At 71.0% G+C, this 57,671-nt stretch carries 47 protein-coding genes (2 of these 47 only partly in view); 22 read left to right on the top strand and 25 right to left on the bottom strand.

Going from position 1 to position 57,671, the window contains the following annotated elements:
* Positions 1-270: the 3' portion of a hypothetical protein gene (locus tag TBR22_RS23230; protein WP_239490223.1), read on the top strand. The gene continues 1,632 nt to the left of window position 1, outside the view; 270 of the gene's 1,902 nt are visible here — the last part of the coding sequence; its start codon lies off the left edge, out of view; it ends in the stop codon at positions 268-270.
* A gap of 163 nt (positions 271-433) precedes the next feature.
* Here the strand turns inward: TBR22_RS23230 and TBR22_RS23225 are convergent, their stop codons facing one another.
* The 8 genes from TBR22_RS23225 to TBR22_RS23190 all read right to left on the bottom strand — a co-directional run bounded on the left by TBR22_RS23225 (position 434) and on the right by TBR22_RS23190 (position 12,708).
* Complete coding sequence (locus tag TBR22_RS23225; protein WP_239490222.1) at positions 434-2,080, bottom strand: aminotransferase class V-fold PLP-dependent enzyme; 1,647 nt, start codon at positions 2,078-2,080, stop codon at positions 434-436.
* Complete coding sequence (locus TBR22_RS23220) at positions 2,077-3,333, bottom strand: RidA family protein (RefSeq protein ID WP_239490221.1); 1,257 nt, start codon at positions 3,331-3,333, stop codon at positions 2,077-2,079. The genes TBR22_RS23225 and TBR22_RS23220 overlap by 4 nt, the downstream gene beginning before the upstream one ends.
* Positions 3,334-3,373: 40 nt before the next feature.
* Positions 3,374-4,438 carry an RluA family pseudouridine synthase gene (locus TBR22_RS23215; RefSeq protein WP_239490220.1) on the bottom strand — a complete coding sequence of 355 codons (1,065 nt, stop codon included), beginning with the start codon at positions 4,436-4,438 and terminating at the stop codon, positions 3,374-3,376.
* Between the two features lie 156 nt (positions 4,439-4,594).
* Complete coding sequence (locus TBR22_RS23210) at positions 4,595-7,675, bottom strand: hypothetical protein (RefSeq protein ID WP_239490219.1); 3,081 nt, start codon at positions 7,673-7,675, stop codon at positions 4,595-4,597.
* 229 nt (positions 7,676-7,904) lie between these two features.
* A complete protein-coding gene (locus TBR22_RS23205) occupies positions 7,905-9,425 on the bottom strand; it encodes a Gfo/Idh/MocA family oxidoreductase (protein ID WP_239490218.1) in 1,521 nt (506 codons plus the stop codon).
* Between the two features lie 122 nt (positions 9,426-9,547).
* Positions 9,548-10,162 (bottom strand): phosphatase PAP2 family protein, encoded by a 615-nt coding sequence (locus tag TBR22_RS23200; protein ID WP_239490217.1) that lies wholly within the window; start codon positions 10,160-10,162, stop codon positions 9,548-9,550.
* A 112-nt stretch (positions 10,163-10,274) separates the two neighbouring features.
* Positions 10,275-11,438, bottom strand: coding sequence for an AAA family ATPase (locus TBR22_RS23195; protein WP_239490216.1), 1,164 nt, complete (start codon positions 11,436-11,438; stop codon positions 10,275-10,277).
* Positions 11,439-11,451: 13 nt separating this feature from the next.
* Positions 11,452-12,708, bottom strand: coding sequence for a hypothetical protein (locus TBR22_RS23190; protein WP_239490215.1), 1,257 nt, complete (start codon positions 12,706-12,708; stop codon positions 11,452-11,454).
* A 77-nt stretch (positions 12,709-12,785) separates the two neighbouring features.
* Between TBR22_RS23190 and TBR22_RS23185 the strand changes: the two genes are divergently transcribed.
* Both TBR22_RS23185 and TBR22_RS23180 read left to right on the top strand, forming a co-directional pair.
* On the top strand, positions 12,786-13,322 hold the full coding sequence (locus TBR22_RS23185; protein WP_239490214.1) for a DUF3592 domain-containing protein: 537 nt from the start codon (positions 12,786-12,788) through the stop codon (positions 13,320-13,322).
* Positions 13,323-13,373: 51 nt separating this feature from the next.
* Complete coding sequence (locus TBR22_RS23180) at positions 13,374-14,114, top strand: RDD family protein (protein WP_239490213.1); 741 nt, start codon at positions 13,374-13,376, stop codon at positions 14,112-14,114.
* Between the two features lie 99 nt (positions 14,115-14,213).
* On the opposite strand, the gene TBR22_RS23175 is transcribed toward TBR22_RS23180, so the two are convergent.
* From TBR22_RS23175 to TBR22_RS23160, 4 genes are all read right to left on the bottom strand, one after another.
* Positions 14,214-15,008, bottom strand: coding sequence for an alpha/beta hydrolase family protein (locus tag TBR22_RS23175; RefSeq protein ID WP_239490212.1), 795 nt, complete (start codon positions 15,006-15,008; stop codon positions 14,214-14,216).
* 212 nt (positions 15,009-15,220) lie between these two features.
* Complete coding sequence (locus tag TBR22_RS23170; RefSeq protein ID WP_239490211.1) at positions 15,221-16,324, bottom strand: alcohol dehydrogenase catalytic domain-containing protein; 1,104 nt, start codon at positions 16,322-16,324, stop codon at positions 15,221-15,223.
* Between the two features lie 111 nt (positions 16,325-16,435).
* Positions 16,436-19,144 carry a PVC-type heme-binding CxxCH protein gene (locus TBR22_RS23165; protein WP_239490210.1) on the bottom strand — a complete coding sequence of 903 codons (2,709 nt, stop codon included), beginning with the start codon at positions 19,142-19,144 and terminating at the stop codon, positions 16,436-16,438.
* Complete coding sequence (locus TBR22_RS23160) at positions 19,141-20,016, bottom strand: sugar phosphate isomerase/epimerase (RefSeq protein WP_239490209.1); 876 nt, start codon at positions 20,014-20,016, stop codon at positions 19,141-19,143. The genes TBR22_RS23165 and TBR22_RS23160 overlap by 4 nt, the downstream gene beginning before the upstream one ends.
* 188 nt (positions 20,017-20,204) lie before the next feature.
* On the opposite strand from TBR22_RS23160, the gene TBR22_RS23155 reads away from it, so the two are divergent.
* Positions 20,205-21,317 carry an IS110 family transposase gene (locus tag TBR22_RS23155; RefSeq protein ID WP_239490208.1) on the top strand — a complete coding sequence of 371 codons (1,113 nt, stop codon included), beginning with the start codon at positions 20,205-20,207 and terminating at the stop codon, positions 21,315-21,317.
* A gap of 393 nt (positions 21,318-21,710) precedes the next feature.
* Positions 21,711-22,787 (top strand): DUF2891 domain-containing protein, encoded by a 1,077-nt coding sequence (locus TBR22_RS23150; RefSeq protein WP_239490207.1) that lies wholly within the window; start codon positions 21,711-21,713, stop codon positions 22,785-22,787.
* Between the two features lie 42 nt (positions 22,788-22,829).
* On the opposite strand, the gene TBR22_RS23145 is transcribed toward TBR22_RS23150, so the two are convergent.
* Positions 22,830-23,657 (bottom strand): hypothetical protein, encoded by an 828-nt coding sequence (locus TBR22_RS23145; protein ID WP_239490206.1) that lies wholly within the window; start codon positions 23,655-23,657, stop codon positions 22,830-22,832.
* Between the two features lie 155 nt (positions 23,658-23,812).
* Between TBR22_RS23145 and TBR22_RS23140 the strand changes: the two genes are divergently transcribed.
* Positions 23,813-25,969, top strand: coding sequence for a M20/M25/M40 family metallo-hydrolase (locus TBR22_RS23140; RefSeq protein ID WP_239490205.1), 2,157 nt, complete (start codon positions 23,813-23,815; stop codon positions 25,967-25,969).
* Positions 25,970-26,110: 141 nt separating this feature from the next.
* Here the strand turns inward: TBR22_RS23140 and TBR22_RS23135 are convergent, their stop codons facing one another.
* Positions 26,111-27,811 (bottom strand): alpha/beta hydrolase-fold protein, encoded by a 1,701-nt coding sequence (locus tag TBR22_RS23135; RefSeq protein WP_370651553.1) that lies wholly within the window; start codon positions 27,809-27,811, stop codon positions 26,111-26,113.
* Between the two features lie 146 nt (positions 27,812-27,957).
* On the opposite strand from TBR22_RS23135, the gene TBR22_RS23130 reads away from it, so the two are divergent.
* A complete protein-coding gene (locus TBR22_RS23130; protein ID WP_239490203.1) occupies positions 27,958-29,028 on the top strand; it encodes an SDR family NAD(P)-dependent oxidoreductase in 1,071 nt (356 codons plus the stop codon).
* Complete coding sequence (locus TBR22_RS23125) at positions 29,025-29,405, top strand: VOC family protein (protein WP_239490202.1); 381 nt, start codon at positions 29,025-29,027, stop codon at positions 29,403-29,405. Before TBR22_RS23130 ends, TBR22_RS23125 begins: the two co-directional genes overlap by 4 nt.
* A gap of 101 nt (positions 29,406-29,506) precedes the next feature.
* Here TBR22_RS23125 and TBR22_RS23120 read toward each other — a convergent pair whose 3' ends face one another.
* Positions 29,507-30,088, bottom strand: coding sequence for an MOSC domain-containing protein (locus TBR22_RS23120; RefSeq protein WP_239490201.1), 582 nt, complete (start codon positions 30,086-30,088; stop codon positions 29,507-29,509).
* Between the two features lie 73 nt (positions 30,089-30,161).
* Between TBR22_RS23120 and TBR22_RS23115 the strand changes: the two genes are divergently transcribed.
* The 5 genes from TBR22_RS23115 (at position 30,162) to TBR22_RS23095 (ending at position 36,145) form a co-directional block, all read left to right on the top strand.
* Complete coding sequence (locus tag TBR22_RS23115; protein ID WP_239490200.1) at positions 30,162-30,746, top strand: hypothetical protein; 585 nt, start codon at positions 30,162-30,164, stop codon at positions 30,744-30,746.
* Positions 30,743-31,327, top strand: a complete 585-nt coding sequence (locus tag TBR22_RS23110) for a TIGR00730 family Rossman fold protein (protein WP_239490199.1) — start codon at positions 30,743-30,745, stop codon at positions 31,325-31,327. Before TBR22_RS23115 ends, TBR22_RS23110 begins: the two co-directional genes overlap by 4 nt.
* A gap of 188 nt (positions 31,328-31,515) precedes the next feature.
* Positions 31,516-32,457, top strand: coding sequence for a homocysteine S-methyltransferase family protein (locus TBR22_RS23105; protein ID WP_239490198.1), 942 nt, complete (start codon positions 31,516-31,518; stop codon positions 32,455-32,457).
* A 122-nt stretch (positions 32,458-32,579) separates the two neighbouring features.
* Entirely contained in the window at positions 32,580-35,639 is a 3,060-nt protein-coding gene (locus TBR22_RS23100) for a hypothetical protein (protein WP_239490197.1), read from the top strand.
* Positions 35,640-35,650: 11 nt separating this feature from the next.
* Positions 35,651-36,145 (top strand): peroxiredoxin, encoded by a 495-nt coding sequence (locus tag TBR22_RS23095; protein WP_239490196.1) that lies wholly within the window; start codon positions 35,651-35,653, stop codon positions 36,143-36,145.
* A gap of 111 nt (positions 36,146-36,256) precedes the next feature.
* On the opposite strand, the gene TBR22_RS23090 is transcribed toward TBR22_RS23095, so the two are convergent.
* The 4 genes from TBR22_RS23090 to TBR22_RS23075 form a co-directional block, all read right to left on the bottom strand.
* Positions 36,257-37,396, bottom strand: coding sequence for a lytic transglycosylase domain-containing protein (locus tag TBR22_RS23090; protein ID WP_239490195.1), 1,140 nt, complete (start codon positions 37,394-37,396; stop codon positions 36,257-36,259).
* Between the two features lie 64 nt (positions 37,397-37,460).
* Complete coding sequence (locus TBR22_RS23085) at positions 37,461-39,074, bottom strand: ATP-binding protein (protein ID WP_239490194.1); 1,614 nt, start codon at positions 39,072-39,074, stop codon at positions 37,461-37,463.
* Between the two features lie 8 nt (positions 39,075-39,082).
* Positions 39,083-39,619: a methanogen output domain 1-containing protein gene (locus tag TBR22_RS23080; protein ID WP_370651374.1), complete on the bottom strand. Its 537-nt coding sequence runs from the start codon at positions 39,617-39,619 to the stop codon at positions 39,083-39,085.
* 123 nt (positions 39,620-39,742) lie between these two features.
* Complete coding sequence (locus tag TBR22_RS23075) at positions 39,743-40,609, bottom strand: NAD(P)-dependent oxidoreductase (protein WP_239490192.1); 867 nt, start codon at positions 40,607-40,609, stop codon at positions 39,743-39,745.
* A gap of 80 nt (positions 40,610-40,689) precedes the next feature.
* Between TBR22_RS23075 and TBR22_RS23070 the strand changes: the two genes are divergently transcribed.
* The 9 genes from TBR22_RS23070 (at position 40,690) to TBR22_RS23030 (ending at position 50,802) form a co-directional block, all read left to right on the top strand.
* A complete protein-coding gene (locus TBR22_RS23070) occupies positions 40,690-42,384 on the top strand; it encodes a DUF4127 family protein (protein ID WP_239490191.1) in 1,695 nt (564 codons plus the stop codon).
* Positions 42,381-43,646, top strand: a complete 1,266-nt coding sequence (locus TBR22_RS23065; RefSeq protein WP_239490190.1) for a hypothetical protein — start codon at positions 42,381-42,383, stop codon at positions 43,644-43,646. Before TBR22_RS23070 ends, TBR22_RS23065 begins: the two co-directional genes overlap by 4 nt.
* Positions 43,634-45,796 carry a hydantoinase/oxoprolinase family protein gene (locus tag TBR22_RS23060; RefSeq protein ID WP_370651552.1) on the top strand — a complete coding sequence of 721 codons (2,163 nt, stop codon included), beginning with the start codon at positions 43,634-43,636 and terminating at the stop codon, positions 45,794-45,796. Before TBR22_RS23065 ends, TBR22_RS23060 begins: the two co-directional genes overlap by 13 nt.
* 346 nt (positions 45,797-46,142) lie before the next feature.
* Positions 46,143-47,510: an FAD-dependent oxidoreductase gene (locus tag TBR22_RS23055; protein ID WP_239490188.1), complete on the top strand. Its 1,368-nt coding sequence runs from the start codon at positions 46,143-46,145 to the stop codon at positions 47,508-47,510.
* On the top strand, positions 47,507-47,812 hold the full coding sequence (locus tag TBR22_RS23050; protein ID WP_239490187.1) for a hypothetical protein: 306 nt from the start codon (positions 47,507-47,509) through the stop codon (positions 47,810-47,812). Before TBR22_RS23055 ends, TBR22_RS23050 begins: the two co-directional genes overlap by 4 nt.
* 71 nt (positions 47,813-47,883) lie before the next feature.
* The gene (locus tag TBR22_RS23045) at positions 47,884-48,957 is read left to right on the top strand and encodes a BadF/BadG/BcrA/BcrD ATPase family protein (protein ID WP_239490186.1); all 1,074 of its coding nucleotides are present in this window, start codon (positions 47,884-47,886) and stop codon (positions 48,955-48,957) included.
* Between the two features lie 78 nt (positions 48,958-49,035).
* Positions 49,036-49,752 carry an N-acetylmannosamine-6-phosphate 2-epimerase gene (locus tag TBR22_RS23040; protein ID WP_239490185.1) on the top strand — a complete coding sequence of 239 codons (717 nt, stop codon included), beginning with the start codon at positions 49,036-49,038 and terminating at the stop codon, positions 49,750-49,752.
* 196 nt (positions 49,753-49,948) lie between these two features.
* On the top strand, positions 49,949-50,497 hold the full coding sequence (locus TBR22_RS23035) for an RNase A-like domain-containing protein (RefSeq protein WP_239493520.1): 549 nt from the start codon (positions 49,949-49,951) through the stop codon (positions 50,495-50,497).
* Positions 50,494-50,802 carry a contact-dependent growth inhibition system immunity protein gene (locus TBR22_RS23030; protein ID WP_239490184.1) on the top strand — a complete coding sequence of 103 codons (309 nt, stop codon included), beginning with the start codon at positions 50,494-50,496 and terminating at the stop codon, positions 50,800-50,802. The genes TBR22_RS23035 and TBR22_RS23030 overlap by 4 nt, the downstream gene beginning before the upstream one ends.
* Positions 50,803-50,976: 174 nt before the next feature.
* On the opposite strand, the gene TBR22_RS23025 is transcribed toward TBR22_RS23030, so the two are convergent.
* The 6 genes from TBR22_RS23025 to TBR22_RS23000 form a co-directional block, all read right to left on the bottom strand.
* Positions 50,977-52,488, bottom strand: coding sequence for a sulfatase (locus TBR22_RS23025; RefSeq protein ID WP_239490183.1), 1,512 nt, complete (start codon positions 52,486-52,488; stop codon positions 50,977-50,979).
* A gap of 145 nt (positions 52,489-52,633) precedes the next feature.
* Positions 52,634-53,728 carry a sugar phosphate isomerase/epimerase gene (locus tag TBR22_RS23020; protein ID WP_239490182.1) on the bottom strand — a complete coding sequence of 365 codons (1,095 nt, stop codon included), beginning with the start codon at positions 53,726-53,728 and terminating at the stop codon, positions 52,634-52,636.
* Positions 53,729-53,786: 58 nt separating this feature from the next.
* Positions 53,787-55,031 (bottom strand): hypothetical protein, encoded by a 1,245-nt coding sequence (locus TBR22_RS23015; RefSeq protein ID WP_239490181.1) that lies wholly within the window; start codon positions 55,029-55,031, stop codon positions 53,787-53,789.
* A complete protein-coding gene (locus TBR22_RS23010; RefSeq protein WP_239490180.1) occupies positions 55,028-55,975 on the bottom strand; it encodes a VWA domain-containing protein in 948 nt (315 codons plus the stop codon). The genes TBR22_RS23015 and TBR22_RS23010 overlap by 4 nt, the downstream gene beginning before the upstream one ends.
* A gap of 256 nt (positions 55,976-56,231) precedes the next feature.
* Positions 56,232-57,182 carry a VWA domain-containing protein gene (locus TBR22_RS23005; RefSeq protein ID WP_239490179.1) on the bottom strand — a complete coding sequence of 317 codons (951 nt, stop codon included), beginning with the start codon at positions 57,180-57,182 and terminating at the stop codon, positions 56,232-56,234.
* Positions 57,179-57,671, bottom strand: the end of a protein-coding gene (locus tag TBR22_RS23000) for a tetratricopeptide repeat protein (RefSeq protein WP_239490178.1). Its footprint extends 593 nt past the window's final position; 493 of the gene's 1,086 nt are visible here — the last part of the coding sequence; the start codon falls outside the window, past its right edge — the gene reads right to left on this strand; its stop codon occupies positions 57,179-57,181. Before TBR22_RS23000 ends, TBR22_RS23005 begins: the two co-directional genes overlap by 4 nt.

Below are 57,671 nucleotides of genomic sequence, written 5' to 3'. Positions count from 1 at the left end.
GAGGTGACCGGCGTGCAGATCGGGCCGTATCGCGTGCTGCGCTGCAAGAGCCCGGCGGTGCCCAACGCGATCGCGGCGCTGCTGCTGCACGTGCGCGACGCGACCGGTCGCGTGCCCCACGCCTACTTCGGCTGGACCGAGGGCAACCCGATCGCCTACCTGCTGAAGTTCATGGCGTTCGGCGAGGGCGACACCGCCCCGGTCACGCGCGAGGTGCTGCGGCAGATCGAGCCCGACCCGCAGTGGCGCCCGAGGATCCACCTGGGCTGACGCCTCGCCGGACGTAGCTGGCGCGCTTGCGCGACGGTCAGGGGCACGTCAGGGGAGGATCGGGTCGTCCGGAGCGTCGCCCAAGGGCGACGCCTACACCCGGCCTTCCCGGCGCCCGCCTTTCCGGTGCCCGGAACCCGGTGCCCGGTGCCCGGAACCCGGCCTACGTCGCCAGCGGCGGGCCCTTCGGGACCACGACGCGCGTGCGCGGCTGCGTGTAGGCGTGCTTCTTCGCGGTGAACGTCGCCGTGAGGTACTCGCCCATGTGGATCGAGCCGGCAAGGGCGTCGCCCGACACCGTACCCGAGAACGTGAAGGTGACCGCACTGCCGAGGGTCCGCTCGACGCTCCGCAGCGTCACGTTCGCGCCCTCGATGGTGCCCACGACGTCGCGGGTCGAGAACTCGCCCTGGTGCGTGCCCCGCAGCCAGTTGCCATCCTGCTCGAGCGACAGCGTATGCCGGCCGGTGCTGCTCGAGAACGCGATGTCGACGTCCCACCGTCCGGCAACGCTCGTCGACGGCGCCGGCATGGCCGTCGATCGCGGCTCGCGCTTGGCCGTGAGCACGGCATGGATGCGGTCGGCGACGATCCGCGCGTCGCCCGGCTGCATCATCCACGCGGTCACCGAAATCGAGGTGGCGTCGGCATCGGCCTGGCGGCCCCGGCCGCCGGCGCCCACCGCGATGCGCGGCTTCGTGCTCGCCAGCAACTCGGCGACATCCTCGCCGGTGATGTGCAGGGCGGACGGATCCCACGAGATCGTGAGCGCCGGGCTGCGGTTGGAGAGCCCTGTCGGCAACTGCACCGACGTCTTCACCCCAGTCACGGTCGAAACGCGCGCGCTGATCGTGTCGAGCCACGAGAGCCAGGTCTTCCAGTCCGCGTCGTGGTCGCGCGTCACCCACGCCTCGACCGCGGCCAGCATGCCGAGCGTCTCCTCGCGCCCGACCTTGTTGTCGCGGCCCGGACCGTGGTGCGGCGCGCTGGCCTGCCACGCCGAGAGCAGCAGGTCCTTGCGACCGAGCAGCAGCCCTGCGCACTGCGGCCCGCACAGCGCCTTGCCGCCGCTGTAGGCGACGACGGTGGCGCCCTGCTGGAGGTGCACGTTGGGGACGGTGAGGATCTCGGCGGCGGCGTCGATCAGGATGGGGATGTTGCGCGGCCGCGCCATGCGCGCCACGTTCTCCAGCGACAGCGGCCCGGAGGTCGAGCCCTCGCCGGCGTTGAGGTAGATCATCGCGGTGCGCGGACCGAGCGCCCGCTCGAACTCCTCCGCCGTGTCCACCGTGATCATCGTCACGCCGATGTTGCGGATGGCCGCGTCGTAGACGTTGCGTGAGTAGCGCGGGCTCACCACCTCGGTCTTGTCGAAGCCGGCAAGATTCGGGATGCGGACGAGACGCTCCGGGTTGCCGCCCGTCACGCATGCCGCGGTGACGTGCTTGAGCCCGGCGGCGCAGCCCGCCGACACCATGCCCCATTCGGCGCCGGTCAGCTCGGCGAACCGCTGGCCGACGGCCATGGCGAGCTCGTCGATCTGCACGAAGTGCCGGCTGGCCGCGTCCATCGCCGCCCGCACTTCGGGACGCTCGATCGACCCGCCGATGATCGTGAACGTCCCGCGGCAGTTGATCACCGGCTCGACGCCGATCGACTGGTAGATGTCGGGACCCGGCTTCAGGGGACCGGCCGCCGTCGCGCCCGCGGCGTGCGTGGCCGCGCCTGCGACGAGCGCCGGCACGGCGAGGGCATGGCTCATCTGCAGCAGTTCCCGGCGAGTCACGCCGTCGTCTCGGAAGTCGGTCATGGTTTCTGCCTCACGGCGATCAGGGAGATCTGCTCCAGGCCCGGGAAGGTGTCCTCGTTGCGGGGGGTGCGGTCGATCGGCGCGACCTGCGCCACGGTGGTGCGGGCCGGCGGGTCGGTCGGGAAGTACTGCGCGTAGACCCGGTTCATGCGCGCGAAGTCCTGCATGTCGTCGAGGTACACGTTGGTGGCCACCACGTCGGTGAGCGCGAAGTCCGCCTCCTCGAGGCCGTCGAGCAGGTTCCGCATCGTCTGCCGCACCTGCGCCTCCACGCTGCCGACCCAGATGCCCTGCAGGGTACCCGGTCCTGCTGCCGGACCCGGCGTGAACGGTCCCTTGGCGGAGCAATAGTACGTGTCGTCGGCCAGCACGCAGGGGCTGGCCGTGGCGCTCGGCTTCATGTTCTTCGGTCGGTAGGCGCGACGCAATGACAGATCCGCAATCGCCACGCCGGTGAACGCGATCGTCGTGCCGCCCGGCAGGCTGGTGACGCTGATGGTGGCGCGGGCCGGCGTGTTGCCGAACGCGAAGTGCCGCGCGTAGATGTCGTTCATCCGCCGCGAGGCGGTGCTCGTGAGGTAGGGGTTCACGAACACGACATGGCGGAAATCGAGGCCGGCCGCAGACAGGACGCGCCGCATGTTGTCGAGCGCGAGCTGCACCTGCGCGTCTGGGTCGGTGGGGACGACGCCGGTGACCTCGTCGGCGCCCAGGGCACTCGACAGGAACAGCCGGTTGCCGGCCCTCACCGCTGGCGACCACGACCGCGGTCGAAGGCCGGGCGGCGCGATAGGCGTCCGCCGCGCGAGGTCGCGGAAGGCGACGGCGTTGATTTCGACCCCGATGTCGGTCGGCAGTCGATGCACACCGAGCACGGCGCGCGCCGGAGGCGCCGTCGGAAAGAACTCCTGCCACACGCGGTCCATCGTGTCGTACTGCGCCATGTCGGTCAGGTAGACCTGGCAGTACGCGACGTGCGCGAGCGTCAGTCCCGCGGCGTCCACCACGGCCTTCACGTTCTGCAGCGTCTGGCGGACCTGGCCCTCGAAACTGTCAGGCAAGCGCCCGGCGGCATCGCGTCCGCCCTGGCCGGACACGTAGAGGAAGTCGCCAGCGAGGATGCCGGGGCTGTACGGCCCGATCACCGTGACGCCCGGCGGGGTGATCACGCGCGGTCCGGCGGCCGACGGCAGGCCCTCCGCCATCAGCAGCAGACTTGCGGCAAGTCCGATGAGTGGCGCGGCACGTTTCATGGCACCTCGAGGGGCGGTCGGCGGCGCGGGCCGCCATGGTTCAGGCGTGCGGCGTGGTGGCCGGACGAGGTCGAGCGACGCTGGCATCCCAGGTGCCGCCGGGGTTGACGCCCAACGCCTGCAGGCGCGCCGGGATCGGTGCCGTCACGTCGAGCAACTCGCCCGTCATCGGGTGGGGCATCACCAGCCGCCACGCGTGCAGCGCCTGTCCGTCGAGCGCATCGACCTGCGCCTTCGTCATCGGCGGAAGCTTCGCCTCGGCCTTGGCGCTGCGGTAGATCGGGTCGCCGGCGATCGGCCAGCCGGCGGCCAGCAGGTGCGCGCGGATCTGGTGCAGGCGTCCGGTGCCCAACGTGCACTCGAGCAACGCAAGGCCGTCGGGCATCGGCCACGTCGAACGCAGGCGTTGCACGTACGTGATCGACGGCCAGCCCTCGTCCACCACGCCGACCTGCGGTGGCCGCTCGCCGATCTTCCCCAGCGGGTAGGTGATCGTCGCGTCCTCGGGTGGCTTGCCGATCACCACGGCCAGGTAGGTCTTGGAGGCGTGATCGGTGGCGAGCAGGCGCGCGGCGCGCGCGTGGACGCTGCGCGACTTGGCCACCAGCAGCACGCCGGATGTGTCGCGATCGAGCCGGTGGACGAGGCCGGGCCGCGCCGTCGCGTCTTCCCAGTCGCGCGCCTTGTGGAGCAGCGCGTTGAACAACGTGCCCGACTGCAGCCGTCCAGTGGGATGCGCCACCATGCCGGCAGGCTTGTTGACGACGACGAGCCACTCGTCCTCGTAGAGCACGGGGACGTCGAGCGCCTCTGGCGCGTGCACCCTGCGGACGCGCGGCGTGGGGAGCGTGACGACCACCTCGTCGCCCTGCCGGAGGGACGACGAGGCGCGACGGCCCTCGCGGCCGTTCACCGAGATGAGGCCGGCGTCGAGCCAGCGCTGCACGCGGGTGCGCGACACGCCCGGCTCGTCGGCCAGGTGGCGCATCACCGCCTGATCGAGGCGCAGGCGCTCGTCGCCGCGGTCGGCCACGAACTGGCGCTCGACCACCGGCGCGGTACTGCGCCCAGCGTCGCCCGACTCGGGACCCGTCGCCCTCGACATCCCTTCATTGTCGCTCCAAATGCTGCATCGAGGTAGGGCGCGGTGTCCCACCGCGCCGCCGTCGGATAGCGGCGGCGTGGGACACGCCGCCCTACCGCTGTCACCCGATCAGCTCCCCCAACCCCGGCCGATCCGCCGCCGGACGGGCGGCTCACGCTACTGGAGCCTGGTCGCCAGGGCATTCGTGCCTGCGGCCCATGGCTGGCCCGGTGCATCCCAGTACATCGCCCGTTCGACCACGATCCGGGCCGGCGTCGCGCCAAGGCTCTCGACGATCGCGCCGAACCGTCGCCCGGCAGCCTCGGGAAAGAATCCACCGACGGGCACGTTGAAGCGGCTCCTGGCCGGGAGGTCGGCGTAGGTCTGCTCGGCATTGGTGCCGTCCTCGAAGAGCAGCGTCACCCTGACGGTGGCCGGCACATCCGACGTGTTGGCGATCAGGATGTAGGTCTCCACGCCGAGCGAGCCGCCCGCCTCGCCCTCCGCCAGTGCCCACCGCGTGCCGGTCGTGGTCGCGCCAGGCGAGTTGTGCGCCTCGTACCATGCAGCCTGCGGCCACCACATCGCCCGTTCCACGATGATCGGCACCCCGTTGGTCGACCGGATGGTTGTCGACACCGCCGTGTCGGCCAGGACCGCATCCTCGTAATCCACCCAGATGTTGAAGCGGCTGGTCGCCGCGACGTTGTAGTGCTTCACCAGCGTGCGGCCGTCCGGCAGGAGGTACGTCGCCTCGATGGCCGCCGCCGTGCCCCCGGGGTTGGCCACCAGGACGAACAGGTCGAAGTAGGGTCCGGTTGCCCCTTCGGCGAGGAACCACTCCAGCGCTGGCGCGGTGACACCCGCGCTCTCGTGGCCTGCCCCGAACGTCTGTCCTGGCACGTCGGCGTACATCGCCCGCTCGACGATGATCGGGCGGCCGTTGAGCACGTCGAACACGGCCGAGACGTCCGTGTTGGCGAGCGCCTGGCCGAGGCCCGGGAAGGTCTCCAGGTCCACCCAGATGTTGGTCCGGGAGTTCGCGGGCAGCGTGTATGTCTTCTCGAGCGGTGCCCCTGTCGGTCGCAGGAACCGGACGCGCACCTGCGACTCGGCCGAATTGGGGTTCTGCAGCAGGTAGAAGAGATTGAACGCGTTGTGCGTGGCGCCCTCGGCCAGGTACCACGTGAGCGCCGGTGCGGCCAGGGCGGTCTCCGTGTGCGCGCCGTAGGACTGGCTGCCACCCCAGCGCATCGTGCGATCGACGATGAGCGGGAGGTCCGACTCCACCGAGGTCGAGAACTCCGCCGTGTCCATGCCCGCGACGGTCTCCACGTCCACGGTGGCGCGTCCCATCGCTGGCACCGACAGGGGTTGGGCCTGCACCGTCCCGTCCGGCTTCAGGTAACGCAGCAAGGCCATGGCGGGCAGCACGTTCGGGTTGGCGAGCGCGATCCTCGTCTGGAACAGGCTGCCCGTCGCGCCTTCGGCCAGGTGACGGTACGCCGTGGCCGTGGGATGGTGCTGTTGCGCGAGTGACTGAAGGGGCGTCAGGCCATTGCCGTTGACCGTGCTCGCATCGGTGGCGTCGTTGGGATCGAGCCCGTAGGTCAGTTCCCACCAGTCGGGCAGCGTGTCGTGGTCGGTGTCGGTCGACGAGCCGGGGACCAGGGCCATGGCCTTCAGGCGCACCGGCACCTTCATGACCTCGCCGTCGGCGAACCTGACGATGACGAGGTTGCTGCTGCCGTCGGCCAGCAGTGGGGCCGAAAATCGCACGGTGTGCGCGTTCGGCGTCGAGACGCCCTTGGCGGCCACGCCTCCGACGGTCACGGTGGGCGGCGCGGGCGGCGCCGAGAGCGGCTCGGGCAAGACGCCGATCGAGTACAGGAAGCACATCGTGACCATCGCTTCCGAGTACTGATCGGCATGATCGTCCAACCCGAGTTCGACGTTGCTGTAGATCGGGCGTCCAGGCGTCGGCGGACTCGGCGATGCCGGCGTAGCGATCGCCGTGGTCGGCGTCATGTCCTGAACGGATCTCGAGATCATGCGGCCGAAGACGTTCAACCTGCCGTTGGTGGGGTCGTCGAGGTTGGACGCATTGGACGAGAAGACGACGACGTCCAACTCCGGCGTCGCAGGCGCCAGCGCCGCCTGCATCGCGAGCCCGTTGGTCACTTCGGCCGTGACCGTCCCCGAGGCCTGCAGGTTCAGGTGGTTGTCGGTGGACCCTTCGTCCCAGAGGTAGATCTGGTCCGCGATCTCATAGGCCACCTTCGAGCCGGTGTGGTTGATGGCGGCCCTGTAGCCTCCGAACTCGGCGGTGCTGACCAGCACCACCGCATCAGGGTCCTGCAGGGACAGCGTCAGGTCGTAGCGGTAGATCTCCCAGAACGTCTTCGGGGTGGGCTCCGACGACATGTTGTACGCCTGCGATTCGAAGACGACGAACCGGCCATTGCCGCTGATCGACGGGCGCAGGCTCGAGCCTTTCGGCTGGATGTCGTGGAAGGCGTTCAGGCGGCGCAGGTCACCCGTGGCCCGGTTCTTCACGAAGACGTCCGGGCAGTTGTTGTCGTCGCCGGCGGCCGCTCCTGTCGCGAGCGTGTTCGAGTACGACTCGAAGGCCACCAGGTTCCCGTCGGCGCTGATCGACGGGTACTGACTGTAGCCGTTCTTCCCCTCGACGTTGCCCGGCCTCGTGCTCACCCGCTCGATGCCGGTGCCATCGAGCCCGACGACGAACACATCGGTGGATCCGTTGGTGTCGTTGGCCACCATGTTCCCGGCCAGGCACTCGAACGCGACGAGGCCGACGTTGGACATCGACGGCCGGCCGCAATGCGAGTTGGGCACGCGCAGCGTCGCCCCGGGCCAGGTGCGGCTGACCCACGTGGTGCTCCACGTGGCCTGGGCACCTGCGATGCGCCTGACGTAGACGTTGGACCACCCGCTGGTCTCCGGTGCACCGAGGTTGGTGGCCGTCGAGTTGAAGGCCACGACGTTGCCGTCCGGCGAGATCGACGGGTTCTCCGACGGCCCGTTGGCTTGCGCGCCACCGGTGGACACGCTGAGCCTGACGATGACGGCCGGATTCGCACGCCCGTCCCACAGGAAGATGTCTTCCTTGCCGTTGGTGTCGTTGGCGACGAGGTTGGAGGCCTTCGACGTGAACACGATTCGCAGGCCATCGGCGCTCACGCGCGGCTGGTAGGAATCGTGGTTGGCCGGCGACCGGTCCGGGGCCCTCGACATGAGGTATGCCTGCCCGGACACGAGAGTGGAGCAGCCAAGCACAGCCAGCAGCCCCAGGACGACGCATCGTCGACACATGGGAACCCCCGCTGCGGCGACCGGGAGAGGCGGAAGTCAGGCGGCGCGTCGCGACATGCGCCAGAGGACCTGACGCAGCTCTACTGTCGCGCCGACGTCCAGCAGCGTCAAGCGATTTTCGTCGCGGCCACTCGGTCGGCCGGGACCCCAGCTAACCGATGATCGCCTCCCACCCCGGCCGGTACGCGGCGCGGCGGATGAGCGCGTTGGCCTCGTCCGAGTTGGTGAATCGGGTCTGCGCTGCATCCCACAGCAGGCGCTTGTAGGGCACGCGCAGCGCGATGCCCGCCAGCGCGACGGCTTCGGCCAGTGGCGCCACGGCCGCGAAGCTGCCTTTCGAGGACTTCCCCTGCCTGATGGCGTTCACCCATTCATCGTCAGGACTCGTCGCGTCGAACTCCGGCACCACGACCGACCCGGCGAAGGCCTGCTGGCGCTTCTTCGGGAGGAGCCGAGGGGCATTGGCCCGGAAGTCGCACAGGATCTTGCCCGCGTCGCCGACGATCAGCATCCCCTCGTCGGCGAAGTCCTCGCCGTCCTCGAGCAGTTCGTCGGGTGTCGCCGGCTTCATGCCGCCGTCGTACCAGTAGGTGTCCACCGCCGGGCGCGTCGTCGTCGCCGGATGCCGCCAGCGGATGGTGCTCGACTTGGGGAAGGCCACCTTCGACACGTGGCCGCCCTTGCTGACCCGTGTGCCATCGACCCAGGCGTCGTTGTTCGGTCGCGCCTCGACCCACTCCGGCACGCCGAGGCCGAGGATGCGGTACGGCTGCCACAGGCTGTAATGGCCCATGTCGCCGAGGCAGCCGGTGCCGTAGGCGTACCAGCCGCGATATACGGAGAACGTGTAGGCCGGATGATATGGGCGATCCGGCTCCGGGCCCTGCCACAGCGTCCAGTTGAAGCCGTCTGGCACGGGCGGACCCGACGCGTGGTACTCCTGCATGCCCTGCGGCCAGAACGGCCGGTTCGTCCAGTTGTGTACCTCGCGCACGGTGCCGATCGCGCCTGCCGCGATCCACGCCGCGAGCGTGTGTCGGTCGGGCCGGTTGCTGTAGGCGAGCAGGTGCGAGGGCGCGGTGCTCTCGCGCGCCGCCAGGAGCGTGCGCCGGACTTCGTGCAGCGTCGCGGCGACGGGCTTGTGCGAGATGGCCGCCTTGTTCCTGCGCAACGCCGCGATGTTGATCGGCCCATGCTGGTGGTCGGGCGTGATGTTGACGATGCCCTGGATGTCGGTCTCGCGCTCGAGCATCTCGCGGAAGTCCTCGTACGCGCGGATGCCGGCGGCGGGCCGGCCCTGCTTGCGGTACCAGGTCTCCATCACCGACTTCGCGACCTCGCGTCCGCAGCGGGTCGCACGGTCGCCCTCGCCCCACGTCGGGTCGTCGAGGAACTTGCGGATGGCCGCACGGACGCCGAAGGGGCTCCAGTCCACGTAGTCGTCGCTGTTGCGATTGGGATCGACGACGGCGACGAACTGAAGGTCGGGGCGACGCACCAGGTTCGTGTTGACCTGCCGCATGGCCTGGGTGCCGCACCCGACCTGCGCGAGCACCACCATGTCGCTCGGTGCGATGTGGCCCCGGCCGCCGAGCACGCGGCGGGGGACGATGGTGAAGGCTGATGCGGCCGCGACGCGGCCAAGGAAGTCTCGACGCCCGAACGTGGTCATGGTCGACTCCGAGAGTTCGGAAAAGGTAGGGCGCGGTGTCCCACCGCGCCGCTGTCGGATACCTCGCCGCGCGCCCAGCGGCCGGGTCGGAGACCCGGCCCTACCCTGGGCACGGTGCCCCGCTAGCCGTCGAGGCGGTCGACCACGAGTTCGATGAGGGCGAACGTCGACCAGACCAGCGCGATGGTCATGAGCAGGTCGCTGGGCCAGTGCGCGCCCATGCGGATCCGGGCCCAGGCGCCGAGGAGCACGAGCAGCCACGCGACGATCGAGATGGCGAGTCCCGCGTCGCGCTGGCGCGTGCGGAAGGCGTAGATGGCCAGCGGCATCCAGGCGCTGAACCAGGTGGTGGCGAACGTCGAGGGGAACGAGAACCCCGAGGCCGGGCGGACCACCTCGACGAACTCCGCCGTCGGCCGCGCGCGGTGCACGACTTCCTTGAGCGGCTCGCCGCCGTACCACCAGATCAGCATCAGCACGGCCGTGGTCACCAGGCCCTTCAGGCGTCCGCGCCACGTGGCCAGGAGCAGCCCGGTGCCGAGCACGCCATACACGACGGGCTTGGCGGCCAGCGACGTGAGCCACGCCGCGAAGCCGACCGGCAGCGGCAGCCGCTGGATGAACCGGGCGACCTCGGGGTCGTACGGCCATCGCGGCACGAACATCGCCAACGGGAGCACGAGCGCGATGAGGACGAGCGGCAGGATCCAGCGGGGACGGGAGGAAGCCTTCGGCACCGGTGGATTCTAGCGGAGGTCGTGACTCATGGCTCAGGGCTCATGGCTCATGGCAAGCTCCAAGGCCCAAGGCCCAAGGCCCAAGGCCCAAGCCCCAAGGCCCAAGGCCACGTCAGCGCCCCGGCCACTTCCACACCGGCTGGTCCTGCCAGGGGATGTTGGCGACGACGGTCTCGCCGTGGCGTTTCTCGAGGGCGACGACATGGCAGTCGGGCTCCGAGGCGAGCGCGTCGATGAGGCGCGGGGCGTGCGAGACGACGATGACCTGCGTGGCGCGTGAGGCGGTGGTGATGAGGCGTGCGAGCGCCGGCAGCAGGTCGGGGTGCAGGCTCGTCTCCGGCTCGTTCAGCACGAGCAGTTCCGGCGGACGCGGCGTGAGCAGCGCGGCGGCGAGCAGCAGGTAGCGCAAGGTGCCGTCGGAGAGCTCCGCGGCGCGCAGCGGGCGGAGCAGGCCATGCTGGCGGAGCGTGAGCTCGAACGTGCCCTCCGCCTCGACGACTTCGACGCGGGCGCCCGGGAAGGCATCCTCGACGGTGCCGTGCAGCGCCTCGGCGTCGCCGATCTCGTCGATGGTCTGCCAAGCCGCCGCCAGCGACGCGCCTTCGTCATCGAGCACGGGCGTGTGCGTGCCGACCTGCGGGCGGCGGGCCGGCGCGTCGCGATCGGTGCGCAGGTGGTCGTAGAAGCGCCAGCCGCGCATCTGTTCGCGGATCAGCAACGCCTCCGGCGCGCGCAGCGGATCGGCGCAGTGGGTCAGCATCGTGTCGAAGGTCGCCAGGTCCTGCAGCAGCGCGTCGAGTTCGCCCTCGGGTGTGCGACCCAGCACCAGGTTGGCGCGCCTGTCGAGGAGCACCGAGGAGAGGCGGAAGGTCGAACCCGTCCAGATCACCTCGCGTTTGATCTCGGGATCGCGGAAGAACGCCGTCTTGCGAGGCGACGGCAGGCCGAGGTCCACCGCGTACGAGAACGTCTCGCCCGCGAAGCCGAGGCGCAGGCTCACCACCTGCTTGCGGGTGGTGCCCTGCACCGGGTGGTCGCCGGCGCGCACCGCCCGCGACGGCTGCTCGGGGCCGGCCCACAGCGTCGACGACAGTCCGCCCTCGCGCGCCAGCGCCGGCACGAGCTGCCCCTGCGCCGCGTCGGCGAGCAGGCGCAGCGCGCGGTAGATGTTCGACTTGCCGCTGCCGTTCGGCCCGGTGACCAGCGTCAGCGGCTGCAGCCCCAGCACCAGTTCGCGCAGCGAGCGGTAGTCGGCGACGGCAAGCGTGCGGATCACGGCGCGACGCCTCTCATGGCTTCGCGGGCGACTGCCCGGGCGAGATGCGAGCGACGAAGATCTGCCGCGTGCCGTCACTCGCGTCGAGTCCAGGGAACAGGAACGCATCACTCGACCGGTTCCAGGCCGGCGATCCGTCGATGCGGAGGTCGCCCGAGGTGAATCGGCCCCTCGTCATCTCCGGCGTCCGCGCCCATGTCTGGTCGGCCAACCGCAAGACGGTGTAGCCGTTGCTGCCGCCCGTGCTGTGGCCATTGACGAACCATCGGCCATCCGGCGAGAGCGCGATGTCGCCACCTGGCTGGGGGAACACACCGGGCCCGCCGATGGTCGCCACCACCTGGCGCGTCGTGACGTCGTAGACGACCTGGCGCCCGTCCTTGACGCCGATCATCCGCGTCCCATCGCGCCATTCGGGATGGCCGCCCAGGTACTCGTGCATCGTCAGCCCCGTCCCGTCGGGCCTGATGGTGCACGGGATGTCGATCCGCTGCCGCGGGTCGTCGAAGTCGGCGCGCACGTAGAAGTAGATGTGACTGTCGTCGCGGCTCCAGAGCGTGTGGTTGATGAACAGGGCCTTGCCGGCGACGTCGGGCCGCACCGGCCGCACCAGATCCGCCAACTGCGCATACGACACCAGCAGCCGTCGCGTGCCGTTGGCCGTGTCGACCACGTGGATGCCATCGTCGCGCGGGTGGAGCACGCCGTCGGTGTAGTCGTGGGCGCCCGGATAGCCGGTCACGCGCCTCAAACGAGCCAGCCTCGCGTAGTTGATCGCCAGGTAGCGTCCACCGCGCTGGGCGACGCCGCTGTTGGCCACTGGCGTGTCGTCGAACCGGAACTCGCGCACGCGGCGGCGCGCCGCGAGGTCGTAGAGGACGGTGAACACCTTGCCCGACGTCAGGTCGCGGTCGTTGAAGAAGAACCGCGTGGCGGGTGCGAGGGGATCCCAGTAGAACATCGTGCCCTGTTGGGGATTCCACCCGCGCGACTCCGTCAGCGGGACGACGCGGTCGGCCCGGGCGGTGTCGATGACGGTGACGTCCGCCGCATCGGCCGGCCCTGGCATGCGGTCCTGGAAGCCGGTCCGAAGCGCGAGGACGTAGCGCCCGTCCCCGCTCCACGGGATCGTGCGCGCCTGCCCGATATAGCCGAAGAAGTGGTGCCGAGGCCCGCGGGTCAGTTGTGACACGGTCACGTGCCAGTCCGCCGAGGTCGGTTGCAGGGCCAGTCCCAGGCCCGCGAGGAGTGCCATCGCCGCCGAGCGCATGTCGGTATCCTATGGCCTCCCGGTCGAGGCGCGCCTCGTCCGTGCGCTATCGGGCCTGCCGACGTTGTAGTCCCCTGATGGCCCATCGTGCGAGGCTCGCAGGCCGGTCGCCCGGCAACCCCACGCGCACGCTGCGCGTCATGCGCACCGTGTTCACGTCGGTCTTCCTCGCCGTGCTGGCGGCGGCCGCCCTCTCCACCTGGCAGGCCTGGCGGACGCGAGACTTCAGGCCGGTGCCCGGCGAGATCATCTCCCGTGGTGTCAGCTCGACGAACCAGCGATCGACGTCGACGCGCCGGACGAGCCGGCCGTCGCAGTTCCTGCACCTCGTGTATCGCTACGAGGTGGACGGTCAGGCCTACCAGGGCGACCGCATCCAGGCGGGCACCTTCGGCATGACCAGTGGCGACAGCCTGCGACGGTTCGGGGACCGCTTTCCCGAAGGCCAGCAGGTGCAGGTGTACGTCGACCCGGCCGACCCCGCCAACGCCGTCCTCGTCCCCGGGTTGTCGAGCGTCGCGAAGCTGCTGTATGCGCTCAGCGGCTTCCTCGGCTTTGCCGTGTTCCTGATGCGCGCCCTGACCATGCCCCGGAAGACACGGGTGCCGCAGTGAGCGCAGGCTGGGCCAGGACGGCATCCCGTCACTCGTATCGCAGGAGCAGGCATGGCCGGACGCACGTTCGACCTGGTGACGCACCAGGTGGTCGACGACTCGTTGCTGGGGCGCGAACTCGCGCCGCCGCTGCGGCGGTTGCTGGCGTTCGGCATCGACGTGGCGCTGATCGCCGTGCCGACCGTGATCGCGGCAATCCTGTGGTCGGCGCTCGCGCTGCGCGTGAGCGACAGGCCCGCTTACGATGCCCTGCGCGCCATCCTCGATGGTCGGGTGCGCACCGAGGCGCAGTCGCTCGACGCGATGACGGCCCTGCTCCCGACGCTGGTGGACATCGGCGCGCAGGGACTACCGCTCGAGGCGATCACCGCCGTGCACGCCGGCCGCCCGCGCGACGGCGCCGCGTACATGAAGGACGTCGACATGGAGCTGTCGCTCACGTTCAGTGACGATGCGCGGGCCGTCAAGCCGGGGCACGTGCGCGTGCCGGTGGCGAAGTTCGTGCCCGACCTCGCGCGCTGGGCGGCCCTGTTCGGCGTCCCGGCGCTGTATTTCACGCTGCTCGGCCTCACGCCGTGGGGGAGCATCGGCAAGCGCCTGCTCGGCCTCGAGATTCGCCGCATCGACGGCCAGCCGATGACGCTCGGCACGGCGTTCGACCGCTTCGGCGGCTACGCGTCGGTGCCCGGCACGCTCTTCACGGGCCTCACCGATCTGTGGCGCGATCCGAACCGCCGACTCGCGCACGATCGCGGTGCCGGGACGGTGGTGCTCAGGCGCCAGTCGGCATGACGGGAATCGGGAGTCGGGAGTCGGGAGTCGGGAGTCGGGAATCGGGAGTCGGAACCTGGCGCTCGTTTCGTTGAGTCGCAAGCCGTAAGCCGTACTGCCTTACACGCGGGCGGCGAAGAAGCGCAGGGAGTCCTCGAGGTGCCTCTCCCAGTACTCCCACGCGTGCGCGCCGGGGAACTCCTCGTACACGTGCGGGATGCCGCGCTCGGCGAGCGCCCGGTGGAGCGCGCGGTTCTCCTCGATCAACTGGTCGTCCACGCCGCAGTCGAACCGCACGGCCGGCAGCCGGTCGCCGGCGCCGACCATTGCATCCAGCACCGACACATCGCCCGATGCCGCGCCGAGCGACGCCACGTCCTCCTCGATGAACTGCGCCATCTGCGAGAGGTGCGTGATCGACGAGTGTCCCGACACGGCTCGCCATGCGCCGGGATGCGTCGCGCCGAGCCTGAGCGCGCCGAAGCCGCCCATCGACAGGCCGGCGATGAAGCGAGGTGCCTCGGGCGACAGGCCGGGGATCGCCTCCCGCGCGGCGCGCGGCACCTCGTCGACGACCCACCGCGCAGCGTCGAATCCGTCGCCGTGTCGCACGTAGCCCGAGCCGTCGCCGCGCAGGCCGTCGGAGGGCATCGCCAGCGCGAACGGCGGGATGTCACCGGCTGCCACCAGTCGCGCCGCCGTGCGGTGCGCGCCGCCCTGGAGCGCCCAGCTCCAGTGGCTGCCGTACACGCCGTGCAACAGGATCACGAGCCCGGCGGGTGGCTCGTCGACTTGCGGCGCCCACACCGTCACGTCGCCGCGGCCGCGCAGGGAGGCACTCTTCACGGTGACGTGACGCAGGCCGTCGTGCTCGAAGCGGGGGTCGGAGATGCAGATCGTGCGGAATTCAGCCATGGATCCAATGCGGTCGAACGTGGTCATTCGCGAGGCATCACTGACCGTCGGCCCCAGGGCGACGGCTACACACGGAGGACGGGTTCGACTGACCGTCGACCTGAAGGTCGACGGCTACAGAAAGGGACGGAGCTGACGGCTACGGCCAGGTGGATGCTCCGAAGGCCGACGGCCGCATGCCGAAGGCCGACGGCCGAATGACGAAGGCCGTCTCAGAACAGAATTACTCCCTTCGCGTTCCGCCCCGTGAGCATGTCGTCGATGGCCTGGCCGAGCTGGTCGAGCGTGTACGTGCGCGTGACGAGCGCATCGAGCTGCAGCGCGCCCTTGGCGTAGAGCTCGAAGATGCGCGGGAAGTCGCGCGACGGCACGCAGCCGCCGTACAGCGGCGTGACGTAGCGCTTGTTCCACATGAACCACGGCATCGGCACCGACACCGCGTCGTTGATGCCGCTGACCTGCAGCGCCTGCCCGCCGTCGCGCACCAGGCGGAGCGGCGCGAACGCGAGCGCCGGCACGCTGGTCGCCTCGAACGCGTGATCGGCCCCGCGTCCGTCGGTGTGCTGCCGCACGCTCGCCGCCATCGCCTCTAACTCCGGGTCGTCGCGGCCGGCGAGCAGGGCGTGGGTGGCGCCGAACGCGCGGGCCCGTTCCAGGGCCTCCGCGTTGGTGTCGATCGCGATGATCGTCGTCGCCCCGGCCACCCGCGCGCCCTGGATGACGTTGAGGCCGACACCGCCGCAGCCGAGCACGGCCACCGAATCGCCGGGCTGCACGCGCGCGACGTTCACCGCCGACCCGAAACCCGTCATCACACCGCAGCCCGTGATCGCTGCCACGGGAAACGGCACCGACGCCGGGATCGGCGTCACGGCCTCCTTGCGCACCAGGGAAAGACCCGACAGCGTGCCGATGTTGAAGGAGCGGTCGATGGGAGAACCGCGCCATCGCGTCCCCGCCGCGTGCGCGTGCCCGCGCGAGGGCGCCATCACGTGCGCCGGCTTGCTGACCTCGCACAGCACCGTATCGCCGCGCTCGCACTGCGGGCAGGCGCCGCACGGGATGCACCAGTTGAGCACCACGGCGTCGCCCGGCCGCACATGCGTCACGCCCGGGCCGACCTCCCGCACCACGCCGGCGCCTTCGTGGCCCATCACGAGCGGTCGCTTCCACGACAGCGAGGCATGATCGGTGTGGCAGATCCCGGCCGCGCGGATCTCGACGAGCACCTCGTCGGCCAGCGGGCTTCCCACTTCGACGGTGTCGATCGTGAAGGAGCCGACCCCGTCGGCGATGGCGGCACGCGTGGGTGTCATGGGCGCACAGCTTAGCCGGTTGCGTCGACCAAGGTCGACGCCTACACCTGACTGCGGCAGATCTGCGCCTGTAGCCGCCGACCCTGGCCGGCGGTCAGGAACGCCAGGCGATCAGTGCTCGCGCAGGTAGGCGATCACGTCGGCCACGTCCTGCGCCGACATGCCGAGCTGCGCGGCGTCCATCATCAGCGAACGGCGCATCCGCTCGCGCGACTTCACGCGCGCCGCAGGCACGATCTGGGTCACGCCGCCCATGCTGCGCAGCATCAGCGGGTCGCCTTCCTTGATCACCAGGCCCTGGATGGTCACGCCGTCGTTCGTGCGCACCGTCACGGCGCCGTAGCCGTGCGCGATACCCGCGTCCGGGTCGACGATCGCGGTGGCGATGACTCGGGGAGACTTGCCGCGCGTCCAGCCGTCGAGTGCCGGCCCAACGTCGGCGCCGACCCCCGCGATCGCGTGGCACATCAGGCAGCGCGTCGCGTGCGCTTCGCCGCGAGCGGCCACGCCCTGCTGCGCCACCACGTCATCCACCCGCAGCAGCGACGAGGCGGGCCCGCGCTCGGGCACGACGGCCGTCTGCAGGGTGATGGTGTCGGGATCGTAGAGGCGTCGCTGCTTGAGGATGGGCAGCAGGTCGTGATCGGCCCAGTCGTTCGACAGCCGGTTGAGCACCCACCAGGTCGCCGCTTCCTTCAACGGCCCGCGCGTCGTCGCGATGTCGATCATCGCGGCCGACGCAGCCCTGGTGTCGATGAATGCGAGCGCGTCCATGGCTCGCCGCCGGCGCTCCAGCGAGAGCGTGGCCGCCGACGCACGCGTGGCGAGTGCATCCACTGCCGTCGGCGGGTGCAGGCGCCAGGCGATCCACGCGAAGGCGTCGGACCAGCGACTCGACGGGCCTGTGCCCATCGTCCGCTTCAGGGTGTCGTAGAGCGTTGCTTCCTTGCCGGAGGCGCCCGTCCCCAGCGCCTCGAGGTAGCTGCGGTCCGTTCCGTCGAACCCTGCCGCCACCTTCGCAAGGATGGGGACGGCGACCTGCGCGGGCCTGTCGCGCATCGCCAGCGCCACCTCGCGGCGGACGCCCGCGTCGGGGTCGCCCGCCAGCGTCGCGGCCTCGGCAGTGACGTCGAGACCCGCACGGCGCAGTGCACGGAACGCGGCGATCCGCATGTCGGCGTCGCGAAGCGCTGACGGCGCGCCGAGGCGCGCCCGCCCCTCGGCACCCATCTGGGCCAGCAGGAACACGGCGCGCGCCCGGATGTACGGGTTCTCGTCGTCGAGCAACCGGGCGACGTCGGGAACGGCTGGTGCGCCACGCGACTTCAGGCCCTCGAAGCCGATCGCGCGCACATTCACCGCGGGCGAGCGCAGGGCGCCGATCAATCCGGCGATGCTGGCCGGGTCGATGGTTGTCGGCGTCGACTCGAACCGGCGCGGTGCAATCCGGTAGATCGCCCCCGACACCGCGTCGTCCAGGTCCTCGTGGAAGCCGATGATCGGGTCGATCCAGTCGCTCACGTAGAGCGCGCCGTCGGCGCCGACGACGACGTCGGAAGGACGGAAGAGCGTGGAGATCTCGGCGGTGGTGGTGCCGGGACCACCACTGAAGTCGGTGCCGGCCCACTTCTCCTCGTCGTTCACGGAGAGGAACGTGCGTCGCTCGAGCCGGAAGCCGGCCCCGTCGCGCACCGGCTGGTACGCGAAGATGGCGTTGCGTCCGGGTTCGGCCGCGAAGAAGGTGCCGCGCCACGCGTCGCCGAGTGCGCCGTCCTCGTAGAACGCGGTGCCGGTCGGCGAGCCACCGCCGTAGATGTCGCCGGCGGGTGCGATGCCGGGGTCGTCCTGTCGCCACTCGGCCATCGGCACGGACTGGCCAGGGCGCCGGTCGGCCTGCCAGGTGCGCTGCCCGTCGTTGGACGAGAAGCCGAAGTTGGCGTGCTCCATCACCCAGCTGACGCGGCAGGCGGGCGGGTCGTCGTTGTCGCTCTGGAAGATGTCGCCGAACGACGTGATCGACTGCTCGTAGCTGTTGCGGAAGTTGTGGCCGATGACCTCCGCCTGCGTGCCATCGGGGTTCATGCGCACCATGAAGCCGCCGACGTACACGTGCCCGTCGTCGCTGCGCGCGCCCATCAGCTTCGTGGAGTCGTGCGGGAAGGTGAACGGCCCGATCGGGTCGGCCTTGTACGAGCTGAACGACGTGAACGTGCGGCCCGAGCGATCGGTGAATCGACCGCCCATGTTGCCGGAGTTGAACAGCCACTTGCCGTCCGGCCCGACGGTCACCGAGTGCAGCGAGTGGTCGTGGTTCTTGCCCTGGAAGCCGGTCAGCAGCACCTCGCGCCGATCGACGGCCGGGTCGAAGCGCCGGTTGCGATCGACGTCGGTGTAGACGATGAGGTCCGGCGGCTGCGACACCACGACCTTGTTGTCGATCACCGCGACGCCGAGTGGCGCGACCAGTGCCGGCTCCTGCACGAACGTGTGCGAGGCATCGGCGCGTCCGTCGCCGTTGGTGTCCTCGACGACGACGATGCGGTCGCCGGCGGGCTGGCGATCGAAGTGCTTGCGGTAGCGGACGCCCTCGGCCACCCACAGGCGGCCGTCCTTGTCGACGTCCATGTTGGTCGGGTTGCGGACCAGGTCGGCCCCCGCCCACAACGTCACCTCGAAGCCCTCCGGGGCCTTGAACAGCGCCAGCGGGATCGTCGTCGTCGCCGACAGGCGAGGCAGGCTCGGCCGCGGCTGCGGTGCCTGCCCGTGCGTGCCGATGGCCGCGACCAGCGTGCACGCCGCGACGAGGGCCGCGCGCTTCACGCCTTCGCGCGGGCCGTGACGAGCCCGCGGGTGAACGCCAGGTTCTTTCTCATGTCGTCCTCGAGCATCTTCGTGGGGCTGCTCGTCTCGAGCACGGCCCAGCGGGCGAAGCCGATGTCGGCCAGCGCGTCGATGATCCCCGGGAAGTCGATTGTTCCCTCACCCATGAAGTGCGGGTTGTCCTTCAGGTGCACTTCGCAGATGCGGTCGCGGCCCAGCCAGCGCAGCTCGTCGATGACCTTGAAGCCGTTGCCGGTCGAGTTGCCGACGTCGTAGTACGTCAGCACCGCGGGCGATTTGGCGCGCTCCATGATCCGCACGTTGTCGCGGGCCGAGATCGTGTCCTCGAGTCCGAGGATCACGCCCGCCTTGCGCGCCTCGGGGCCGAGTTCGCGGAGGATGTCGCCGACGCGGTCCATCTCCGCCTCGGTCTTCATCGCGCCGTCGCCGAAGAACGGCAGCAGCATCACCTCGACGCCAATCGCCTTCGTGAGGGCGATGCCCTCGGCGACGCGCTTCGGCCCGAGCGGGTCGGACTTCAGGTAGTTGGTGTGCAGGATGTTCAGGCACGTCGACGTGATCGGCAGCCCGTGCTCTTTCGATTGCGCGAGGTACTGCTTCACCACGTCGTCGGTGATCGGCGCGCGCTCGGCGCCACGGCCGCTGGCCAGGCTCACTTGCACGCCGTCGAACCCCAGCTTCTTGGCCAGCGCGAACGACGCCGGGTTGGCCTCGCTCCGCAGGTTCCAGTCGGTGACGCCGACCCGGAACTTCGGCGGCTGCGCAGCGCGGATGGCAGCAGTCAGGGGCCGAGCAGCCGACACGAGTCCGGCCGCGCCGAGGGCGAGGAAGGTCCGTCTGGATTGAGGCACGAGGAGAGCATCGCACAGGAACCGGGCTCCGGGCACCGGTCACCGAAGTGCCAACGCTGGACGCCGGACACCTTCACCGGACGTAGACGCTTATGGAGGACCGACCCCCGCGACGCGTATGCGCGGGTTACGCTGAGGTTCCGCAAAGAGCCCGCGGCGCAGAGCCGCAAAGCGAGGGGAGGTCGGTCATGGGGGAGTCTACGACGTTCATCGGGTTGGATGTGCATCAGGCCTCGGTGATGGCGGCGGTGTGGGCGCCCGGGGCGTCGGCGCCGGTCGTCGGTCCGGCGCCCGTGGAAGTGCCCAAGCTGGTGCGCTGGGTCGTGCGGACGGCGGCCGGGCGCCCGGTGCACGTCGCGTATGAGGCGGGGCCGTGTGGGTATCCGCTGGTGCGGGCCCTGCAGGCGGCGGGCGTGCGCTGCACCGTGGTCGCCCCCTCGTTGATTCCCCAGGTGGCGGGCGGCCGCCGCCAGCGCATCAAGACGGATCGGCGCGATGCGGCCCAGTTGGTGCGCTATCTGCGCGACGGCGCCCTGACGGCGGTGACGGTCCCCACCGAGGCCGACGAGGCGGTGCGGGAGCTGACGCGGGCGCGGCAGCAGTTGCAGCGCGATGTGGTACGGACGCGGCACCGGGTGAGCAAGCTGTTGCTGCGGCACGGGCAGCGCTGGACGCAGAGCAAGCCGTGGACGCGCGCGTACCGGACGTGGGTGCGCGCGCTGGCGTGGCCGGAGCCTGGCGTCGCCGTGGTGTGCCGGACATACCTGGCGGCGCTGGAGAGTGCCGAGGCGCGCTTGGCGGATCTCGATGCGCAGCTGCTGGCGTGGCCGGTGCCGGCGACGATGGCGGCGCCGGTGCAGACCTTGACGTGCTTCCGCGGCATCGACCGCCTGAGTGCGTTGATGATCGCCGCCGAGATCGGTGATGGCCGTCGCTTCCCGACGGCGCGGGCGTTCATGCACTACACCGGGCTGACGTGCTGGGAGTGGTCCAGTGGCGCGCGGCGCCGGCAGGGCGGCATCAGTAAGATGGGCAATACGCATCTACGGCGGGTGCTGAGCGAAGCCGCGTGGCACTACCGCTTCAAACCGCTGGTGGGGGCGCGGCTGCGACGCAGCCACGCCGGCCAGGCCCCGGAGGCCTGCGCGTTGGCGTGGCGGGCGCAGGAGCGCCTGCACCACAAGATGCAGACGCTGACCCGGCGCGGCAAGCGGGCGACGGTGGCGACCACGGCCGTGGCGCGCGAGTTGGCGGGGTTTGTGTGGGCGGCCTACCGGCTGGAGGCGCCGGCGGCCGGGTAGGTCGATGGCGGGGCCGTGGCCCCTGGTGAGGTGAGCGCCCCCGTCCGAGGCCCGTCCGCTGGGCACCCTCGAGACGGCTATGCGATCACCGGACATGTCCGGGAACTCGCGCACGTAGAGCGAGGCCGCCCGCGATCGGATCCGCGCCCTGCGGTACCCAACCCGCGCATATGAGCGTGATCACTCGCGACCTGCCGACCTCGACGGGGGCGCTGATCTCACCAGGGCCGCACAAGCCCTTGCGAAGAGGTCCTCCATATGAGCCGTCGCCCTTGGGCGACGGTCAGGGCTCGCCAGGGAGGATGCCGACTCCCGACTCCCGACTCCCGACTCCCGATTCCCGACTCCCGACTCCCGACTCCCGACTCCCGATTCCCGTCTAGACTGCTCCCCATGCTGCTGGCGCTCTTGCTGACGATCCAGGCTGCAGGAACCCCCACGATGGACCTTGCCCAGGCCGAGAAGCTGGCGGCGCTCGCGCTGGCGTGCGTGCACCAGGAGTACCCGAACAAGATCGCGCACACGATGGCGTCCGACGCCGACGCGAAGGCGCCGCGCGACCTCACGCCGGTGTTCTACGGGTGCTTCGACTGGCACTCGGCCGTGCACGGCCACTGGCTGCTGGCGCGCGTGGCGCGGCTCTACCCGGGCACGCCGCTGGCCGCGAAGGCCGAGGCGGCACTGGCGAGAAACTTCACGGCGCAACGGGTGGCCGGCGAACTCGCGTACCTGCGGGCCCCCGGGCGGCAGGAGTTCGAGCGGCCGTACGGCCTGGCGTGGCTGCTGCAGGTGACGCAGGAGCTGCGGGAATGGGACAGCCCGCAGTCGCGCGAGTGGGCCCGGGTGCTCGCGCCGCTCGAGGACGAGGCCGTCAAGCGCTTCATGGACTGGCTGCCGAAGCTCACCAGGCCGATTCGCACGGGTGAGCATTCACAGACGGCGTTCGCGTTCGGGCTCGCGCTCGACTGGGCGCGGCAGGCGAAGCACACGGCATTCGAGCAGCTGCTCGTGGAACGTTCGAAGGCGTTCTACATGAGCGACCGCGCGTGCCCCATGGCCTATGAGCCGTCGGGACAGGACTTCGTCTCGCCCTGCCTCGCCGAAGCCGACCTGATGCGGCGCGTGTTGCCGCCGGCGGAGTTCTCGCGCTGGCTCACGACGTTCCTGCCAGATATTCCCAGGGGGACGAAGGCGGATGCCTCGTGGCTCGAGCCCGGCGTAGTGCTCGACGCGACGGATGGCAAGCTGGCGCACCTCGACGGCCTGAACCTGAGTCGGGCGTGGATGCTCGAGGGCATCGAGCAGGCCCTGGCCGACAACGACCCGCGCCTGCCCGCGCTCCACGCCGCCGCGGAACGCCACCGGGAGGTCGGCCTGAAGGCCGTCACCGGGGCGCACTACGCCGGTGGCCACTGGCTCGGCACGTTCGCCGTCTACCTCACTTCACGGCGGGGCATCGCGTCGCGCTGAGGCAGCCGTCGGGGAGGGGCGACGGCTGCTCGACGTGCCGACCTACTGAGCGGCGGGCCGCTCGACGAGCGCCACGACGCGGGTCAGGCCTCGCACGGCCACCTCGGCGTAATCGCGCGCGTCGTTGACGTAGGTCGCGTAGCTCTTGCCGGGGTTCGCCTTGGCGAACACGTCGGCGGTCTTCGAGGCGTCGAGCCCCTTCAGGGCGCTGGCCATGTCCTTGTAGGTGTTCACCAGGAGCACGTCGTAGGTCGACGAGGTGCCGCCAGGGAACTGCCGTGCCCAGGCGCCCCAGGACTTCAGCTCGCCGGCGGTGCGCCGCATGTCCATCATCGGATGCAGTCGGGTGCGGAGCAGGTCGGTGACCTCATTGCCCATGCCCGGCTTGGCCTTGAGTTGCTGGGTCACGCGGAAGTCCCCGACCCTGGCCGTCCCGGGTGCCATCGATCGGCTGATGGAAGAGAGCAACTCGGTGCCGACGACGGTGCGCATCGTCGCCAGCTTCTTGACGTACTCGGCGCGGGTCATGCCGGCAGCCCGCTGGTAGAGGGCGTCGGCAGGCGTGCTCGGCTCGGGCGGCAGCCCGCTGTAGATCGTGGCCGTCACGTAGTCGTACCGGGAGTCGACGCCGTCGAACATCGCGCTGGCGGCACTCCAGCCCATCAGGTTCGGCTGCTCCTTGAGCAGTTCCCCGTAGAACTTCGACGACACGTTCACGAGGTGGTCGCGGTAGGCGTCCTGCATGCCCGGTGCGGTCTTGATGTAGGTGAGCACCACGTGGTACTCGGGCTGCGCCGCCTGTGCCAGCGCGCTGCCTTCAGCCGCGCCGAGACACAGCGCGACCGTCAGCCCCGACAGAATCCTGTTCATAGGCCCCTCCGGTCCTCTTTTTCGGGAAGGTCCCCCGGGATGGAGGGTGCCCGAACCAGTTGAGTTGGACTGCGGCGACCCTACGCGCAATAGCTGAACCGTACAAGTGGTAACTTGATTCCTTCGCAACTCGGCCGTGGCGTACACTCCGCGGCATGCCGAGATGCTCCATCTTCCAGTGGCCGCTCGCGTTCGGCCTCGCCGCCGTGTGTCACGGGGCGTGGCCGCTGGCCGCGGCGGCGCAGGTGTCCGAACGCGACCTCGGCGCGATGGCCGCGTGGGTCTCGGCCGATGCCGCTACCGGCTACGAGCCGCGCATCGCGCCGATGCTCGCCACCGCACTCGGCGGCTGGACGACCGACGGATTCGGCAACGTTTCGACCACCATCGGGTCCGGTTCGCCTCATCACGTCGTGGCGTGCGCACTCGACAGCCCCGGGTACGCGATCACTCAGATCACCGATCAGGGATACCTGCGTGTGCACCGGATCGGCCGCGGCTCACGGCATCCGCTCTGGGATCAGCAGTTCGAGGCGCAGCAGGTGCGCGTGCTCACCGCCACCGGACCGGTGACGGGCGTCGTGGCCCGCTCGAACGCCCACTTCGCGCAGCAGCATCGCCGGGAGACGGCGGTGGTGACGGCCGACGACCTGTGGGTGGACGTCGGCGCCGAGTCGCGCGCCGACGTGGCGGCGCTCGGCATCGAGCTCCTCGACCCGATCACGCGCCACGTCCCGGCATGGCCGATTGCGGGTGGCGTCGCGGGACCGGAGGCCGGGCGGCGGGTCGGGTGCGCCGCGCTCGTCACGCTGGCCCGTTCGGCGCGAAACCGCCCGCCGACAGGGCGCACGACCTTCGTGCTGAGCGCCCAGGAGGGCATGGGCTGGGTAGGGCTCTCGGCGCTCGTCGCGCGCGCGGGCGTCGTCGATCGCCTCACGATCCTCGCGCCCGGCGAGGAGGCGCGCGTCTCGACCGAACGGCCCGCCGCCGCGCTTGCCGACTTCGGCGAGGTGCTGGCCGCGTCAGGCCTGAAGACGGTCCGTTGGCTGGCGCCGGCCGTCATGCAGGCGGGCGCGCACCTGGAAGTGGTGCGCGATGCCGAGGCGCGGTGGCTGCTCGACGAGGCCGCCGGCACGTTGGGGCTCACGCTGCCGGCAGATCAGGCCTGGGTGGCGGCGCCTCCCCCCGCGCCGTGGGTGCGCCCGCAGGCCGAGGCGACCTTCGACGAGTCGTCAGCGATGCTGACCACCCTGGTCGAGCGACATGGCGTGTCGGGTCACGAGTGGTCGGTGCGGCGTGCGGTCCTCGAGGCAATGCCGGCGTGGGCGCGCGAGCGCGCCGTGGTCGACGACATCGGCAACATCACCGTGACCGTGGGCCCCGTTGGCCCGGCGACGATGTTCATCGCGCACCTCGACGAGGTGGGCTACCTGATCGAGTCGATCGCTGCCGACGGCACCGCGACGTTGAAGGCGCAAGGCGGCGTGGCCGCGACGGCATGGGAAGGCCAGACCGCTCTGGTGCACTTCGATCCGCCGGGCGCGCCGAGCACGAGCACCGGACGCGGCGCCGACACCGACGCACGCTGGAAGGCGGGATCGCTCTCGGCCAGCGCCCCCCCGCCGTTGCGTGGCGTCTTCCGGATCCGATCCACGGCCGACAGGAAGACCCCTGAGGTGATGCAGGCCTGGTTCGGCCTGGACGCCGCCGGCCTGGCCGCGCGCGGTGTCACGGTCGGCATGCAGGTCACCAGCTACAAGGAAGCGCTGCGACTGGGCCGCACGCGCTTCACCGCCCGCGCGCTCGACGATCGCGCGGGCACCACGGCGCTGCTGCGTGCCATGTCCCGTATCGATCCCGAGAGTCTGCCCGGGCGAGTGGTCTTCGCGTGGTCCGTGCACGAGGAAGGCGGCCTCGACGGCGCCGCGGCGATGGCGCGTCGTATGGGGCGCACCGTGGCGCGCGTGTACTCGATCGACACGTTCGTGTCGTCTGATACGCCGCTCGAGTCGCCGCACTTCGCGTACGCGCCGCTCGGCAAGGGGCCGGTGCTGCGCGCCATCGAGAGCTCCAGCATCTCGCCCGACGCCGAGCGGCAGCGCACGCGTCGCGCCGCCGAGGCGGCCGGCATTCCACTGCAGATCGGCCTGACGCAGGGCGGCACCGACGGCACGACGTTCACCTTCTGGGGCGCGCCCAACCAGGGGTTGTCGTGGCCCGGCCGTTACAGTCACTCACCGGGCGAAGTGCTCGACCTGCGCGATCTCGATGCGTTGACGCGCCTCATCGTCGCGGTGGCGCGGACGCCGTAACTGCCCGTCGGCCAAGGCCGACGGCTACGCACGAAAGACGGCCGACGGCTGCGCACGACAGACGGCCGATGGCTACGCACGACAGACGGCTGACGGCCACACATGGACGGACTGCCGACTGCCGACTGCCGACTGCCGTTCCTAGTACCGCCAGCTCGTGAGATCCGCGCCCCTGGGCGCGGTCTTCTCCATGCGCGCGACGGCCTTGGGCACGTACATCTGGTGGTACCGCAGTCGCGAGGCGTAGTTGGGCCGCACCGGGTCGCCGTTCCAGCAGTGCTCGGCGCGGTCGCCGTAGGTGATCTCGCCGTCGAACCACGGCGCGGTGGTCGCGCGCAGGAAGTCCTCGGCCAGGTACACGGCGTTGTTCAGGTAGTAGTTGTCCATGTCGCCGACGTACAGGTTGACCTTGCCGGCCAGCTTCTTGCCGAGGCCCTTCTCCCAGTCGCGCTTCATGATGTGCACGAGGTCGTAGCGCTCCTTCCAGTACGCCGCCACGTCCTTGTCGATCTCGCCGGTCACCTTGTCCCAGATGCGCTTCGGGTAGCCGTCGGCGCCGACCGGTGAGTACGTCGCCTCCCACACGTCCCACTGCTGGCCCGATCGCGTCTTCGTGCCGAGCGCGAGCTCGCGCAGGTTCATGTCCTCGAGCGTCGTGCTGACGTGCCCGAGCCAGTTGCGGTGGCCGGGCCGGGGCGTCTTCTTCCACTTCGAGTCGACGTAGTACGCGTTGCGGTCCTCGTACAGGTTCACCACGGTGTACGCGCGGAAGTCGATCGGATCGGGGCACGCCGCGTAGGCGCCGTTGAATGCATCCGGGTAGAACACCTGCGCCGCCAGCGCCTCCCAGCCACCGGTGGAGCCGCCATACATGAAGCGCGCCCACCCCTGGCCGATGCCCCGGTACTTCTTCTCGATGTAGGGAATCAACTCCTCGACGATCGCGTCGCCCCAGGGGCCGGCGTTGGCGGAGTTCACCGCGTAGGAGTCGTCGTAGAACGGCGTCGGGTGCTGGATCTGGATGATCAGGACGCGCGGGAAGTCCCTGCTCGTCCACTCCCTGTAGAAGTCGTACGCGGCCTGCTGCTGGTAGCGGTTGTACCCGCTCATGCCGAAGCGCGCGCTGTAGTCTGGCTTCAGGTCCGGATCGGGCTTCTCCTCGCGGAAGCCGCCGAACGTGTACGGGAAGTGCCCGTGGTCGATCATCAGCGGGTAGCGCGCCTCCGGATGCGTGTCGAAGCCCTCGGGCACCAGGATGTGCGCGCCGAGGTACATGTCGCGGCCCCAGAACTTCGACAGCTTCTCGCTGCGGATCCGCTCGTGACGGATGTACTTCGTGGTCGGCGGATCGGCGATCGGCCGGATCACCTTGTCCATCGTGATGTCGACCGCGGCGTCCTTGCCGATGGTCACCTGCACCGGCGTGGAGTAGAGGTTGCCCGGCGCGAGGTTCCACTGCTGGCCCTCGCCGCGGTCCATCGGCAGCTTGACGACGTGCCCGTCGGCGCGCCGGAACGTCTCGTAGCGGTGCAGCAGCGCCTGCGCGGTGTAGGTGCCGGGCGGCACGTCGCGCAGGCTGCGCACCGGATAGCCGAATGCGGCAGCGTCCACGCTGACCGGCGTGCCCGGCGCCATGCCGTCGACGTCGACGCCGAACACCAGCTGGGTCCCGGCGTCGTCGGTGATCTGGAACCGCGGCTCGGCCTTCGGGTCGGTCGAGAGCATCACGAGCAGGCGCCCGTCGAGGCGTTGCGGCTCGAGCGACGCGGGGAACGACACGCGGACGCGGACGCCGGTCGACTGTGCCGCTTCGGGCGCCACGTGGATCAGGGCACCGGCCATGAAGGTCGCGGCGCAGAGGCCGCCGGCAAGACGGAGGGTGCGGGAGCGGGCAGTGGTCACGGGAACACCTCGCGCGGGAGTGTAGTCCGGGACGGCGGCGGCGCGATCCTGCTTGACTCCAGCGCTGGAAGGCGCAGGATGCGCACATGCGGGTCTTCCTGACGGGCGCCACTGGCTTCATCGGCCAGCCGCTCACCCGTGCGCTGCGGCGCCGCGGCTGGCGCGTCACGGCGTTGGTGCGTCGCCCCGACGCCACCACGGCGCGCACCGTGCAGTCGTTCGGCGTGCACCTGGCGCAGGGCGATGCGACCGACCCGGAGTCGGTGCGCGCCGCCATGCGCGGCGCCGATGTCGTGGTGCACAACGCCGGGCACTACGAGTACGGCGTGAGCGGCGAGGCGAAGGCGCGCATGACGTCGATCAACGTGCGCGGCACCGAGGTGGTGCTCGATGCCGCGCGCGCACTCGGCATCGGCCGCATCGTGCACGTCTCGTCGATCATGGCGTTGGGCGGGACGGCCGGGCACGGGATCGTCGACGAGTCGTTCGTCCGTCAGCGTCCCCCCGTGTCGCATTACGAGCAGACCAAGACGGAGGCCCACGCCATCGCCGTGCGCCACCAGGCTGCGGGCGCGCCGGTCGTGATCGTCTGCCCGGGTGCCGTGGTCGGGGCCAACGACCACGCGTTCTTCGGCTACCTGCTGCGGCTCTATCTCGCCCGACGCCTGCCGCCGATCGGCTGGGGCCGGCGCCGGCTGATCTCCTGCGTGCACGTCGAGGACGTGGCGGAGGGGATCGCGTTGGCTGCCGGCCGGGGGGCACCGGGCAGGACGTACCTGCTCGCCGGGAACGTGGACACGGTGGAGGCCCATCTGTCGCACTGGTGGTCGGCGCCAGGAGCCATGCGGATTGGCCTGTACCTGCCGTGGCCGGTGGCCTGGCTCAACAACTGGTCACTCGAGCCGCTGCAGCGCGCCATGGGACTGCCGACGTTCCTGTCGCGCGACATCGTGATGACGGTGCGCGCGGATCTGGCGTTCTCGAGCGCGCGCGCACAGCAGGACCTCGGCTGGCAGTATCGCGACGTCGCCGCCATGTGGCGCGACACCATCCGCGGCGAGCGCGAACTGCTGCGCCAGCACCCACGTCGAACGCTGGTGGAGAAGCTCCGGCCCGTCGATCCAGCCGCGCTGGCCGCCCTCGCGGAGACACGATGAACGCACTCGCCCCCACCAGCCTCGGCCTGGCAACCGTCATCTACCAGGTCCCCGACCTCGCGCACGCGAAGGCGTGGTACGCGCAGGCCTTCGCGCAGCAGCCCTACTTCGATCAGCCGTTCTACGTCGGCTTCTCCATTGGCGGGTACGAACTCGGCCTGCATCCCGACCTGAGCGAGGGACAGCCCGGTCCCGGAGGGAGTGTCGCCTACTGGCGGGTGCTGGACGTCGATGCGGCCGTCGAGCACTTCGTGATGGTGGGCGCCACGCTCGTCGCCTCACCCACTGACGTCGGCGAGGGGATCAAGGTGGCGCGGGTCGCCGATCCCTTCGGCAACGTCATCGGCCTGATCGAGAACCCGCAATTTGAAATCTGACATTTGAAATTCTCGGCGGCTTGGCCTCCGGCCTCCGCCGCTCGCAGCGCCCCGAGGCGAGGGGCCGAAGGCCCTCGCCACGGAATTTCGAATTTCGAATGTCAAATTGCCAGCTTGCGCACGGTATCGCCCGGCCGCACCGCGCCCGGCGCCACGACCTTCGCGTAGATGCCGCGCAGGTTGAGCGCGCGTCCCTCGGGCGAGTTCACCCACTTCATCGCGTCGACGCCGAAGCGGGCGATGAACTTGTCGCACCCGGTGTGCGGCTGGTCGGTCACCTGGAGGATCGCCTGCCCGACCTGCAGCCGCGTGCCGGGCGGCAGGTTCGCGTAGGTGAGGTCGAGGTCGACGATGAGCTGGTCGCCGGCGAGCGGCCAGCGTGACTCGTCGGGCGTGATGGCGCGGATCGCGCGGGTGCCCATCAACGTGACCTGCATGTCCGGGTGCGGCGAGCCGTCGGCAGACCGGCGCGACCTCCGCTGGCGCCAGGTATCGCCGGCGAGCCCGTCGTCCTCGCTGAACATGCCCTCACCCAGCACGTCCCTCGCGCCCTCCGCAGGCCGACGCACGACCATGGCCACGACGCCGTGGTCGGTCGGGGCCTGCCGGATGTCCGGCAGGCAGGCCGCAAGTTCGTCCAGCGTCGCGTGGGTCAGGGTGATGGCCACCGGGGAGCTTGCCATGACGGTGAGAACGTTGGCGAAGGGGAGACAGAACACCGGTCGCCGATCCCCGGCCCTTCTGTAGACTCCCCCCATGTACACCCTGCGTTTCCCCCGCGCCCTGCTCCGCGAGGTCGCCGAGCCTTCCGAGGTGGCCACCATCGGTGAGGCGCCGACCACCCGACTCGGCGACTGGTACGTCGCCCCGCTCGCGGCCGCCGGACGTGAGCTGCTGCTGTGCACCAGCGACCGGAGCCTCCTCTCGGTGGTGCTGCCCGCCGAGGACCTCGAGGACCTGCCCGAGCGGCTTGCGGTGGCGGTGGTCGGCGTGCTCCACCGCCTCGACGTGCCGCGGCCGGCAGTGGCCCGCGAGATCGACGCGATGACCAGCGGCGAGGTGGGCCCGGCCCGCGACCGCGCCGTGATGGCGGCGATGCGGGCGCTGGCGCGGCGGACGCGCGCGTGGCTGGAGGCCGAGGACGGACCGGTGGACGTGGCGGAGCTCTATACGCACCTGGGCGAGTACCGCCCGCGTGGCCGCGACGTGGCGTCGGCGGCCAGCACGGCGGTTGCCCTGCTGACGGCCCGCCCGGCGGCGCGCGCACGCGGGACCGCCACGGCACCGAAGGCGGGCGCGACGAGCCCCAGGACCGCGAAGTCCGCCCGGAAGAAGCGATGACGTTGCGCTCGGTGTGCGTGTACTGCGCGTCGAGCCTGGGCGCCGACCCGCGCTTTGCCGAGGCCGCGCGTACGGTCGGCACGACGCTGGCGAGGCGCGGCATCAGGCTCGTGTACGGCGGCGGGCGGGTCGGCCTGATGGGGATGGTCGCGGACGCGGCGCTGGCGGCGGGCGGCGAGGTGGTGGGCGTGATCCCGGCGTTCCTGCAGGCCCGCGAGGTCCACCACACGGGCGTGACGGAGCTGCTCGTGGTCGAGAGCATGCACGCCCGCAAGGCGGCGATGGCCGACCGCGCCGACGCGTTCATCGCGCTGCCCGGCGGCTTCGGCACCTTCGAGGAGTTCTTCGAGGTGATCACCTGGACGCAACTCGATCTGCAGCGCAAGCCGGTCGGGCTGTTGAACGTCGCCGGCTTCTACGACGGGCTGCTGGCCTTCATCGACCACGCTCGCGCCGCACGCCTGGTGCGCGAGGAGCACCGCGCGATCGTGTCGTCGGCCGACCGCATCGACGAGCTGCTGGCCGCGCTGGAGGGATGGGCGCCGAACCCGACCCCCAAGTGGCGGGGCGAGCTGTCCTGAGGGCCGACGCGACAGGCCTGAATCGCAACACCGACAACGCTGCGCTGGCACCGACCGAACGACGCGGCGGCCATGTCGTGGTGACGAGTCGCCGGGACCTCGGCCTTGGGAACGACGGAACGGCACGCTCCGTCTCCTGATGCACGTGTCGCCAGGCGCACGAGCGCGCCGCGCACGTGGAGGTTGTCATGCCACGCTCGCGCTCTCTTCCCCAGCTCCATGATCGGCTGTTCCTCACCGACGGCGGCCTCGAGACGTTCCTGATTCACCAACAGGGCGTTGCGCTGCCAGACTTCGCGTCCTTCCACCTGTTGGACACCTACGAGGGCGAGGCCCTCGTGCGCGACTACTTCCGCCCGTATGCCGCGATCGCGCGGCGGCACGGCACGGGCCTGATTCTGGACACGCTGACGTGGCGCGCCAGTGCCGACTGGGGCGCCCTCAGCGGCCTGTCGGCCGCCGACATGGTGCGCATCAACCGCCGGGCCGTCGCGCTGCTCGAGGAGTTGCGCGACGAGTTCGCGCCGGTGCCGGTCGTGATCAGCGGGTGCCTCGGCCCGCGCGGCGACGGGTACGTGCCCGGCACGCAGATGACCGTGCGCGGCGCCGAGGCCTATCACCAGCCGCAGGTGGACGCGCTCGCCGACGCGGGCGCCGACATGCTCACGGCGATGACCCTGAACTACGTGGAGGAGGCGGTCGGGATCACGCACGCCGCCAGGCTCGCCGCGATGCCGATTGCAATCTCCTTCACGGTCGAGACCAACGGGCGGCTGCCCACCGGCCAGTCGCTCGGCTCGGCGATCCGCATCGTCGACGCGGCGACCAGCGGGTACCCGTCGTACTACATGGTCAACTGCGCGCACCCGTCGCATTTCGCGCACCTGCTCGACCCGCGCGAGTCGTGGGTGCGTCGCATCCGCGGCATCCGTGCCAACGCCTCGTGCCGCAGCCACGCCGAGCTGAACGACGCCGCCGGGCTCGACACCGGCGATCCGGTGGCCCTGGCGGCAACCTACGCCGAGCTCCGCCAGCGCCTGCCACAGCTCACCGTGCTCGGCGGCTGCTGCGGCACCGACCACCGCCACGTCGAGGCGATCGCCGCGGCGTGTGCGCCCGTCGCGGCGTAAGCGAAACGTGTAGGCGCCGGCCTTGGCCGGCGCTCGGCGCGCAGACCGTCGCCCGAGGGCGACGGCTACACGTCGGGTGGCGTCAGGTGTCGACGTTAGGCGTTACGATGGGCGCGATTGTCATGCGACTCGCGTCCATCTCCCGTCTCGCGCTGATCGCGCTGCTGGCCTCGGCCGCGGCGTCGCTGCCCACCGTGCTCTCGACGGCGCCCCTGAGCGCCCAGGCGCCCGCCGCGCAGGCCCTCGATCCGTTCGGCGGCTTCCACTGGCGGCACATCGGACCGCACCGCGGCGGACGCGTCACCGCCGTCGCCGGGCATCGGCGCCAGCCGGGCACCTTCTACATGGGCGCGACCGGCGGCGGCGTGTGGAAGTCCACCGACTACGGCCAGTCGTGGAACAACGTCTCCGACGGCTTCTTCGAAACGGCGTCGATCGGTGCGATTGAGGTCGCCGAGTCCAATCCCGACGTCATCTACGTCGGCACCGGTAGCGCCGCCATCCGCAGCAACGTCATCAAGGGCCTCGGAGTCTACAAGTCGACCGACGCGGGGAAGACGTGGACGCACGTCGGCCTGCGCGACGTCGGCGCGATCGGCGCGGTGCGCGTGCACCCGTCCAACCCCGACGTCGTGTACGTGGCGGCCGTCGGTCCGGTGTTCGTGGATGGGCCCCAGCGCGGCGTGTTCCGCTCGAAGGACGGCGGCAAGACCTGGGAGAAGGTCCTCTTCATCAACGATCGCACCGGCGTGTTCTCGCTCGTGTTCGATCCGTCCAATCCCGACCGCATGTACGCCGCGGCCTGGCGCGGGCAGCGCAAGCCCTGGACGATCATCAGCGGCGGTCCGGCGGCCGAGAACGGCATCTACACCTCGACCGACGCCGGCAGCACGTGGACGCGCACCTCGCAGGGCCTGCCGACAGACCTGCTCGGCAAGATCGACATCGACGTCTCCCGCGCCAACCCGAGGCGCCTCTACGCGATCGTCGAGGCCGTCGGCGACAAGGCGGGCCTCTACCGCAGCGACGATGCAGGCGCGACGTGGGCACAGGTGAACAAGGACAGCCGGCTGATCGCGCGGCCGTTCTACTACACGTACGTCGACGCCGACCCGAAGAACGCCGACGTGGTGTGGGTGAACAACCTGTCGATGTGGAAGTCGACCGACGGCGGCGCGACGTTCAGCAGCGTCGCCACGCCGCACGGCGACAACCACGGCATGTGGATCAACCCCGACGACGCCGATCTGTTCATCCAGTCCAACGACGGCGGCGCCAACGTGTCGCGCGACGGCGGGCGCACCTGGACCACGCAGTTCAACCAGCCCACCGCCGAGATCTACCAGGTCGACGTCGATCACCAGTACCCGTATCGCGTGTACGGCGCGCAGCAGGACAACACCACGGTGATCGTGCCGAGCAACGCGCCCCTCTCGACGCCGCCCGACGACACCCTCCAGTGGTGGATGCAGGGCGCCGGCTGCGAGACCGGCCCGATCAAGCCGAAGCCCGACGACCCGCGCATCGTCTACGGCGTGTGCAAGGGCGAGTTCAGCCGGCTGAACCTCGCGACGGGACAGGAGCAGCACTACTGGGTGTACCCGCAGAACCGGTACGGGCACGCGTCGCGCGACATCCGGTACCGCTTCCAGCGCACGTCGCCGTTCGAGATCTCGCCGCACGACCCGAAGGTCATCTACCACACGTCGCAGGTCGTGCACCGCACGCGCGACGAGGGGAAGACCTGGGAGGTGATCAGCCCGGACCTCACCGCGAACCTGCCCGAGGGCCAGGGCATCTCCGGCGAGCCGATCACCCGCGACATCACCGGCGAGGAGGTCTACGCGACCATCTACGCGTTCGAGGAGTCGCCGCTCGAGAAGGGCGTGCTGTGGTCGGGCGCCAACGACGGCCCCGTCCACGTGTCGCGCGACGATGGCAGGACCTGGAACGACGTGACGCCGAAGGACCTGCCGCCGGGCGGGCGCGTACAGCAGATCGATCCGTCGCCGCATCGCAAGGGCTCGGCCTACATCGCGTACTACCGCTACCTGCTCGGCGACTGGGCGCCATACGTGTACCGCACCGACGACTACGGCAGGTCGTGGACGCGCCTCACCGACGGCCGCAACGGCATCCCCGCCGACACGCCCGTGCGCGTCGTGCGCGAGGACCCCGATCGCGCGGGGCTGCTGTACGCCGGCACCGAGTTCGGCATGTACCTGTCGTGGGACAACGGCGCGACGTGGCAGCGCTGGCAGCTCGACCTGCCGGTGACGCCAATCACCGACATGCGCCTGCATCGCAAGGATCTCGTGATCTCGACGATGGGCCGCGGGTTCTGGGTGCTCGACGACGTGTCGCGACTGCACCAGTGGAAGGGGGCGCCGTCGAGCCCCACACTGTTCGCGCCGCGAGAGGCCACGCGGGCCCGCCTGGCCACCAGTCCCGCGACGTCGAAGACGCCCGACTATCCCGGGGCGGTCGCCACCATCGACTACGCGCTGCCCGCCGACGCGCAGGCGGTCTCGATCGACATCCTCGACGCGAAGGGGGGCGTGCTGCGCACCTACGCGAGCGAGGGGCCCGGCACGTCGACCACGCCGACGCAGGCCATGCGAGCGCCGGGCCGGCGGACGCTCGGCGCTCCCCGAGTGGGTCGCACGAAGGGGACGCACCGGTTCACGTGGGACATGCGGTTGCCGGGGCTGCCGAGCGCGGGCAATCCCGAGGGCGGGGCATTCGGGCCGATGGTCGTCCCTGGCACCTACGCGGTGCGCCTCACCGTCGACGGCGTCGTGGCGGGCACGCAGCCGCTGAAGGTGCGGCTCGACCCACGCGTCGTGGCCGACGGCGTCACGCAGGCCGACCTGCAGGCGCAGGCGGAGCTCCTGGCCGGCGTACGGGACGCGACCAGGCGGGCCGTCGAGATCGCGGGCCGGCTTGGCGAGGTCGCGCGCGGCGCCGATGCCGGCAGGGCCGGCGCGGCTGCCGCCCTCCGCGCAAAGCTGGTCACGGCGGGCGGCAACTACCCGCAGCCCATGCTCATCGACCAGCTCGCCAACGTCTGGCGCATGGCCAACCAGGCCGACCAGCGGCCGGGCCGCGATGCGGTGCAGCGCCTCGACGACCTGCGGGCCGACCTGGCCGCCATCGAGAAACAGGCCGAGGGGCTGCGGTAGACTCGGAGATCATGCCGCTCAAGATTGGTGACCGCCTGCCCGACGCGACCTTCCGCACACCCGCGCCGGAGGGCCCGCTCACGCTGTCCACGGCCGACGTGTTCGCCGGCAAGAAGGTGGTGCTCTTCGCCGTCCCCGCGGCCTTCTCGCCCACCTGCAGCCAGGTACACCTGCCGGGCTACGTCCGCAACTACGAGGCGATCAAGGCCAGTGGGATCGACATCATCGCCTGCCTCTCCACCAACGACGCCTGGGTGCTCGGCGCGTGGGCCGAGCAGAACGACGCCGTCGGCAAGGTGCTGATGCTGTCGGATGGCAACCTCGAGTTCACGCGCGCCGCGGGCATGGAACTCGACGCGCGCGTCGTCGGCGAGGGGTTCCGCTCGCAGCGCTACGCCGCCATCGTCGACGATGGGGTGGTTGTCGACATCCGCATCGAGGAGAAGCCCTGGCTGGCCGAAGCGTCGTCGGCAGGGGCCATCTGCGGGCTCAACGCACAGAAGTAGGGCTGGTCCAAACCGGGTAGGGCGCGGTCTCCGACCAGAACAGGTAGGGCGCGGTCTCCGACCGCGCCGTTAGTCGATCGGGGAAAGAACGGCGCGGTGGGACACCGCGCCCTACCTCGATCTCTTCTTCTTCTTCGCCGGCGCCTTCTTCTTCGCCGGTTCCGGCAGCGGGTCGGTGTCGGCGATGCGATCGGACAGGCGCGCCACCGCCATCGCGTAGGCGTGGGCGCAGTTGTAGCTGAGGAACACCTCGTAGTTCTGGTACACGAGGTAGTCCCCGGCGTCGCTGCGCAGGAGCGACGCGGCCATGTCGGCCCGGGGCAGATCGCCGCCGTCCTCGCTGCGTACGCCGAGCGCCTGCCATTGGGCGAGCGAGCGCTGCTCGGTCATCTCCCTGGCGGCGCGGCAGCCGACGGCGCGCAGGGGAGCCGCGGCCGCCAGCCCGCTCGTCGACGCAGGCAGCTTCACGCGGCGCCCCCATGTCTGTCCCGCCACCCAGCCGTTGATCGCCAGGTAGTTGCCGATGGACGCGAACACGTCGGCCTGCGACGACCAGATGTCGCGGCGGCCGTCGGCGTCGAAGTCCACGGCGTACTTCAGATAGCTCGACGGCATGAACTGCGGCTGGCCCATCGCGCCGGCCCACGAGCCCTTGAGGCGCGGCAGGTCGATGTGTCCGGCGTCGAGGATCGTGAGTGCGTCGAACAGCTGGCCGCGAAACATCGCGCTGCGCCGGTTGTCGTAGGCCAGGGTCGCCAGCGTCGGCATGATCGGCCGCACGCCGCTGAACCGCCCGAAGTTCGACTCGAGACCCCACACGGCGACCAGCACGTGCGGCGGCACCTTGTACGCGTCCTGCACCTTGCCGAGCAGCGCCGCGTGCGCGTCGCGCTGCTGCCGACCCAGGCGGATGGTCGGCACCCCGATGCGTCGCGACAGGTACTCCGACAGCGTTTCCTTGAACTCGGCCTGGGTGCGGTCGCGGTTCAGGATCTGCTCGACGGGGGTGACGTCGCGCAGCGCCGCCTCGATGGTCGCCGGCGTGATGCCGCGCGCGAGCGCCTCCTCGCGCACGCCCTGCAGCCACTCGGGAAACGGTGGCAGCACGGGCGTGACCGCCGTCCCGCCGGGCGACGAAACGACCGTGGCCGATGTCGCAGGAGCCGGTGCCTGCGCCTGGGACGCGACCGACGAGCAGAGCAGCAGCGTCGCGAGCGCCGCTCGACGCACGAGGATGGGCATCTCGTTCATCATGCCTCATTGCTCATGAGTCGGGGCTCATGAGCGGAGAGGTCCATTCCGGGGAAGAAGGGCGTCACCTGCACGACTCGGCCAGCGCGCCCACCATGGCGATCAGTGCCTCGGGCGAGACCGGCTTGCCGAGGTGCGCGGTGAACCCTGCCGCGAGGGCGCTCTCCCGATCTTCGCCCCGCGCGTACGCGGTCAGCGCCAGCGCCGGCAGCGCCCGGCTCGCGGTCGGACCGGTGGCCCGCACCCGCCGCAGCAGCGAGTAGCCGTTCTCGCCCGGCATCCCGATGTCGCTGACGAGCACGTGCGGGACGACGCGCCCCAGCGCGTCGAAGGCCTCGCCCGCCGAGGCCGCGGCGTGCACGTGGGCGCCGGCGTGGGTCAATGCTGCCGCGAGCAGTTCCCTGGCGTCCGCTTCGTCATCCACTACCAACACGCGCACGCCGTGGAGCGACCGCACGACGGCGGCCGGGGGCGCATCGGCCACGACGCCGACGGCCGGGGACGCCACTGCCGGCCACTCCGCAACCGCCCGGATCGGGAGGGTCAACGTGAAGCTCGCGCCGGTCCCAGGCCCATCACTCCGCGCCTGCACCGTGCCCCCGTGCAGTTCGACGATGTGACGAACGAGTGCGAGTCCCAGACCGAGCCCGCCGGCCCGGCGCGTCGTCGAGCTGTCGGCCTGCCTGAAGCGGTCGAAGACGAAGGGCAGGAAGTCGGCCTCGATGCCAATCCCCTGGTCGCGCACCTCCAGCGTGTACTGCGAGCCTTGCCTCGTCAGCGCGACGTGGACGGAGCGATCCCGATCGGAGAACTTGACGGCGTTGGACAGCAGGTTCCAGATGATCTGGCCCATCCTGTCGGGATCGGCGACCAGCCAGCACGGCTCCGGTGGCCGCTCGACCTGCAGGTCGAGCCCCTTGGCTGCCGCCGACGGGCGGACCACGTCGACCGCGTTGTCGACCAGCGCGCCCAGGTCGCACAGTCGCGTCTCGAGGCGCATCTTGCCCGTGATGATGCGCGACACGTCCAGGATGTCGTCGACCAGCTTGGCCTGCGCCGACGCGTTGCGCTGGATGACGTCGAGGCCCTTCTCGCGTTGCTCGTGCGTGCCGGGCATCCGCAGCACGGCTGCCCACCCCATGATCGCGTGCAGGGGGGTGCGCAGTTCGTGCGACGCAATCGCCAGGAACTCGTCCTTGGCGCGGTGCAGGGCCTCCGATTCGGCGACGCGCTCCTGGAGTGCGGCCTCGCTGCGCCGCAGCGCCTCTTCGACCTGCACCCGCCGCGCCACCTCATCGTGCAACTCGGTGATCTTCTGGTTGAGCAGCAGGAACGGATTCGCGTCGTTGCGGGGCCAGAAGCGCACGAAGAGGACGGCGGGTTCCCTGTCGGAGGCCGCAACGGCGAGCGCGCCACGGGCGCTGAACGTGACCGGGCCCGACGGGCCGGCGATTGCGAACGACCCGGGTGTGGGTTCGGTGGAGCGGCTCCACTGCCGGAGCAATCCGGAGAACGCGGCGGCGTCGTCCGGGTTGATGGGGAATGGCCCGTCGGCTCGTGCCTGGCCGCCGAGCACGGTTCTCGCGGCCCGGTTCTCGGCAAGGAGCATGCCCTGCGTGTCCAGGAGGACCGCCGCGTCCGGGAGGGCTCGCAGCAACCGGAGGGCCGAATCGTGCACGGGCACGATCAATCGGCGCGCAGGTACTCGCGACCGTCAGCGGCGTCGGATGTCGCGCTCCGCTGAAGGTAGAGCACGACCCGGCAGCGACCATCCCCGTTGGCGATCGTCTCTTCGAGCACCACCTTGCCGTAGCCGAGGTTCTGGGCGGCGATGGTGCCGAACACGTTGCTGGTCATCATGCAGAGGGCGCCGCGCCCGATCACCTGCTCCGAGAAGGGACAGGCGCGGTTGCCGAAGACGATCTTCTCGTCGTCTTCCTCGATCACGTAGAAATCGCCCTCGATTCGGCGCTTGAGGTCGAGGCAGACGTCGCGCACGGCGTTGCGGTCGAGGTGTGACGTGTCGAGGGCGGCCTTGTAGGCGTCGCCGATCTCGTCGCCCATCCGCTGTCCGACGATCGAGACGAACCCTGCGGCTTCCTCCAGCCCGACCACGTCCTGCAGGGCGCCGGCCAGGTGGCGGATCAGCTTGCGCAGGAAGACGTCCCGGTCCAGGGACACGGGGAGCTGCGCGAACGGAGGTGCCTCTGGAGGCTCATGCATGGCGAAGGGAGTGGCGAGACCCCGAGGAGAGCGTCGTACAGTACCGCACGAGGCCTCGCACCGCAAGCCGGACCGGTGACGTCTGCCCCCTAAACGTCAGGACGTCGGGTCACCCACCATCACTCACTTGTCGTCGAGCAGCGCGATGAGGCTCGACGTGTCCCAGCGGTTGCCGCCGCGGGCCTGCACCTGCGCGTAGAACTGATCGACCAGCGCGGCGACGGGCAGGCGCGCGCCGTTGCGGCGCGCCTCGTCCATCACGATGCCGAGGTCCTTGCGCATCCAGTCGACCGCGAAGCCGAAGTCGAACTTGCCGTCGACCATCGTCTGCCAGCGGTTCTCCATCTGCCACGATTGCGCCGCGCCCTTGGAGATGACCGAGATCACGGCGGGAACGTCGAGGTCGGCGCGCTGCGCGAAGTGCAGCGCCTCGGCCAGCCCCTGCACGAGCCCCGCGATGCACAACTGGTTGACCATCTTGCACAACTGGCCGGCGCCGCTGTCGCCGATGCGGGCCACCATCCTGCCGTAGGCCTGCAGCACCGGCTCGACCGTCGCGAACGGTTCGGCGTCGCCGCCACACATCACGCTCAGCTGCCCCTTCTGCGCGCCGGCCTGTCCACCCGACACCGGTGCGTCGATGAAGTGCAGTCCACGTGCCTTCGCGTCGGCGTGCAGCTCGCGCGCGACGGCGGCCGAGGCCGTGGTGTGGTCGACGAAGATCGCGCCGGGCTTCATGCCGTGGAACGCGCCGTCGGGCCCGATGGTCACCTCGCGGACGTCGTGGTCGGCGCCGACGCAGGCGCACACGACGTCGCAACCGGCGGCTGCCTCGCGCGGGGTCGCAGCGGCGCGCCCGCCGTACTCGGCGACCCAGGCCTCGGCCTTCGCCGCGGTGCGATTGAAGACGGTGACGTCGTGCCCGGCGCGCTGGAGGTGGCCAGCCATCGGGCCGCCCATGATGCCGAGGCCGAGAAAGGCGATGCGCATGGGGATGATGCTATCAGGGCACCGGGCACCGGGTGACGATGACCGACTGGCGTCCTTTTCGATCTCGTACAATCGCGCCGATGCCGACACTGCAGCGCGTGGGGCGCGTCGCGTGGCTCCTGTTGGCGCTGCTGTGGGCGTGGCCCCTCGCGGCGCAGCCGACCGAGGCGCCGCCGATGCCGAAGAAGCTGCGCATCGCGCTGGTCCCGCTCGACGACCGGCCGGTGTGCCTGCAGTACCCGCAGATGATGGCGCCGCTCGCGTACGCGGAGGTGGTCGCGCCGCCGATCGGGACGCTGGGCCGGTTCACCACGCCCGGGGACACTGTCGCCGTGGCGCGCTGGCTGCGCGCGCAGGACTGGTCGCGGGTCGACGCGCTGATCGTCTCCATCGACATGCTGGCGTACGGGGGGCTGGTCGCCTCGCGCGTGCACGGCGTCGACGAGCCGACGGCGCTCGCGCGGCTCGCCGTGCTCGACGAGATCGCCAGGGCCCATCCCGACCTGCCCGTGTACGCCTTCAGCACGCTGATGCGCCTGGCGCCGACCGCCGACGGCCTCAACGAGGCGTACCGTGAGAAGTTGGCGCGCTGGGCCGAGGTCTCTGCCGACCCGCGCTCGCCGGCCGAGCGCGACGAGGTCGCGGCGCTCGAGTCGGCCGTTCCCGCCGCGGCGCTGGCCGACTACCGCCGCGCCCGCGCCCGCAATCGCGCCGTGAACCTGGCATCCGTGCAGCGCACGGCGTCAGGCGTGATCGATTACCTGGTCGTGTCGCAGGACGACGCCAAGCCGCGCGGCGTGCACCTGGCGGACCGGGCGGCGGTGACGACGGCGGCGTCGGGGCGCAACCTGGTGGGCCGTGTCGGAATTCAGCCGGGCGCCGATGAGGTCGCGATGCTGCTGCTCGCGCGCGCCGTGCTCGAGGCCCGCCACCTCACGCCGACCATGCGCGCGACGTTCTCGTCGGAGGCGGCGCGCACCATGGTGGCGCCGTTCGAGGACCGCCAGTTGCACGAGACCGTCGATTTCCAGTTGGTGGCTGCGGGCGCCCGGCGCTCGCGCCTCGGCGATCCCGCCGACCTGCACCTGTTCGTCTTCGCCTCTCGCCATGACGCGGGCGCGCCCCGGCAGTTCGCCTCCGACATCGTCAAGGCCGTCGCGGCGGGAGACCGGGTGATCGTCGCCGACGTGGATCCGAAGGGCGACGTGCAGGGCGCGTCGCCCGCGTTCACCGAGGCGCTTCTCGAGGCCAGGGTCTTCCCGAAGCTGTACGGGTACGCGTCCTGGAACACGGCAGGCAACACCATCGGCACCGCGATCCCCCACGGCCTGCTCGCGTGGGCCGGGGCCACGCTGGCCACCCGCTGCACGAGCCCCGCGTTCACGGCCCTCGGCGATGCCCAGGTCACCTTCATGCTGCATCGCCTCGTCAACGACTACGCCTATCAGGGCGTGTTGCGGCCCGAGGTCAACGCCGACCTGCGCAAGGCCGGCCGCACGTCGCTCTGGCTGAAGGACCACGCACCGGAGGTCGCGGCGCGCCTGCGTGAGGCGCTGGCGCCGAAGCTGGCCGAGTACGCGCGCGCCTTCATGCCCGGCTACATGCCGCCCGCGCCGCGCGTGACCGATCTCGGCGTGAGCGTCGGCGCCCCGCGCGACCTCGAGGTGCGCCTGCCCTGGGACCGCACCTTCGAGGCGGCCATCACCTTCGACGTGCCGGTCTCGGCCTTGATGGGGCCGGCCCGGCGCCTGCCCGCCTGCGTGCCGACACCGTGACCGCCGTCCTCCTGCTCGCCGTGTTCGCGCTGTTCGCGACGCTGATGTTCCTGCGCCGCCTGCCGGCGCTGCTCGCGCTGCCGGCGATGGCCGCGGCGATCGCGATAGTCGTGCGCGAGCCGTGGACGCAGTGGCTGTCCACCGTGATGGCCGACGGCGCGGTGCGGCTGGCGCCGGCCTACGTCGCCGTGTGCGCCGGCGCCATGCTCGGTCGCGTGATGATGGCCACCGGCATCGCCGAGGACGTGATCCGGAAGGCGGCGGAGTTCGGCGGCGACAGGCCGATGGTGATCGCCGGCGTGCTGATGGCGGTCACGGCCGTGCTGTTCACCTCGCTGACCGGCCTGGGCGCCATCATCATGGTGGGATCGCTGGTGCTGCCGATCATGATGAGCCTCGGCGTGCCGAGACGGCTGACGGCCATCCTGTTCCTGCTCGCCTTCGCAACCGGGTTCATCTTCAATATCGCGCTGTGGCGGTTGTACCGGGAGCTGCTGCAGCTCTCCCCCGGCGCGCCGCTGCCGGCCGAGGTCATCAGGTTCGCGTCGTCGCTGGCCGTCGTGATGACGGCCGCCGTCGCCGGCTACGCCACGTGGGCCGCACGACGCGCCCCCGAATTGCGCCTCTGGTCCGCGCCCGCACGACCAGCGCGCAAGCCCGGCGTGCCGTGGCCCGCCTACCTTACGCCGATCGTGCCGCTGGTGCTGTACGTCGGCTTCGGCTGGCGCGAGGTGCCGGCGTTCCTCGCCGGCGCCCTCTACGGGATCCTCTGGACGCGCCCGCGCGCCGTCGTGCAGACGCTGCTGTCGTCGATGATCAAGGGCGTCGAGGACGCAGCCCCCGCCGCGATCCTGCTCGTCGGCATCGGCATGCTGCTGAACGCGCTGACGCTGCCGACGGTGCGCACCGCGCTGGCCCCGGTCGTCGCGCAGTTGCCCGTGCAGTCGCCGCTCGGGTACGTCCTGTTCTTCACGCTGCTGTCACCGCTGGCGCTCTACCGCGGGCCGCTGAACCCGTACGGCGTCGGCGTCGGCGTGTACAGCCTGATGTTCACGTCGGGCGTGCTTCCCGCCTACGCGCTGCTGGCCGCGATCATGTCGATCGTGCAGGTGCAGAACGTGTGCGACCCCACCAACACGCACAACGTGTGGGTGGCGACCTACACGGGCGTGCGCGTCGAGGACATCTCGCGCGCGACACTGCCGGCGATGATGCTGGTCTGCCTCGGCGGGTTGCTGCTCGGCGCGTGGTGGTTCCTGTGAGCCGGCTGCGCATCGGCATCGACGTCGGCGGCACGTTCACCGACGTGGTCGCGGTCGACGCCGACACGTTCGCGCTGGTCGCGCAGCTGAAGGTGCCGACGACGCATCACGCCCCCGAGGGCGTGGCGCGCGGCATCGTCGACGGCCTGCAGCAGATGCTCCGGCAACTCGCCGCCCGGCCAGCCGACGTGGTCTTCATCGCGCACTCGACCACGCAGGCCACCAACGCGCTGCTCGAGGGCGACGTCGCCCGCGTCGGCATCGTCGGCGCCGGTCGCCACGGCGAGCGCTGGAAGGCGCGGATCGACACGCGCGTCCCACCCGTGCCGCTCGCGCCCGGCAAGGCGCTGCGAGCCGTGCACGCGTTCGCGCCGATCGACGATCCCGCGGCGCCGGGGGCGGCCATCGGTGCGGCCCTCGACACCCTGCAGGCGGCCGGGGTCGAGGTCATCGTGGCGAGCGAGCCGTTCGCGGTCGACGATCCCTCGGTGGAGGTCGCGATTGCCGACGCCGCCCGGGCCCGTGGACTCTGGGCGACGGCCGGACACGAGGTCGCATCGCTCTACGGATTGCGCACCCGCACCCGCACCGCCCTGCTCAACGCCGCGGTCCTGCCGCGGATGGTCGGCACCGCGACGATGACGGCACGATCGGTGGAGGAGGCGGGCATCGCCGCGCCCCTGATGATCATGCGGTCCGACGGCGGCGTGATGACCGTCGACGAGGTGGCGCGACGCCCCATCCAGACGATGCTCTCGGGGCCGGCGGCGGGCATCGCCGGCGCCCTGATGCACGAGCAGGTGTCCGACGGCATCTTCATCGAGGTGGGCGGCACGAGCGCCGACATCTCGGTGATCCGCGACGGGCAACCACAGATGCGGCCGGCGCGGGTCGGCGGCCACCGCACGTTCCTGAACACGCTCGACGTCCGGACGCTGGCGATCGCCGGCGGCAGCATGGTCCGGGTGAGCGGGGGGGCGCTCGTCGACGTCGGGCCGAGGTCGGCGCACATCGCGGGCGTCGGCTATGCCTGCTTCGCGCCAGCGGGCGCCTTCGACGGGCCCGTCGAGGTGACGTCGGTGTGCCCGCTCGAGGGCGATCCGGCCGACTACGTGGTGCTGGTGGCCGGCGGCGCCCGCTACGCGCTGACGCCGACCTGTGCGGCCAATGCGGCTGGCGTGGTGCCCGCTGACGCCTTCGCGAAGGCCGATCGATCGACGGCGGAGCGCGCGTTCGCAGTGCTCGCCGCGTCGATAGGCCAGGACGGCGCTGCCCTGGCGCGCGCCGTGCTCGACCGCGCGTGCGGGAAGGTGGTGGCGCAGGTCAGGGCCCTGGTGGAGGAGTACCGGCTGTCTGCGTCGGCCGTGGACCTGGTGGGCGGTGGGGGAGGCGCCGCCTCGTTGGTGCCGCACACGGGCGCGTTGATGGGCGTGCCGTGGCGGCTGGCCCGCCAGGCCGAGGTGATCTCGCCGCTCGGCGTCGCGCTCGCGATGGTGCGCGACACCATCGAGCGCACGATCGTCGACCCCACCCCGGCCGACGTCCTGCGCGTGCGGCAGGAGGCCGTCGACGCGGCCGTGCGCAATGGCGCGCTTGCCGAGACCATCGACGTGCAGGTCGAGGTGGATGCGCGCCGCAATCTCGTGCGTGCCGTCGCGGCGGGCTCGGCGGAGCTGCGGCGGGGCGGCGCCGCCGATCGGCAGGGCGATGCGACCACGCGCCGGGCGGCCGCGGCCCGATCGATGCATCGGCCGGTCGGCGACGTGCGCGTCGTCGCCTCCACGGCAGCGTTCGACGTCTTCGCGGGCGAGCCACCGTCCGGCCTCTGGTGGGCGCCCTGGCGCCACGCCGCTTCGGAGCTGCGCGTCGTCGATGCCACGGGCGTGGTCCGGTTGCAGCGCCAGGACGCGACCGTGCGGGTGTCGACGGCGTCGGCGCTCGAGGCGGATCTGCGCGGCGTGCTCGACGCGCTGGCCGACTTCGGCGATGCCGGCCGCACGATTCCCGACGTCCACCTCCTCGTCGGCCCGCGCATCGTCAACCTCGCGGGACTGGCTGACGAAGGGCAGATCCTGGGCCTCGCTGCCGTCGAGGTGCGCGGCCGCGAGGACGACGCACCGGTGGTCATCATCGCCACGGCGCGGCGGTGACGACGCCTGCAGCGGCGTAGGCGTCGGGCTTGAAGACTCGCCGATGTGCGCCTGCGGCGCGCGGCGAGTTGCCCGGCGCTCAGCGAAGGATCACTGACCGTCGACCTGAAGGTCGACGGCTACGGCAGAGGGCAGGCGACGGCTACGGCAGAGGGCGGGAGACGTCCACGGCATAGTGCGGGCGCCGGCTACGACTGAGGCGGGCGACGGCTACGACTGAGGCAGGCGACGTCGACGACGTTGCGTCCCCCGGTGCCCGGTACCTGGTGCCCGATCCCCGATCCGCGATCCCCGATCCGCGAAAGATCACTGACCGCCGGCCAAGGCCGGCGGCTACACTGTCCTCGTGGATGACGTGCTCGTCGTCGGCGGCGGCAACGCCGGGTGCACCGCCGCCATCGCGGCGGCGCGGCTGGGCGCGCGCGTGCGCCTCGTCGAGCGCTACGGGTTCCTCGGCGGCACGGCGACGGCGGCGCTGGTGGCGCCCTGGATGACCTACCACGCCGGCGTGGCCGGCGAGGAGGGCCGCGTCACGGGTGGACTCGCGCAGGAGTTCGTCGAACGGCTCGTCGCGATGGGCGCCTCGCCAGGGCACATCCCCGACGCCTCCGATTACGTCCCCACCATCACGCCCTTCGACCCCGAGGCGCACAAGTGGCTGCTCATGGCCATGTGCGAGGAGGCCGGCGTGCAGTTGCTGCTGCACGCGACCTTCCTCGATGCGGTCATGGACGGCCCGCGCATCGCCGGCATCCGGGTGCAGACGGTGTCCGGGCCGCGCGAGCTGCTCGCGACGCGCGTCATCGATTGCACGGCCGATGCGCTCGTGTCGCATGCCGCCGGCGTGCCGTGCGAGCAGGGCAATGCCGAGGGCCTCGTGCAGCCGATGACGATGATGTTCCGGCTGAGCCACGTGCGCCTCGACGAGACCGCGGCCTGGCTGCGGGAGCATCCGGACCAGGTGCGCACGAGCCTGCCGCCGGCGCAGTTCTCGGCCGACTCGCTCACCGCCATCGCCGGCTTCTGGGACGCCTGGAAGGCGGCGCAGGCGGCCGGAGAGGTGGACATCCCGCGCGAGATCGTCAGCGTGTTCCGTGGCGCGTACGCCGACGAGGTGAGCGTCAACATGACGCGGGTCACCGGGCTCGATCCGCTCGATGCCGACGACCTCACGCGCGCCGAGGTGGAGACGCGGCGCCAGGTGATGCAGCTGGTGCGGTTCTTCAGGTCGCGGGTGCCCGGCTTCGGGCACTGCCGCCTGGCCGCGACGCCCGCCCAGGTCGGCGTGCGCGAGAGCCGGCGCATCGTCGGCGAGTACCAGCTCACCGGCGACGACCTGCTGCACGCCCGCGCCTTCCCCGACGCGGTGGCCCGCAGCGCCTATCCCATCGACATCCACAACCCGAAGGGGTCGGGCACCACCACGGTGCGGCTCCAGGCCGGGAAGACGTACGAGATTCCTTACCGCTGCCTGGTGCCCCTGCGGGTGGACGACCTGCTGGTGGCCGGGCGCTGCATCTCGGTGACGCACGAGGCGCTCGCCTCGACGCGACTCACCCCGACGATCATGACGCTCGGCCAGGCTGCCGCGACCGCCGCGGTGCAGGGGCTGCAGGCGGGCGTCCCTCCCCGGCGCGTGGACACCGACGCCCTGCGTGCCTCGCTGGTGGCGCAGGGTGTGGACCTGCGCCGCCCCGAGCCGTCCGCCACGTGAACGACCAACCCGTCACCATCGAGCAGGACCGCTGGGCGCCCGTCTCCGCGGGCGAATACGACCGGCGCCTCCGGAAGGTCTCGGTCAACCTCACCGTCGTCGACGAGGTGGTCGCGCGCTTCGGCCACGACCGCGCCGTCGTCGTCGCGGCGATCGTCGCGCACGAGCAGGTGCACGTGTGCTCGACGCCAGAGGCGCTGCCGCACGAGGAGGAACTCCGGGCCCGCGCTGCCGCGGCCGAGGCGGCAGGCGCCGAGGTCGTCGCCCACATCGACGAGGTCCTCGCGGGGGCGTGGGTATGAGTGCGCCAGGACGGGAGTCGGGAATCGGGAATGGGGAATCGGGACAGGGTGCCGGGCCCGCAGAGCGTTCCATGTCGAGCATCCGGGACGCTGACCGACAGCTGACTCCCACCCGTCAGACTCCCGACTCCCGACCGACTCCCGACTCCCGACTCCCGACTCCCGGTACGCGTGAGCTCTTCCTCGGCATCGACGGCGGGCAGACCGGCACGCAGGCCGTGCTGGTGGACGGCACAGGACGCGTCCTCGGGCGTGGCGCGGCCGGGCCGTCCAATCACGTGGAGATGCCGGGCGGGCGCGAGCGGCTGCGGGCGGCGGTCATCGACAGTTCCAACGGGGCTCTCTCGGCCGCCGGTCTCGGACGCGTCGACGCCGTGGCCTTCGAGGCCGTCTACTGCGCGATGACGGGCGAGGCCGACTTCAAGACGGAGATCATCACGCCGATCTTCCAATCGCGCGTCGTGCGGGTGGAGCATGACGCCCCGGCGGCTCTCGCCGGCGGCACGCTGGGGGATCCCGGAATCATCGTGATCGCGGGCACCGGGTCGGTGGTGTACGGCGAGGATGCCGAGGGACGGTCGGCGCGGGCTGGCGGCTGGGGCTACGTGTTCGGCGACGAAGGCAGCGGCTTCGGGCTGGCGCGGGAAGGTATTCGCGCGGGGCTCGAGGCGCTCGACGGCGTCGGCCCCCAGACAGCGCTCGTGCCGGTCTTGACCAGGCGCTTTGCGTTGGCGGATCTGCGCCTGCTCCCCATGGTGATGTACAACGGCCACGTGAGCCGCGATGGCGTGGCTGCCGCCGCCCGCGACGTGCTCGACACGTGGCAGGCCGGCGATGGCGTGGCCGGGCGCGTGGTCGCGTCCGGCATCGAGGCGCTGGCGTCACGGGTGCGCTCGATCGCCGAGCGACTGGCGCTGGTCGCGCCGCGCGTCTGCCTGTCAGGGGGCGTGTTCAGATCGGGCGCCTATGCCGAGGCGTTCCGGGTCGCGGTCGTGTCGCAGCTGCCCGGCGCAACGGTCGAACCGGCGAGCCTGAGCCCCGCGGAAGGGGCCGCGCTGCTGGCGTTAAGGGCCGCCGGGCGACCGCTGACCGATGCGCTGCGGGCTGCCCTGGTGAATTCGTCCCGGGTGCTTCCCGAGCCCTGAGCCTCGAGCCTTGAGCCCCGAGCCTTGACCAATGTTCCTGAGCCCTGAGCCTGTAGCCAGCTACGTCGAGGATCGTTCGTGACCAACGCCCATGCCCAGCAACTGATCGCCCACCTGCGCAACCGCCTGATCGTCTCGTGCCAGGCGCCTGCCGAGTCGCCCCTTCACGATCCGTACGTGATTGCGCGGCTGGCGCTGGCGGCAGAGCGGCACGGCGCCGGCGGCGTCCGGATCGATTCGCCGAGCCACGTGGCGGCCACACGCGCGCTCGTGAGCGTGCCGATCATCGGCATCCACAAGCAGGTGCACGACGGCTCTTCGGTGTACATCACGCCGACCTGCAGCGCCGCGGCCGGCGTGATCGAGGCCGGCGCCGACATCATCGCGGTCGACGCGACGCAGCGGCACCGGCCGCACGGCGAGCGCCTGGCCGACATCATCGGCATCATCCGCGCCCACGGTCGCCTCGTGATGGCCGACGTGGCCACCGAAGCGCAGGGCCTGGCGGCGGCCGACCTCGGGGTCGATCTCATCGCCACGACGCTCTCCGGGTACACCGAGGACAGCGTGCGACACCCGGGTCCCGACCTCACGCTGGTGGAGCGGCTCGCGACGGGCACCCGGCTGCCGGTCATCGCCGAGGGACGCCTTCGCACCGCCAACGACGTGCGCCAGGCGTTCCGCGCCGGGGCCTACGCCGTGGTGGTCGGCGGCGCGATCACCGGCATCGATGCGATGGTGGAGCATTTCGTCCAGGCCACGCCGTCCGCACTGGCCGAGACGCGCGATGCGTAGTCGGCCGGGCACCGGGTTGCTGGCACCGGGCACCGGGCAGGCCACAGACCGCAGGGTGCGGACCGCGGATCGGGATTGGCGGATCGGGACCAACGCCTGGACCACGGCCTTTCCTGATGTAGCTGTCGAGCGTGCTCGACGGTCAGGGCACCACAGGGGAGGTACCCGGGCCGTCTTCGGCGCGCTGTTGCTCATCGTGCTGTCGCTGGCCGGCGCGTGCTCGTCGCAACCCTCGTCGCCACCCGCGCCGGCGACGCCGCCGGTGGCAAGCGTGCCGCGCGGCGACGGCGCCGCGCCACCACAGGAACGCACGGCTCCGCGAGCCGTCGAACCGCGCAGCGGCGTGCAGCCCGAGGCCGCCTGGACGGTCGATCTCGAGCGCGACGAGCAGCGTGGCGGCCACACGCTGGCCCGCCACGTCGGCCGCACTGATGCGCAGCTGAAGGCCCGGCTCGCCCGTGAGTCGATTTCAGCGGCCTCGACCTACTTCGATCGGGAGACCGCCGAGCGGATCATCGCGCGCGCCCTGGCCGACAACGAGGCGCGTGTCCGGCGCTGGATCGACAAGCGCGGCGCGCGATCGAACCTCGCGATCCGCTACCGCGCCCGCGACGGCTTGCCGACCGGTCGCGTGTTGCGCCGCGGCGCCGAGGCATCGGAGGCGACAGAGGGGGCGGTGGTGGTGCTGCGCTGGCGGGGCGAGGACTGGTACGTGCTGACGTCGTACCCGGAGGACGTGCGATGAGCCTGAAGGGGCCGATGGAGTGGGAACAGCTCGCGTCGCTGTGCGGCGGCCACCTGCACCAGGATTTCGTCGCCGAGCACGGCTCGGCCCAGAAGGCGGTGCAGGCCTGGCTGGCCGAGGCGAGCCGCGACGACGCGATGGAGTTGTCGTCGGAGTGGCGCTCGTTCCTCAACGTGACGCACGGCATGAGCCTGGAGGCGCGCGCCGCGGCGCTGCGCGAGCTGGCCGGCGGGTCATGGGCGCCGGCCAACGAGCTCGAGTTCGAGGTGGTGTCGGCGCTGCTGCTGAACGCCTGGCGCGCCTGACGCCCTACGCCTGACGCCTGACGTTGGATCCTGTAGCTGCCGGCCTTGGCCGGCAGTCAGCGAAGCGCGCGGCTACGCTGACGTGCGCCACCCGCGAGATCCCTGCTCAGTCTGCTTTCTGAGCCCTGAGCCCTGAGCCCTGAGCCCTGAGCCCTGAGCCGCAAGCCGTAAGTCCTACGGCTTCCTGATCAACGCGTCGGGAAACGGCGCGGCTGGCGAGCCCGCCGGGTTGCGCAGGCGGCTCTGGCCCATGCGCGGCATGTAGAGCGGGATCTTCAGGCCGCCGGTCTTCTCGAGCATCCCGAACAGCTCGGCGCGCATCGCCTGGATCGTCTTCTGGTGCGCGGGATCCTCGGCCAGGTTGTGCGCTTCCTGCGGGTCGGCCTGCAGGTCGAAGAACATGTCGACGTCCCAGACGCCGTGCGTGAAGACGTACTTGTAGCGCTCGCCGCGCAGCGCGAACTGCGTCGGCGTCTGCGGGAAGCTCCATTCCCAGTAGTACTCGTAGAGCAGCGACGTCCGCCACGGCGCCTTCGCGTCGCGCAGGATCGGCAGCATGCTCTCGCCCTGCATGTGCGTCGGTCGCGCCGCCCCCGCGAGGTCGAGCATCGTCGGGGCGATGTCGATGTTGGCCACCACGCGGTCGATCTGCTGGCCCGGCTTGACGAGGCCGGGCGCGTACACCAGCATCGGCACGCGCATCGACCAATCGAACGCCGTGCGCTTGTCGATCAGGCCGTGCTCGCCGAACGCGAAGCCGTTGTCGCCCATGTAGATGACCAGCGTGTTCTCCATCTGGCCGGTCTTCTTCAGCCAGTCGAGCACGCGGCCGACACTGTCGTCCACGGCGCGCAACGTCTCCATGTAGCGGCGGTAGTACTCGGCGACATCGAGCGTCGAGTGGTACGGGAACTCCACCCCATGCCAGCTGTTGCGTTGGTTGCGCACCCACGTCGGGAACCGCCCCGACACGGCGGCCTCCGGGGACATCGTCGCCGGGGCAGGCACCGGCACGTCCTTCAGCGACCCCTTGTGGCGGTCGGCGGGCACGAATTCGGCGTGCACGCCCTTGTGCGAGAGATACAGGAAGAACGGCTTGTCGCGCGAGGTCTGCTCGAGCCACTGCACCGCGTAGTCGGTGAGTTCGTCGGTGATGTAGCCCTTCTGCGGCACGCGGGTGCCGTCGACGTTGAGCATCGTGGCGCCGGCGCGCGGCAGGTACTCGCCCTGGCCACGGAAGCTCACCCAGCGGTCGAACCCGGGCTGCGGCTTGTCGTCCTCGTTGCCGATGTGCCACTTGCCGACGAGCGCCGTCTGGTAGCCGGCGGCCTTCAGCAACTGGCCGACGTTGGGGAGCGCCGGCGGGATCGGCGTGAAGTTGTCCACCACGCCGTGCGTGTGCGCGTAGGTGCCGGTGAGGATCGAGGCGCGCGACGGCGAGCAGAGCGCGGTCGTCACGAAGGCGTTGCGCATGTGCGCGCCGCCCCTGGCGAGCGTGTCCATGTTCGGCGTCCGCGCCAGCGGGTGGTTGATCACGCCGAGCGCGTCGTAGCGATGGTCGTCGGTGAGGATGAAGACGATGTTGCGCGGCTTGCTCGCCTGCGCCCGCGCGAGTGGGGCGCTCAGGAGCAACGCAACAACCGCAGCCAACCACACCCACCTACCCATCCGGCCGATCCGTGCCATCCGTCCTCCATCACTCACGAGATGTAGGCGTCGGCCTTGGCCGACGGTCAGTGCTGATTCGCTGAGCGTCGGGCGAGCCCGACGCCTACACGATGCTGTTCGTAAGCCGTAAGCCGTAAGCCGTAAGCCCGAGCCCGTCGTCGGCCTACCCCTGGCTGATCTTCGCCACCCGCAGGCCGAGGCCGAGTGTCTTGCAATACGCCAGGCTGCGCTCGAGCTCGCGGCGCTGCTCGAGCGGGTCGTTCGGCTTGCTCGTCGTGGTCGCCATCGGCGCCTTGCGCCGCATGATCCGCAGGAAGCGCGCGAGGCTCTGGCCCTCGAGCCGCGGCCACGCGGCCCAGAACGCGTCGTCGAGGAACGGGATGTCGCGGCCGACGCCGGAGATCGTCTCGATGTGCACCGGGATGCCGGGACACAGCTCCGCGAAGCGCGGCATGAAGCGCGCGAAGTCGACCTGCCCATCGCCCATCGCGGTCCACTTGACGCGGCAGCCGGTGGGGATCTCGGTGACCACGCCATCGCGGAGGCTGGTCGTCACGATGTAGGGGGCGAGGGCCTCGAGGGCGTCGAGCGGGTTCTCGAGGGTCCAGAGCGAGTTGCCCGAGTCGTAGTTCACGCCCACGAAGTCGCGGCCCGCCATCTCGACGAGCGCGGCGAGCTCGTCGGCGCGCATGTCGCCGGCGTGGTTCTCGACGGCGATCTTCACGCCGGCATCGAGCGCCTGCGACCGCCCGCCCTTGAGCACGGCCACCAGGCTGTCCATGTGGCGGCCGATGCCACCGGGCGTCAGCCGGTCCTCCCACGTGCCGAGCACGACGCGCGCGACGGGCGAGCCCACCTGCTGCGCCACCCGGATCACCTTCGCCAGCTGCTCCTGCGCCGTGCCGTTGGCCGGGCGGAACGCCTTGCTGGTGGGGCATACGCTCCACGTGCCGACGTGGATGGTGAGGCTACGGGCGGCCGCGTCCTCGCGCAGCTTCTTCAGCGCCGCGTCCTCGAGGGACTCGAAGGCGTCGAGGTCGCTGATGAACACCGAGTCGGCGCCGACCGTCGTCGCGTACTCCAGCAGCCGCGTCGCCTTCCAGTTGCTGGCGCGGACGGCGAAGTTGTCCAAGCCGAGGGGGACCGGCCTGGGAAGGCTGGCGGGCGCCTTCGCGGTGCCCTGGCCGTGCACGGTGGCGACGGCGACCGCGGCGGCGGCGGTGGAGAGAAAGGCGCGGCGGGAGGTCGGGACTGACACGGGAAGGCTCCAGGGGGAGTAAGGGCGCGCCCGTCAGTCTACGCGGGTCGCAGGCATTTCATCCGCCATTTTTCGGCGGCCCGACGACCGCCGCCCGCAGCCGCATGATCACGGCACCGGGATCCAGGCGCTTCCCGTTCAGGTAGGCGTTCCACGCGGTCGTCGTCGATGGCGCCATCGTTCCCGACTCCAGGTGACGCGTGAGTGCCGTGCCTGACGACTCGCCGCGGCGTACGGCGAGCCCCATGAGCGCGATGAGGGCATGCGGGCGCACGGTCGGTGCGCTCGACGCCTGCGCGTACGCGCGGTCGGCCTCGGCCAGCCGCCCCGCCTGCTCGTGCGCCTCCCCGGTGAACAGCGCGGCCAGGCCGCACGCCGTGTCGGCGCACGGTACCCGCACCAGCGGCGACAGCCGCTCAATCGCATCGTCGGCACGGTCACGTTCGAGGGCCACGCGTCCCCAGTGCAGGCGTGCCTCCTCGTGTGCGGGATCGCGCCTGACCGCCTCCGCGAACAGGCCGTCGGCCGTGCCCAGCCAGCGCCGCAGCCAACGTCCGCGTGCGCCCTGCGTCGCCGCGTTCACCGGTTCGCCGCCGATCAGGTCCACCTCGGGCACCGGCCTGCCTGACGGCGCGAGGCGCGACATGTACTCGGCGCGCAGGCCGCGTATGGCGTGGAACTCCGCCCGGATCTCCTCGTCGACGCCTTCGAGCGACGTCCGGCCAACCACCGCATCGAAATCGGTCCGCCTCGCCTCGTGCAGGAACTGCAGGTACGTCACGAGCCACCAGCCGCGGTAGGTCGCCAGCTGCCGCCGATCGGCGGGCTCCTGGAGATGCGCCTGCGTGACCCGCGCGAGCCTGGTGTCGGCGGCGCGTGTGACCTCCTCCCATGCCGTCGCTTCCGCCTTCGCCACGCGCGTCTCCAGCAGGACCTGGAGTGCCAGGGAGGCAAGCGCCTGCGTGCGGCGAACCCCCTGCCTGCGCGCATGGAGGCTGCGGTCGGGCGCCATGCCTGCCGAGGGCGCGGTCGGATAGGCGGGTGCCTCCTCATCGCCTGCTCCCCATGCGGTCAGCAGGCGCGCGACCCTGGCGCGCACCTCCGCGGCGGGCAGGCGCGACGCGCCGATGACACCGGCTTCATCACCGGCGAGCCATGCGTCTACAGCCGCGGTCAGGTCGACGGCCGGCGCCTGTCCGATGCGGGCCGCAGGTGTGGTCAGCCCGAGCCCGACCGACACGGCCAGCCACGCCGCCGCCATGGTCCCGAGTCGACGATGCCCGCGCGCTTCGCCGTGCATCATGGCTGCCTCGCCATGTAGCCCTCGCGCGCCACGACGGCGCCGGGGCGGCTCCGCAGGCGGACCTCCAGGCGGTGCCAGCCGTCGTCGGTCCTGACGCCGGTCGGCGTGTACGAGATCAGGTAACGCTGCCGGTAGCTCGCGAGGATGCGTGCGAAGGTGTCGGCAAGTCGGTCGCCGCGCCCGATGCGCAGGAAGGCGCCCCCGGTCGTGTCGGCCACCCGCTCGAGCAGCAGCCGCGTGTCGGAAGGTGCGGGAGCCGTCCACGTCCACTTGTAGAAGTAGGTCGACTCCCGCGTCGGGACTCCGTCGCGTGGCAGGCCCGCGCCCACCGGGAACACCACCACGTTCGTGCGTCGGAGGATGTCGAAGACACGCGGCGTGCTGCTCCAGCTCCCCGTGTCGTGGCCGTCGGTGAACAGCAGGAACACGCAGGGGCGCTCGTCGGCGCGCGCCAGCACGCTGCCCACCACCAGCGCATCGTGCAGCGAGGTCGAGCCGGCGGCCGCCAAGTCGCCGATGCGTGCGTCCAGCCCGGCCTGCGGCTGCGCCACCCGCGCCAGGATCCGCACCTGGTCGGCGAACGTGAACACGGACACGCGATCGCGCGGCGTCAACGTCGCCAGGACGGCGGCGACGCCAGCCCTGAGCTGCGCCAGCGTCTCGCCGTCCACGCTGGCGCTGACGTCGAGGCCGACGACGACGTGAGCGCTGTCGGTCGTGCCGATGGCATCGACCTGTTGCTCGACGCCGTTGTCGCGCACCACGAAGTCCCGAGCGGTCAGGCCAGTGACGGGCTGCTGGTCGCGGTGCGCGAAGGCGTCGATCCTCACGACATCGACCGACGCACGGAACGTGGACTCCTGTGCGCGTGGCGCTTGCGGACACACCGCCGCTGCCGAGAGCGCGACGATGAGCGAGAGCCGACGCATGAGCTCGAGAGGCATCGCCGTCCCCGTGCGCCGCAGTCTACTCCGTTGCCGAAGCGAGACGGCCTTCGTCATTCGGCCGTCGGCCTTCGTTCGTCATGCGTCATGCGTCATGCGGCGTTCAGGACTCGCCGATGTGCGCCTGCGGCGCGCGGCGAGTTCGGCGTTGGACGTTCCGGTGCCCGGTGCCCGGTGCCCGGTGCCCGGTGCCCGATTCCCGACTCCCGACTCCCGACTCCCGACGTCCCGACTCCCGACTCCCGACTCCCGATCCCTACCGCGCCACGTATCCCTCTCGCGCCACGACGGTGCCTGGGCGCCCGCGCAGGCGCACCTCCAGCTTGTGGAAGCCCGGCGCCGTCGTCGCCGGCGTGTAGGTCAGCAGGTAGCGCTGGCGGTACTGCCCGAGGATGCCCTGGAAGGTCTCCGAGAGCTTCGCGTCCTTCTCCACGCGCAGGAACTCGCCGCCGGTCACCTCGGCTGCCGACTGCAGCAAACGCAGGCCATCGCCCGGCGTCGCGGCCATCCACGGCTGCCGCGTCAGCGCGTCGGCAAACGGCGCCGACGTCATCGCCACCGGCAGGCCCGCGCCGACGGGAAAGACGACGACGTTGGTGCGGCGCAGGACGTCGAGCGCGCGTGCGGCGGAGGTCCAGCTGGTCGTGTCCTGGCCGTCGGTGAACAGCAGGAACACGGACGGCCGCTGGTCGGCGTGCGACAGCGCCGCGCCGAGCACGATCGCGTCCTGCAGCGGCGTGGCGCCGCCGGCCGCAAACCGCGCGAGTGTCGTCTCGATGTCGCCGCCGGGCGTCGCCGCCCGGATCAGCAGGCGCAACCGGTCCGAGAACGTGAACAACGACACCCGGTCCTGCGCGGTCAGTTGCGCCGCCAGCGTGCGCACGGCCGCCTTGAGCCGTTCGAGCGTCGGACCGTCGACGCTGCCGCTCAGGTCGAGGCCGATGATGACGTGCGCGCTGTCGGTCGTGCCGAGCGAGTCGACGGGCTGCTCGACGCCGTTGTCGCGGACCACGAAGTCCCGGGCCGTCAGACCGGGGATCGGCTTGCGATCGCGATGCGCGTACGCATCGATGGTCACCACGTCGACCGACGCGCGGAAGGTCGGTTGGTCCTGCGCGCGCGCCACGCCTGCACCCGCGCCAGCCGCGAGGGCCGTGAGCACGGCTCGCGCCGCGAGGCGATGCACGGCTCCCGTGCTGCGGCTCATGGCAACACCCCGGTCAGCAGGTGGACGAGCACGAGGTCGGCCTGCGCGAGGCGCCCGCCGATGTACTGGCTCCACGCGTCGGCGGGCTGCCGGGGCGCGAGGGCTGCCGGGCTGGCGAACTGCCGCGTGAGGTCGTAGGCGCCGCCCGCCTGCCCGCGGCGCATCGACGACTGCATCATCGCCACCAGCGCCGTCTGCCGCACGGCGGCGACGGCCGATGCCTTCGCGTAGAACCCCGCGGCGCGATCGGGTTGCTTGCGCGCCTCGGCGACCTCGCCCATGAACAGGTGCGCCAGGCCGCAGATCGCGTCGCGGCACGGTTGCTCGAGCAGCGGCGCGAGCACGCGCTCGGCCTCGTCGTGGCGCTCACGCTCGAATGCCAGGCGTCCGAGGTGCAGCACTGCCTCGCGGTCCTCGGGACGCGCGTCGAGGGCCTTCTGGAAGTGCCGGCCGGCCTCCTCGAAGGCGATCAGCATGCCGGGGACGCGC

The sequence above is a fragment of the Luteitalea sp. TBR-22 genome (assembly GCF_016865485.1).
Lineage (GTDB): Bacteria > Acidobacteriota > Vicinamibacteria > Vicinamibacterales > Vicinamibacteraceae > Luteitalea.
The sequence above is the reverse complement of the archived record's forward strand: the minus strand, read 5'-3'. Positions and strand labels throughout refer to the sequence as shown.

Bases quoted from the DNA above. Each gene is read 5' to 3' on its own strand.
- TBR22_RS23135 (WP_370651553.1), bottom strand. From the start codon at position 27,811: ATGGCCGGTGCCCTGATCCACGTGGCGCCCGAAGCGGCACAGTCGACC.
- TBR22_RS23075 (WP_239490192.1), bottom strand. From the start codon at position 40,609: ATGCGCATCGCCTTTCTCGGCCTCGGCATCATGGGCGGCCCGATGGCT.
- TBR22_RS23140 (WP_239490205.1), top strand. From the start codon at position 23,813: ATGCCGAGATGCTCCATCTTCCAGTGGCCGCTCGCGTTCGGCCTCGCC.
- TBR22_RS23105 (WP_239490198.1), top strand. From the start codon at position 31,516: ATGCCACGCTCGCGCTCTCTTCCCCAGCTCCATGATCGGCTGTTCCTC.
- TBR22_RS23145 (WP_239490206.1), bottom strand. From the start codon at position 23,657: ATGAACAGGATTCTGTCGGGGCTGACGGTCGCGCTGTGTCTCGGCGCG.
- TBR22_RS23070 (WP_239490191.1), top strand. From the start codon at position 40,690: ATGCCGACACTGCAGCGCGTGGGGCGCGTCGCGTGGCTCCTGTTGGCG.
- TBR22_RS23095 (WP_239490196.1), top strand. From the start codon at position 35,651: ATGCCGCTCAAGATTGGTGACCGCCTGCCCGACGCGACCTTCCGCACA.
- TBR22_RS23100 (WP_239490197.1), top strand. From the start codon at position 32,580: ATGCGACTCGCGTCCATCTCCCGTCTCGCGCTGATCGCGCTGCTGGCC.
- TBR22_RS23220 (WP_239490221.1), bottom strand. From the start codon at position 3,333: ATGAAACGTGCCGCGCCACTCATCGGACTTGCCGCAAGTCTGCTGCTG.
- TBR22_RS23005 (WP_239490179.1), bottom strand. From the start codon at position 57,182: ATGAGCCGCAGCACGGGAGCCGTGCATCGCCTCGCGGCGCGAGCCGTG.
- TBR22_RS23080 (WP_370651374.1), bottom strand. From the start codon at position 39,619: ATGCATGAGCCTCCAGAGGCACCTCCGTTCGCGCAGCTCCCCGTGTCC.
- TBR22_RS23175 (WP_239490212.1), bottom strand. From the start codon at position 15,008: ATGGCTGAATTCCGCACGATCTGCATCTCCGACCCCCGCTTCGAGCAC.
- TBR22_RS23150 (WP_239490207.1), top strand. From the start codon at position 21,711: ATGCTGCTGGCGCTCTTGCTGACGATCCAGGCTGCAGGAACCCCCACG.
- TBR22_RS23225 (WP_239490222.1), bottom strand. From the start codon at position 2,080: ATGACCGACTTCCGAGACGACGGCGTGACTCGCCGGGAACTGCTGCAG.
- TBR22_RS23155 (WP_239490208.1), top strand. From the start codon at position 20,205: ATGGGGGAGTCTACGACGTTCATCGGGTTGGATGTGCATCAGGCCTCG.
- TBR22_RS23215 (WP_239490220.1), bottom strand. From the start codon at position 4,438: ATGTCGAGGGCGACGGGTCCCGAGTCGGGCGACGCTGGGCGCAGTACC.
- TBR22_RS23180 (WP_239490213.1), top strand. From the start codon at position 13,374: ATGGCCGGACGCACGTTCGACCTGGTGACGCACCAGGTGGTCGACGAC.
- TBR22_RS23205 (WP_239490218.1), bottom strand. From the start codon at position 9,425: ATGACCACGTTCGGGCGTCGAGACTTCCTTGGCCGCGTCGCGGCCGCA.
- TBR22_RS23010 (WP_239490180.1), bottom strand. From the start codon at position 55,975: ATGCCTCTCGAGCTCATGCGTCGGCTCTCGCTCATCGTCGCGCTCTCG.
- TBR22_RS23170 (WP_239490211.1), bottom strand. From the start codon at position 16,324: ATGACACCCACGCGTGCCGCCATCGCCGACGGGGTCGGCTCCTTCACG.
- TBR22_RS23025 (WP_239490183.1), bottom strand. From the start codon at position 52,488: ATGGCACGGATCGGCCGGATGGGTAGGTGGGTGTGGTTGGCTGCGGTT.
- TBR22_RS23125 (WP_239490202.1), top strand. From the start codon at position 29,025: ATGAACGCACTCGCCCCCACCAGCCTCGGCCTGGCAACCGTCATCTAC.
- TBR22_RS23090 (WP_239490195.1), bottom strand. From the start codon at position 37,396: ATGAACGAGATGCCCATCCTCGTGCGTCGAGCGGCGCTCGCGACGCTG.
- TBR22_RS23130 (WP_239490203.1), top strand. From the start codon at position 27,958: ATGCGGGTCTTCCTGACGGGCGCCACTGGCTTCATCGGCCAGCCGCTC.
- TBR22_RS23120 (WP_239490201.1), bottom strand. From the start codon at position 30,088: ATGGCAAGCTCCCCGGTGGCCATCACCCTGACCCACGCGACGCTGGAC.
- TBR22_RS23210 (WP_239490219.1), bottom strand. From the start codon at position 7,675: ATGTCGAGGGCCCCGGACCGGTCGCCGGCCAACCACGATTCCTACCAG.
- TBR22_RS23190 (WP_239490215.1), bottom strand. From the start codon at position 12,708: ATGCGCTCGGCGGCGATGGCACTCCTCGCGGGCCTGGGACTGGCCCTG.
- TBR22_RS23015 (WP_239490181.1), bottom strand. From the start codon at position 55,031: ATGATGCACGGCGAAGCGCGCGGGCATCGTCGACTCGGGACCATGGCG.
- TBR22_RS23110 (WP_239490199.1), top strand. From the start codon at position 30,743: ATGACGTTGCGCTCGGTGTGCGTGTACTGCGCGTCGAGCCTGGGCGCC.
- TBR22_RS23185 (WP_239490214.1), top strand. From the start codon at position 12,786: ATGGCCCATCGTGCGAGGCTCGCAGGCCGGTCGCCCGGCAACCCCACG.
- TBR22_RS23115 (WP_239490200.1), top strand. From the start codon at position 30,162: ATGTACACCCTGCGTTTCCCCCGCGCCCTGCTCCGCGAGGTCGCCGAG.
- TBR22_RS23030 (WP_239490184.1), top strand. From the start codon at position 50,494: ATGAGCCTGAAGGGGCCGATGGAGTGGGAACAGCTCGCGTCGCTGTGC.
- TBR22_RS23045 (WP_239490186.1), top strand. From the start codon at position 47,884: ATGTCGAGCATCCGGGACGCTGACCGACAGCTGACTCCCACCCGTCAG.